The organism is Streptomyces sp. NPDC041108, assembly GCF_055592645.1.
Genome location: NZ_JBVIYK010000002.1, coordinates 688,312 through 745,982, shown reverse-complemented (window position 1 = coordinate 745,982; position 57,671 = coordinate 688,312). Strand labels below are relative to the sequence as shown.

Genomic DNA, 57,671 nt, shown 5'->3' with positions numbered 1-57,671 from the left:
CGCGTCTCCTGATGCGTAGACCCTGTCCCGAGCACGAGGGAGGCCACGCCGCTCCGCTCTCTTCACACCTCTTGACACCAGCTTTACCCCCCTCTAACTTTTGGCCGAATTAACGAACGATGTCCGTAATATCGAACAGTTCTTGTTCGCCGGACCCTCCTGGCTCGCCTCCGCTTCCGCTCCGCGACGTGAAACAAGGATGTCTCTGTCATGAGCGCTGCTCTCCCCTCCTCCCTGGGCGCGGAGCCGATCGCCCGTCGGCCGTTGGCCTGGACGGAGGCGCTCACCGTCCTCGCCCCTGGCGCGACGTCAGGGACGGGGGCGACCACTCCCGTCGCACGGACGACACCACCACGCACCCAAGCCCGCGCGCCCGTTCCGCCGCTGCCGCAGCCATCGCCCCAGCATCCCTGCCCCGTCGGCACGACCAGCGGTTCGCGTGGGCCGAGAGCCACGGCAGCCGCCGGGGCAAAACCCGCCACAGCGGCAAGTGCGTCCATGACGTCGGCACCTTGACCAGTGTCCGGGCCCTGCTCGGCGGCACAGCCACGGGCTGTTAGCGGTCGCGCGCCCGGCACCCCGTCTCCACCCCGTCCCGGCACCCGCAGAAGGATAGGACACACGCATGTCAAGACTGCTCACCCGGCTCGCGGCGATATTCATCGCCGTCGGCCTCTTCTTCACCTCGCAATCCCTGGCCGCACCTCAGCGTGCGGCCGCCGCCGACCCGGGCTACCTGATGCTGCACTTCACCGGGGAGGGGTCGACCGGTCAGCAGATGTACCTCTCGCACAGCACGGACGGCCTCAACTGGAGCGACCTCAACAACGGAGCGTCGATCCTGCGTTCCACCGTCGGCACGAAGGGGGTGCGCGACCCCGCACTGGTGCGGTCCCCTGACGGCAGCAAGTACTGGATCATCGCGACGGATCTGTGCATCAGCTGTGGGCAGTCATGGCCGGACTCCATCAACAACGGCAGCCGCAACCTCGTGGTGTGGGAGTCGACGGACCTGGTCAACTGGTCGGAGCCGTGGCTGCTCAACGTCGCCGGCGCGATCCCCGACGGACGCAACGCCTGGGCGCCCGAGGCGATCTGGAACCCCGAGACCAACGACTACGTCCTGTACTGGGCGACGAACAAGCCCCTCGACGGCAAGACCAAGCACCGCATCTACTACGCCCGCACCAGCGACTTCCGCACCATCACCACCCCGCAGATCTACATCGACCGCCCCGGCACCCAGGAACTCATCGACACCCAGATCGTCGAGGTCCCGGCCGGCGTGGGCAACTACCGCTACGTGCGGGCCTCCGGTGACGGCCAGATCACCCTCGAAGGCAGCAACTCGATCCTCGGAACGTGGACCAACCTCGGCAACCTCTCCGGCATCGGCCTGACCGGCGCCCAGGTCGAGGGCCCCATGTGGATGAAGTTCCGCGACCGCAACGAGTGGACCCTGTACCTCGACCAGTACTCCTCCGGACGCGGTTACATGCCGGTCACCACGACCAACCCCTCCGCCGTCGGCACCTACCAGCTCCCGGCAGCAGGCAGCTACAACATGGGCGTCAACAAGAAGCGCCACGGCTCGATCCTGAACCTCACGGCCGCCGAGGAGACCCGCGTCCTCGCCCGCTGGGGCGACACCCCGGCCAAGCGGCTCCAGTCGTTCAACTTCCAGGACCGGTACGTACGCCACGCCAACTTCGACGTGCGCATCGACCAGAACATCACCGGCCCCGACGCCCAGTTCCGGCTGCGCCCCGGCCTGGCCGGCACCGGCACCGTCTCCTTCGAGTCGGTCAACTACCCCGGCTACTTCCTGCGGCACGCGAACAACGACTTCCAGCTGGTCCGCAACGACGGCACCGCCCAGTTCGCCGCTGACTCCACCTTCAACCAGGTCGCCGGCCTCGCCGACTCCACCTGGTCCTCCTTCCAGTCCTACAACCACCCCGACCGCTACATCCGCCACTACGCCTACTACCTGAAGCTCGACACGATCACCACCACGACAGCACGCGGCGACGCCACCTTCCGCGTGACGAACTGACCCGACACCGACAGGGATGTCGGCGCTGTCCCCGAGGCGCCGGCATCCCTTTACTTTGCTCCCGTGCCCTCCGCACGCCCGTTCCCCGTACGCCCATGTCGGCCGCGGCGACGTTCGTGAACCCCACAGCGTGTCCTTACCAAGCGATCTTGTCGCGCGCATCCCAATGCGTGGTCGAGTCGTCGCGGGATGCCGAGCGGCCAATCCTTTCAAGCCACCGACGGGCTGGAAGCACCAAGCCACACCCGGTATCCCTGGGCCTCCCGATCCTACGAGTGACCGGAACCAACCCACCTACAACGTAAGGAAGTACCGTGATCCTCCGTCATCTCAGGTTGTGGTTAGCCGGCGCCGTGGCCCTGCTCATGGCGCTGGCCTGCGCACAGGGCCCCGCGTCCGCGGTGGACGGCCGCCCGTTCACGAACCCGCTCAAGTCGGTGAAGGGCGCCGATCCCTGGCTGGAGTACTACGACGGCGACTACTACCTCGTCACGACGACGTTCACCGGTGTCCTGGGCATGCGCAAGTCGCCCACCCTCGCCGGCCTCGCCACCGCCCCCAGCGTCCAGATCTGGTCGGACACCACCCCCACCCGCAACTCCAACATCTGGGCCCCGGAGATCCACTTCTCCGACGGCCACTGGTACCTGTACTACAGCGCAGGGCAGAGCGGCACTCCGTGCTGCGGGGCGAACGGGACGCAGCGCACGCATGTCCTGGAGAGCGCGGGAACGGACCCGAAAGGCCCCTACACCTACAAGTCCATGATCACCGGCCCCAACCTCTACCCGACCAACTGGCTGATCGACGCGAGCGTCCTGCGGGTGAACGGTCAGACGTACATGGTCGGCAGCGGAAGAACGAACAGCGGCATGCCGCCCAGCCTGGTCATCGCCCCGATGACCAACCCGTACACCGTCAGTGGGAACTGGACTGTCATCTCGACGCCGACCCTCAGCTGGGAGACCCGGAAGGCAGCCATCAACGAAGGTCCTGAGGCGCTGCAGCGTGACGGCCGCACCTTCCTCATCTACGCCGCGAGCGCCTGCGACACCCCCGACTACCAGCTCGGCCAGCTGGAACTGACCGGCAGCGACCCGCTGAACCCCGCCGCGTGGACGAAGAAGCCGACACCGGTCTTCAGCCGCAATGACGCGGCGAGCGTCTACGGCCCCGGCCACAACGGCTTCTTCACCTCGCCCGACCACACCGAGAACTGGATCGTCTACCACGCCAACGACTCCACCACCGACCGCTGCGGGAACGAACGCACCACCAGGGCCCAGAAGTTCACCTGGAACGCGGACGGTACGCCGAACTTCGGTACCCCCGTGGCCCTCGGCACCACCCTGCCGGGTCCCTCCGGGGAGACGGCGGCCACCCCGACCGCGTACACGCTCGTGAACCGCAACAGCGGCAAGTGCCTGGACGTCGCGAGCGGCAACACCGCCGACGGCACCGACATCTTCCAGTGGACGTGCAACGGCGGCGCCAACCAGAAGTGGCGGATCGAGGATCTGGGCGACGACACCAACCGGCTGGTGAACGTCGCGACCGGCAAGGTCATGGACACCGCCGACTGCGGGACGACCGACGGCACGGACATCCGGCAGTGGTCCTGGCTGAACAACAACTGCCAGAAGTTCCGCCTGATACACACGGCCACGGGTGACTACGTGCGGATCGTGAACGAGAACAGCGGCAAGGTCGCCGACGTCGCCGACTGCGGTACCGCCAACGGCGCCGACGTACGCCAGTGGACCTGGCTGAACAACAACTGCCAGGAGTGGCGGACAGTGCCCACCACCTGAGCGCAGTGAGCACGGGATGGTGACGGGTACGGCGGTGGACCGGCCGGCGGACGGTGCTCCGGGGAGGGTCTGCCAGGCCGCACCGCCGCGGACTGGGCGAGGATGCTCACGAGCCTCCGCCTGCGTGCCGGTACCGTCCGCGGGCCGGCGAGTTCACGCTGAATCCCGGTGATCCGGACCTGACCGGACGCACCGAGGGAGTTGGTCACGGTGTGAAAAGGCGCTCGGCTGGGGTTACCCAGCCGAGCGCCCTGCGTCGGCGGCGTCGAGCTCAGCGGTGAATGGGCGCGGGCCGGCCGACGTCCCGGACCGGGGACTTCGCGATGAAGGTGCTCGGCCCGGTGGCCCGCCACCACACCGCACCGACCCCGCCGCCCACGGCCAGAGCAGCGTGGGCGAAGGTCCCCCGGGCAGCCACTTCCGCTGACCTGCGTCCCATCAGCGTCCCAACTTCGGCGTCCACCCGCTCGCAGAGCCCACCGCGGCGGCTTGTGCCGGGCAGTGGGCTGATACGTCTATGCAGGTCGGAGCGGTTCGAACTGAGCCGATCACAACGCCCTTGAACTCACGAGCAGCGGATTCAGCCCGTTGGGCCAAAGTCCTGAATCCGCACGCCCGCTGAGACGTTTCCGCAGGTCAAAGACCTGCACAGTGGGGCGGGTGGGACTCGAGCCCATGGCCTACGGATTATGAGTCCTTTGAGGATCTCGGCGGAACTTGCCCATCAGCGCCGATCCGTGACGTTTTCCCAGGTCAAGCGCATTGATCGTTGCCAGCGCGGTGTGGTCCTTGTCAGTCTGTTCCTGTCCTTGTGGCCCCTCGATGGCCCCTGACAGCCTTTGAGAGAGACGCTTGCGATCGCAGCAGCCGCGTCCGCCCAGTTCCGCCGAGGGGGACGAACTCGCCCGCACCGGATCCCCCTTCCAACGCGCAGAGGCTCCACCCCGGGTGGAGCCTCTGGGAGCATTTTCACAGGCCGGCGCGTATGGACAGAGTGCGAGCTACCGAACCGGAATGAGACCGCGTCCAGCTTGGCCGTTCGACAGCGTGCCGCTGCGGCCCGGCGTGTGCATCGCAGTTCTCCTTGAACCGGCGGGCACAGACGGCCACTCGACGCGCTCGCTGCCCGCGTCGCTCAACACTCCGTGAGTCGTACGACGACAGTCACGCCGCCGGGGCAGCGAAAAGGGCGATCTCCAGACGGAGTCGCCCGGCGGAGTCTTCGCCGAGCCAGCCGACCATGGACTCGGACGCTCCCGGGGCCGGTGACACCACCCTCCCCGGTCTGCCCGTCACAGGCGCCACTCAGCGACCAGGCGGCCGACCAGCTCCTTCTGCCGCTGCTCGAGGATCTTGGGAGTCCACTTGGTCTGCTGGAGCACCTGGCTGGTGAGCGCAAAGGGGACGGAGCCGGTCCGGCCAGTGAAGTACTTCGCCTTCTTCGTGGCGAAGTCGTAAGTGCCGGCCTGGGAGTTCTTCGTCCGGTTCAGCAGCACAAGATTGCCGATCCGGTCCGTCCAGTGGGCGCGCTGGTAACCGTCGAAGAGGCGAGTCCACTGCGAGGCGAGCTTCGGATTCTGCGGCAGTACATGCTCGACGGTGATGAGGGCGTGGTCGTAGGTCACGCCCTGCGAGGCGGCGAGCAGCTCGTCAAGCCGGAGCAAGACATACCTGCGGATCTTGGGATGCACGTCACCGTCCAGCCGGGCCCGGGTCTCCGTCTTCTCCCCGGCGTTCAGATGAAACGCCGGGGAGGACAGGCCCTGCCCTTGGTCGAGTTGGCGGAGGAGCTCGGCGTAGCGGGTGACACGCGGGGTGGAGTAGACGCGGCGAATGAACATGCTGGCCGCGAGCCGTTCGAGAGCGCGGAAGAACTTGTCGAGCCATTCTGGATCACCGCCGTGGTTGCGCAGCGCCCACAGGGCAGCGGGGCGCCAGTCGTTGACATCCAGTTGTGAGAGACGCTTGAACCAGGCGTTGACTTTCTCGGCACCGATGGCGGCGCTGTAGTTCCGGTCGCGGATCTGCGCGTACGCCTCGGCGTACGGCTCGATCACCTCGTTGACGAACTCCTCTGCGCGGTCGGGCAAGTAGAGGCTGAGCACCTGATCGGGAAACTCCTTGAGTAGTTCCTTCTCTCCGCGCTTCTTGGCATAAATCATGCGCAGGTGCAGGAAAAGGTCGGCGAAGCCCTCCCGCCCGAGCGCCTCCTCGGCGTCCTCCCAGCGGGCTGCGCACTCCTCGGCCGCCGCCGGCTTCAGATCACCGATGATGCGGGCCTTGAAGATGTCGGTGGGCGACAGGTCCAGGCCACGGGAGTTCATCACGCTGAAGATGCGGTGGGCGCTGTCCAGGTCCGGCGTGCTGACGATGACCAGGAAAGTGCGGTGGCTGAGTATCCGGGCCAGGGCCAAGCGCCGGTCCTCGGACCAGACCGAGACGATCCGGTGCAGGCCACGGGCGTTCGCCTGGACGGCTCTCTGCGCGTCGGTCTTCAGGGCGTTCTCTGCCAGGGCGAGCAGTGTCGGCACTGCGCCCCGGGCTTGCACGTACTTCTTGAAGAACGCCGCGTCACGGGAGCGTAGCGCCAGCCTGGGTTTGGTCGCGAGGCCCAGGACTTTACGGCCCGGCTCGACCACCATCCGGTCCAGTTCGGCGCGGAGTTCCTCATCCTCCGTCACGTCGCGGAGGACAGACAGCAGGATCGTCAGCGTAGTCAGCCGTTGCTGACCATCGATGACGTCGGCGACAGTGGTGCCCATGTCCTTGACCAGGACCACGGAGCCCAGGAAGTAGGGCTCTTCGGATCCGCGGTCCAGCGCCTCGTCCAGGTCAGTGAGAAGCTGGACAGCCTGCTCTTCCTGCCAGGCGTACGGGCGCTGGTAGTCCGGGATCCGGAAGTCGTAGTCACTGCTGAAGACCTTGTGCAGGGGCACCTCGTGCGCCTCGAGCTTATGCATGAGCCAATGATGTCTATGCACTTCGGCTCTCGTCACCAAATCGACCACATTGACTGTCCTCGGTCGAGGTGCTTCGTAGGGCCTTGCCCCAAGGCCGGGTAGCCAGTGTATTTCCGCTGGTGGCAAGGGGGTTCGGTGTCGGGCAGGAACGCGGGCAACGGGGCCGCATCGGTCAGGTGGTCCGCCAAGACTTCCGGCCGCTGAGGAGCCCCGTTGGCCACGCATCATTCTGTCCTGCCATCCGGTCTGGCGAGGGTCACCCGTGAGTCCATTGTGGCCGAGGGCCGGTTCGCGCCCGGTCACCTGGGCGAGTTGACGCAGGTCATACCGTTTCGACCTCGTCGATGCCGTTCTGGATGAAACCCGTTGCATGCAGCGCCGGTTACGGGATCTGCCTTCCCGGGTCGGGGTCTACTTCCTTCTCGCGATGTGCCTGTTCCCGGAGGTCGGCTACCGGCTGGTCTGGCACAAGCTGACAGCAGCCCTTACGGGCGCCGGGATCGAGTCGCGGAGCCAACTGCGAAAGCCTTACGTGATCTGCGCAGACGGCTCGGTGCAGAACCCTCGTGGAATCGAGAACCAGGCGCCTCGCGGTGTCGAGCATAGCCGCCCTCGCCTCGGCGGCGCTCGTAGTCGGCTGCGGCGGCAGTGGCAGCACCGGCTCCTCGGGCGCCGACGGCAACACCCTGACCCTGTGGACGCACAACGCCGGCAACGCCGCCGAGTACGGCGTCGTGAAGCAGATCGTCAAGGACTTCAACGCCAGCCAGAACAAGTACAAGGTCAAGATCCAGGCGTTCCCGCAGGGTTCCTACAACGACTCGGTGGTGGCCGCGGCCTCCGCGAAGAAGCTGCCGTGCATCCTCGACGTCGACGGCCCCAACGTCCCGAACTGGGCCTGGGGCGGGTACCTCGCGCCGCTCGACCTGTCCAAGGGCAAGGTCGCCGTGAAGGACCAGCTGCCCAGCACGGTCGGCACGTACCAGGACAAGACCTACGCGTTCGGGTTCTACGACGTCGCGCTGACCATGTACTCCCGCAAGTCGGTCCTCGACAAGTTCGACATCCGCGTACCCACCCTCGACAAGCCCTGGACCAAGGACGAGTTCAGCGACGCGCTCGCCAAGCTGAAGGCGAGCGGCAAGTTCAAGAACAGCCTGGACCTCGGCACGGGTGACCCCGGCGAGTGGTGGCCGTACGCCTACTCCCCGATGCTGCAGAGCTTCGGCGGCGACCTCATCGACCGCTCGGACTACAAGACGGCCAAGGACGCGCTCAACGGCGAGAAGGCCGTCGAGTGGGGCAAGTGGTTCCGCTCGCTGGTCACGAAGGGCTACGCGCCGCAGAAGTCCAGCAAGAGCCCCGGCGACGACTTCCGCAACGGCAAGACCGCCATCCAGTGGGACGGCAGCTGGTCGGCCCAGGCCAACATCGACAAGTTCGGCAGCGACCTGGCGATCCTCCCGCCGGTCGATTTCGGCGACGGACCCAAGATCGGCGGAGCCTCCTGGCAGTGGGGCATGAGTTCCAGCTGCTCCAACAAGGCGGGCGCTCAGGCGTATCTGAACTTCACCCGGCAGACGAAGTACTACGTCGACTTCGCCAAGGCCACCGGCACCATCCCCGCCACCGACGAGGCGGCGCAACAGGTGAAGGGCTACGAAACGGGCGGCCAGTTCAACATCTTCCTCAAGGAAGCACAGCAGTTCGCTGTGGTCCGCCCCGTCACCCCGGCCTACCCCTACATCTCCACTGTCTTCTCGAAGACGGCTCGGGACATCCTGGCCGGCGCCGACGTCAAGGGCGCCCTCGACCAGGCCGTCAGTCAGATCGACAACAACCTGTCGACCAACAACTACTCCACCGGCAGCTGACCGCGTCCACCCGTCCCGGCGGATGCGGTTCCTCCCCGCCGCCTCCGCCGGGACACATACCTGCCTGGATGTCGCATGACGACCACAGTGACCTCAATATCCTCTCGATCCGGTACCGCTGCCGGTGCCCCTCAGACCCGGCGAGCCACGCGTGGGCGAGCACGGCGCAGGGAAAGCCTCGCGGCTCTCGGCATGGTGAGCCCCGCCGTCTTCCTGCTGCTGCTGTTCTTCGTCATCCCGGTGGTGCTGGCCTTCGCGCTGGCATTCACCAACGCCCGCCTGGTGTCGCCGACCCCGGCCGAGTTCACCGGCCTGCAGAACTTCCGCGTCCTGCTGGACGATCCGCTGTTCTACAAGTCGCTGCGCAACACCTTCTACTTCGCCGCGGTCGTCGTCCCGCTCCAGGGCGGCCTGGCCCTGGTGCTCGCCCTGCTCGTCAACGCCAAGGTCAAGGGCGTCAACTTCTTCCGCACCGTCTACTTCATCCCGGTCGTCACCTCGATGGTGGTGGTGTCGATCCTGTGGACGTTCATGTACCAGAAGACCGGGCTGGTCAACGAGCTGATCTCCCGCCTCACCCTCGGCCTCGTGGACGGCCCGGACTGGCTGAACAACCCGTCCACGGCCATGCCCGCCATCATCCTCATGTCCGTCTGGCAGGGCGTCGGCTTCCACATGGTCATCTGGCTGGCCGGACTCCAGACGATCCCGCAGGACCTGTACGAGGCCGCAGACATCGACGGGGCCACTCGCTGGGTGCGCTTCAGGTACGTGACTTGGCCCGGCCTGCGCACCACCCGCACCTTCGTGCTCATCACGATCACGATCGCCGCGTTCAGCCTGTTCGCACAGGTCAGCGTGATGACGCAGGGCGGGCCCCTGGACTCCACCACCACGGTCGTCTACCAGGCCGTGCAGACCGGATACGCGCAGCAGCAGACCGGATACGCGTCCGCGATCTCCCTCGTCTTTTTCGTCCTGGTGCTGGCCGTCTCCCTCGTACAACGCCTCCTCACCCGGGAGAAGGACTGACATGACCTCCGCAACCCCCGCCCCCGCACGCCCGGGCCCCCCAAGGCCGCTGCTGCGCACGCTCGTCGTACAGGCGGCGCGCACCGCGCTCGCGCTGTTCTTCGCCTTCCCGATCGTGTTCATGCTGGTGTCGTCACTCAAGCCCGACCAGCAGATCTTCGGCGATCTTGACAGCATCAAGGCGTTCCTGCCCGTCGGTCATCTGTCCCTGGACAACTACAGCGGGGTCTTCGACCGGGTGCCCGCCGCCCGGTTCCTGCTCAACTCCATCGGGATCTCCGCCGTCACCGTGGTCCTGGGTATCTTCGTCAACAGCCTCGCCGCGTTCGCCCTGTCCCGGCTGCGCTGGCGCGGCAAGAAGATCGTTCTCACCGCCGTGATCGCAACGCTGATCGTGCCGTTCGAGACCTTCGCCCTGCCGCTGGTCTGGTGGGTCAACCAACTGCCCTGGCTCGAGGCCAACGGCTTCCACTTCACCCTGACCGAAGGCTGGCTGGACACCTACCAGGTGCAGATCCTTCCCTTCGTCGCCAACGCCTTCTCCATCTTCCTGTTCCACCAGTACTTCCAGAGCATCCCCAAGGAGCTCGACGAAGCCGCCGTCATCGACGGGGCAGGCTGGTTCGGCATCTACCGACGCATCGTCATGCCGCTGTCCGGCCCGGCGATCGCCACGGTCGCCATCCTGACCTTCCTGCCGGCCTGGAACTCCTATCTGTGGCCACTGATGGTCGTCCAGAGCGAGGAACTCCGACCGGTCATGGTGGGCGTCCAGTACTTCTTCCAGCTCAACCCTTCCTGGGGCGAGATCATGGCGTACTCATCGATGATCACCGTGCCGGTGCTCGCGCTGTTCGTGGCCTTCCAGCGAGCCTTCGTCTCCAGCATCGCCTCCAGCGGCGTCAAGGGCTGACCCCCGCGGGACCGCCGGTTCCTGCCCCCCACTTCCTCTGCCACCCCCCTGCGCCTCGCGCACCCTTCGAAAGGCCACGTGTGTCCACGCCGCCCTCCGACCCCCACCTGCCCGCCGTCCACCTGCGCCCGCCCCGCAACTGGATCAACGACCCCAACGGACTGGCCTTCCACGACGGCCACTACCACGTGTTCTTCCAGTACAACCCGTACGCCCCACACCACGCGAACATCCACTGGGGCCACTTCCGCAGCCCCGACCTGATCACCTGGGAAGAACTCCCGCCGGCCCTTTCCCCCACGCCCGAAGGCGACGACGCCGACGGCTGCTTCTCCGGCAACGCCATCTCCTCCGACGGCCGACTGCTGGCCTTCTACTCCGCCCACCGCAGCGACCGCTGGTGGCAGCCGGTCACCACCGCCGAGTCCCACGACGGCGGCCACACGTGGACCAAGCGGCCGGAGCTTCTCATCCCGAAGCCGCCCGCGGATACGACCATGTACCGCGACCCCTACGTCTGGCAGCAGGACGGCCGCCGGCGGATGCTGGTCGGCGCGGCACTGGCCGACGGCCGCGGCGCGGCACTCCTCTACGAGTCCGACGATCTGGAGAACTGGGCCTACCTTGGCCCTTTCCACACCGGCAGCCCAACCGACACCACCGCTCCGGCCGGCTGGGAATGCCCCCAGTACGCGGCCTTCGGCGACCGCGGCATTCTGATCATCAGCGACTGGAGCCCTCAGGGCGGCCCGATCCATGTGACGGCCTACACGGGCCACGAGGAACAGGGCCGTTTCACCGCGCACGCACCGCCTGTACGGCTGGACCACGGCCCGGACTTCTACGCACCCGCCCTGCTCAAGGCCCCCGAGGAAGACCGGTGGCTGCTGTGGGGCTGGTCGTGGGAGGCCCGTGACGACTCCTGGACGCACGAAGCCGGTTGGGCAGGAACCCTGACCCTCCCGCGCGAACTGACCCTGGCCGACGACGGCACGGTCGGCCAGCGCCCCGCACGCGAACTGCTCGGCCTGCGCGGGGATCGAGTCCTGCACAGCACCGCACACGTCACTGGATCTCAGCCGGTCGAGCTCGGGGAGGTCAGCCGCACTTTCGACCTCACCGCGGTCCTGACCCCCGACCCCACCGGCATGAGCGGGCTGCGTCTCATCACCTCGGCCGACGGCGCCGAATACCTCGACATCACCGTCGACCCGAGCGCCGGGCGGCTCACCGTGAACCGCGACCACGCCTCACTGGACCCACGAGCGCGTCCGGGCACGTACACCTTGCCCTGCCCGGTCGCGCACGTCCCCGGCGCATCCGTCGAACTCCGCGTCATCGTCGACCGCTCGATCGTCGAGATCTACCTCGCGTCCGGCCAGACTCTCACCTTCAGGTTCTATCCCACCGGCGACCGACCATGGCGGCTGCAAGCCCATGCGACAGGCACCCGCGGCACCGACTTCGCCGTCGACGCATGGGACCTGACCGCTGACGGATTCCATCAGCAGCCGCTTCCGGCGGGCCGTGGGCAGGACGTTTGACCGTTCCAAAGTGCGCACAAGGCCCGCGTATTGTCGTGTACTCGTCGCCGCCGCTTCGCGGCAGACCCGCAGGTATGCCGCGAAGCGCGGACATCTACCAGGGCGAAGACCTCGGCCTCTACGAGTCGAAGACCTCCCCTCATCGGCCCTCCAGGACCCAACCTGGGAACGCTCCGGCCACACTGTCCGGGGCCACGACCGCTCGCATCCCCCTCCGCTGGACCGGCGACACCCCGCACTTCGACTTCAGCACAGCCATGTCAGCAACGCCCCGGCTACCCCAACCCGACGACTGGAAGTGCTACACCGCCGAGCCAACCAGGCCGACCGCACCTCCAGGCTCCAGCTCCACCGCTCCGCCCTGCGCCTGCGCCGCACCAACCCGGGCCTGCGGGGACGAGAACTTCCACCGGCTGGACAGCACGCCCGGCACCCTCCTCTTCGAACGCGACTGCGGCCCGCTGTGCGCGGTCAACCTCACCGACCAGCCGAGCCGCCCCCGGAGGCCAGCAGCCCCCTCATCGCTTCAGCACCGCTGGGCAAGGACGGGCTACTGCCCAGGTCGAGGAGGTGGGCACCCGCCAGGTCAACCATACGTACGCGGGAGGTGACGAGGGCCGCGCAGCCCTCCGTGCCAGGCAACAGGGGGCGGACCTGGGCGGTGTCCCGGGCGTTGTCGAGCAGGACCAGGACCCGGCGGCCGTCCAGGACTGAGCGGTACAGCGCCGCCTTGCCCTCCATCGAGCTGGGGATGGCCGAGTCCGCGATCCCCAGGCCCTGCAAGAACAACCCGAGCACCGACTCAGGGTCCGCAGGCCGCGGGCCCGCGCCCTGCAGATCCACGTACAGCCGGCCGTCCGGAAAAGCGCCGCGTGCCTGGTGCGCCACATGTCCCGCCAGCGCCGTCTTGCCCACCCCGCCTATGTCGGCGAGCGCGGAGACAGCCATGACCCCGCCCTCAGCCGACGCCAGGATCTCTCTCAGCTCTGTCAATAAGGCCGCCCGCCCCGTGAAGTCCGGGACAGTGGCGGGGAGTTGCGCCGGAACGGACGGGGACACGGGCGGGCTCGGTCACGGGGAGCGCCGTGGCGTAGGACATCTGGGCAACGAGGCTCCGGCTCGGGGAAACGGCTGCTTGGCCGAGTCTCTTCCCCGGGGGACCCCTGCCGGCTCGATCAAGGTCCGTGTGCTTGGTCAAGGCTGAACCGCCGACAGCGCCGGGAAGTGTGGGCAGGCGTGCTCGCACTCCCCGGCGCGAACCAACGGGCGCGGTCGCATCGAGTGGACGGTGAACGTCGACTCCCCGACTCACCAGCATGCCGCCAGGCACGCCAGGTCGGCCAGGCCCAGTAGAAACCGCCTTGGCCCAAGCGATCCCGCGAGCCATGAGGCGTCGTGCGGCGGTGCGTACGGTCGAACCCGTTACCGGAAGGACTGCTGATGGGCCCCGGAAACATCGATCACCCAGGTCAGAAGCCAACAGACGTGATCCTGCTTCCCGAGATCAGGCTCGTACGTCTCGCTGCTGGACCTCCTTGAGGACTCCGGCCACCGTCACGAAGTCATTGTCCACATGAAGGACGGTGTGCCCATGGTGCACAGCTGTCGCACACACCAGCAGGTCGATCGCTCCCGCCGCCCGATGCCGGCCGCGCTGGGTCAGTTTGTACTGGGCGGTGTCGACCCAGCGCCAGGCGTTCTTGGGAACCGGTGAGAGCAGACAGAGCGCGTCCAGTTCCTCTGCCAGCTCATCCCGGTGAGACGGGCTGGTCGCCGAGTAGAGAAATTCGGCACGTGTCGGCTCGCACAGGTGGAACACCCCGGCGGCAATATGTCCCTCCCAGGGACGCAACGCACCCGGGGTACGGAACAGGTGCCACAGAGCCGAGGTGTCCACCAGATACGTGATCACTCGAAGGCCTCGCGTCGCGCACGCTTCTCCGCGTCATGCGCCGCCGCGGCCTGCTCGAACTCACCACGCGCACCCCGCGCGGCCAACTTCTCCGCAGCCTCAAGCCGCTTGATCCGCGCCACATAGTCCCGAAGGGCCGCGTTGACGGTCTCCTTCTTCGTCGTGACGCCCATGAGCCGCATGGCCTCGGCCAGCGCCTCGTCGTCGAGATCAATCTGCGTGACGGACATCGGACACCTCCAGCATCCACGATGTATGCCCTCAAGATACATCACCAACATTGGACGCAGCCATCGATCACAAACAGACCACACGAGGGAAGTGCGCTGGATGCCAGGGCGTCCCCATGGGCCGCTTCCCGCCACGGGGCGAGCCGGCGGAGACCTGCTCGACGTCGACACGACGTGCCACATAGGCGCTACGCCCGACTTGACCGGAATCGGCGTCCAGAATTTGTCCAGACGATCATGAAATCATGATCACCACGGTGTCGCCAGGACTCTCAGCCTCTCGTCCCGACCAGCGAAAGTGCTGGTCAGAACGGTTCTCCTCGCGTAGCGAGCGGTGGGGCGGGTGGGACTCGAACCCACGGCCGACGGATTATGAGTCCGCTGCTCTAACCGGCTGAGCTACCGCCCCGTACGGCGTGTCGCGTACATGTGTGCGCGCCGTCTGCCGCAGCATAGCCGCTCATACGATCTCCTGCTTCGGATGGTCGGCCTTCGCATGCGCTTCTTGACCTTGAGGACTTCGGCGGCGCGCACGCGGTTCCCCCGGACATGAAAAAGGACCCCGCCGGGGTCCTTCCTCACTGCTCTCCCGACTGGACTCGAACCAGTAACCTGCCGGTTAACAGCCGGCTGCTCTGCCAATTGAGCTACGGAAGATCGAAGCTCCCCCGACTGGATTCGAACCAGTGACCTGCCGGTTAACAGCCGGCTGCTCTGCCAGTTGAGCTACGGAGGATTGCCTCGCTGCATCGATCGTAGCTCCCTGGGTATTCGCCAGGGGGCGTGCGCTCGCTGCGACACATACATTAGCGCAAGCAGGGGGGTGCTCCGCCAATCGGTATCCCCCGTCGCCCGCGCAGGGCACGCAAGGGACCGACGCAGACGTAAGGGAAGGGTGGCTGCCATGCGCTATCGGCTCACGTTCTTTGCCGGACTGGCCCTGGGCTACGTACTGGGCACGAAGGCCGGACGCGAACGCTACGAGCAGTTGAAGAAGTCCGCGCGCCAGGTGGCGCAGAACCCCGCGGTGCGCAACACCGCCGAGTCGGCCGCCCAGCAGGGGCGCGTCTACGCGGGCAAGGCGTACCACGTGGTCAGCGAGAAGGTAGGGGACCGTGTGCCCGACCTCGTCGCCGAGCGGGTGCGCTCGCTGCGTGAACGCAACGCCAACGGCTCCGCCGCGGACGACTGGGGCACGAGCAATACCTAGGGACCGGATCGAGTCGGCCGGACCGGTACGCGGCGCCCCCACCCCTTCCGGTGCGGCAGAATTTCTGCCATGGGGATAGTCGCCGGGCTGGACAGTTCGCCCGATTTTACGCGCATTGTCGTCTGTGACTCGGACACAGGGGCCGTGCTCAGGCAGGGGTATGCCCCGCACCCGTTGGAGCCGGCGGAGAGCGGGGGGCGTCCGGCGGACGTCGACCCGCAGGCCTGGCTGCTGTCCCTGGGCGAGGCGGCCGGCGGCGGGCTGCTGGAGGGTGTGCAGGCGATCGGGGTCTCGTCCCAGCAGAACGGGCTGATCGCGCTGGACGCACAGGGCAACAGCGTGCGCCCGGCGATGGTCGGCGGCGACAGGCGGACCCAGGTCGCGGCGGCCGACCTCGTCGACGCGCTCGGGGGGCGCGGCGCGTGGGCGGAGGCCGTCGGCTGCGTGCCGGGGGCGGCGCAGCCGGTGACCAAGCTGCGCTGGATGAGCCGTACGGAACCGGATGCCGCGATGCGGACGGCCGTCCTGCTGCAGGCGCACGACTGGCTGGTCTGGCAGTTGCTGGGGCGGCCGGTCAGGAGGACGACGGACCGGGGCGGGGCGTCCGGGACCGGGTACTGGAACGCGGCGACCGGGCAGTACCGCACGGATCTCGTCGAGATGGCGCTCGGCCACCAGGTCATGCTTCCGGAGGTGCTCGGCCCCTCGGACGCCGCCGGTACGACGCCGGAGGGGCTCCTCATCTCCGCCGGCACCGGGGAGACCATGGCCGCCGCGTTCGGGCTCGGCATCGGGCTCGGGGACGCGGTCGTGTCGCTCGGGGCGTCCGGGTCGGTCATGGCCGTGCACACGACGGCTCTCGTCGACTCCTCCGGGATGATCACCTCACTGGCCGACGCCACGGGGATGCATCTGCCGGTCGTCACCACGCTCAACGCCGTACGGACGTTGCGCGGGGCGACCGAACTGCTGGGCGTGCCCGATCTGGAGGCGCTGTCCGATCTGGCGATGAAGTCGACGCCGGGGGCGCACGGGCTGGTGATGCTGCCGTACCTGGAGGGTGAGCGGACGCCGAATCTGCCGCACACGGCGGGGACGCTGGCCGGGCTGCGGCGGGAGTCGATGAAGCCCGAGCACTTCGCGCGGGCCGCGTTCGAGGGCATGCTGTGCGGGCTCGCGGACGCGCTGGACGTGCTGCGCGGCCGGGGCGTCGACGTACGGCGGATCTTCCTGCTGGGCGCGGCGGCGGAGCTGCCGGCGGTGCAGGCGGCGGCGCCGGCGCTGTTCGGGGTGCAGGTGGTGGTGCCGCAGCCGGCGGACTACGCGGCGGTGGGCGCCGCACGTCAGGCCGCCTGGGCGCTCGGGGTCTCGCAGGGGGCGCTCGATCCGCGTACACCACCCATGTGGCCGGGGGCGGCGGCGCAGGTGCTGGACCCCGGGGACGAGTTGGCGGTGGGGCAGGCGGTGCGGCAGCAGTACGTGGCGGTGCGTGAGCAGACCCACCCCGGGGCGTTCAGGGTCTGAGGACGCGGACGAGGACGCGGCTGTGGCCGCGGCCGTCGTGCGGTTCGGTCTTCAAGGCGTCGAGGCTTCACCGTCGGGTTAATTCGGTTGAGGTAACGCGGGGGGAGTGTCCGACGATGGGGGGTGGTGCATCCCGAACCCCTTCCTCGACCCCGAGAGATCTCGCGTGCTCATACGATTGCTGAGAAGTCATCTCCGTCCGTACCGGACACCGATCACCCTGCTGGTGCTGCTGCAGTTCGTGCAGACGTGCGCCACGCTCTACCTGCCCACTCTGAACGCGGACATCATCGACAAGGGCGTGGTGGAGGGGGACACGGGCTACATCCTGTCCTTCGGGGCGCTGATGGTCGGTATCTCGCTGGTGCAGGTCGTCTGCAACATCGGTGCCGTGTACTACGGCGCCCGCACCGCCTCGGCGGTGGGCCGGGACATCCGGGCGGCCGTGTTCGACCGGGTGCAGTCGTTCTCGGCACGTGAGGTCGGTCACTTCGGGGCCCCCTCCCTGATCACCCGGACGACGAACGACGTCCAGCAGGTGCAGATGCTGGTGCTCATGACGTTCACGCTGGTGGTGTCGGCGCCGATCATGTGCGTCGGCGGCATCGTGCTGGCGCTCGGGCTGGACGTGCCGCTGTCGGGAGTGCTGCTCGCCGTCGTACCGGTGCTCGGTATCTCGGTCAGCCTGATCGTGCGCCGGCTGCGCCCCCTGTTCCGCGCCATGCAGGAGCGGCTGGACACCGTGAACCGGGTGCTGCGGGAGCAGATCACCGGCAACCGGGTGATCCGCGCGTTCGTGCGGGACGACTACGAGAAGGACCGGTTCCGGAAGGCGAACGTCGATCTGACGGAGGTGTCCCTCGGTACCGGGCGGATGCTCGCGCTGATGTTCCCGATCGTGATGACCGTCATCAACCTGTCGTCGATCGCGGTGGTGTGGTTCGGTGCCCATCGCATCGACAGCGGCGGGATGGAGATCGGAGCGCTCACCGCGTTCCTCGCCTATCTGATGCAGATCGTGATGGCCGTGATGATGGCCACCTTCATGTTCATGATGATGCCGCGCGCGGAGGTGTGCGCCGAGCGCATCCAGGAGGTGCTCGACACCGACACCAGCGTGGTGCCGCCGGTGGCACCCGTCCGGGAGCTGCGGCGGCACGGGTTCCTGGAGGTACGGGGCGCGGGCTTCCGCTATCCGGGGGCCGAGGAGCCGGTGCTCCGGTCGATCGAGGTCGTCGCCCGGCCCGGTGAGACGACCGCCGTCATCGGGTCGACCGGCAGCGGGAAGTCGACGCTGCTCGGGCTGGTGCCCCGGCTGTTCGACGCCACCGAGGGCGAGGTGCTGGTGGACGGCGTCGACGTACGGACGCTCGATCCGCAGCTGCTGGCGAGGACCGTGGGGCTGGTACCGCAGAAGCCGTACCTCTTCTCGGGGACCGTGGCGACGAACCTGCGGTACGGCAATCCGGACGCCACCGACGAGGAGCTGTGGCACGCGCTGGAGGTGGCGCAGGCCAAGGAGTTCGTCGAGCGGCTGGAGAACGGGCTGGACTCCCCCATCGCGCAGGGCGGGACCAACGTGTCCGGCGGCCAGCGGCAGCGGCTCGCGATCGCGCGGACGCTGGTGCAGCGGCCGGAGATCTATCTGTTCGACGACTCCTTCTCCGCGCTGGACTACGCGACCGACGCCGCCCTGCGCGCGGCGCTGGCGCGGGAGACCGCCGACGCGACCGTGGTGATCGTGGCCCAGCGGGTGGCGACCATCCGGGACGCCGACCGCATCGTGGTCCTCGACGAGGGCCGGGTCGTCGGCACCGGACGCCACCACGAGCTGATGGCCGACAACGAGACGTACCGGGAGATCGTCCTCTCCCAGCTCACGGAAGCGGAGGCAGCCTGATGGCCGGGCCGTTGGCACGGATGGCGGGGGCCGGGGCCCCCGACCAGCACTCCATGGACTTCAAGGGGTCCGGGAAACGGCTGCTCGCGCAGTTCAGGCCCGAGCGCCTCACCATGTACGCGATGATCGTGTGCGCGGTGCTCAGCGTCGGTCTCTCGGTGCTGGGGCCGTACATCCTCGGCCGGGCGACCGACCTCGTCTTCGCGGGGGTCGTCGGGCGGGAGATGCCGGCGGGTGCCACGAAGGCCGAGGTTCTCGCCTCCATGCGCGAGCGCGGGGACGGCGCGGTCGCCGACATGCTGTCGGGCACGGACTTCACCCCCGGCAAGGGCATCGACTTCGACGCCGTCGGCGCGGTGCTGCTGGTTGCCCTCGGCATCTTCCTGGTGGCGGGGCTGCTGATGGCGGCGGCGACCCGGCTCTCCAACCGGGCGATCAACCGGACCGTCTACCACATGCGCGAGGAGCTGCAGGCGAAGCTGTCACGGCTGCCGCTGTCGTACTTCGACCGGCGCCAGCGCGGTGAGGTGCTGAGCCGGGCGACCAACGACATCGACAACATCGGCCAGACGCTCCAGCAGTCCATGGGGCAGCTGGTCAACTCGCTGCTCACCATCATCGGCGTGCTGGTGATGATGTTCTGGGTGTCGCCGCTGCTGGCGCTGGTCGCGCTGGTGACCGTGCCGGTGTCGTTCGTGGTGGCCACGCGGGTCGGCAAGCGGTCGCAGCCGCACTTCGTGGCGCAGTGGCGGGTGACGGGCAAGCTCAACGCGCACATCGAGGAGATGTACACCGGGCACACGCTCGTGAAGGTGTTCGGGCGGCAGGAGGAGTCGGCGAAGCAGTTCGCCGAGGAGAACGAGCGGCTGTACGAGGCCGGGTTCAAGGCCCAGTTCAACAGCGGGATCATGCAGCCGCTGATGTTCTTCGTGTCGAACATCAACTATGTGCTGGTCGCGGTGGTGGGCGGACTGCGGGTCGCTTCCGGTGCCCTGTCCATCGGTGATGTGCAGGCCTTCATCCAGTACTCGCGGCAGTTCTCGATGCCGCTGACGCAGGTCGCCTCGATGGCGAACCTGGTGCAGTCCGGCGTCGCCTCCGCCGAGCGGATCTTCGAGCTGCTCGACGCGGAGGAGCAGGAGGCCGACGCGGTGCCCGGGGTGCGGCCGGAGGAGCTGCGGGGGCGGGTCGCGCTGGAGGGGGTCTCCTTCCGGTACGAGGCCGACAAGCCGCTGATCGAGGATCTGTCGCTGGTGGTCGAGCCGGGGCACACGGTCGCGATCGTGGGGCCGACGGGCGCGGGGAAGACCACGCTGGTCAACCTGTTGATGCGGTTCTACGAGGTCACCGGGGGGCGGATCACGCTCGACGGCGTCGATGTCGCCTCCATGTCGCGGGACGAACTGCGGGACGGCATAGGGATGGTGCTCCAGGACACCTGGCTGTTCGGGGGGACCATCGCGGAGAACATCGCCTACGGGGCGTCCGCCTCGCGGAAGGTGACGCGGGGGGAGATCGAGGAGGCGGCCCGGGCCGCGCACGCGGACCGGTTCGTGCGGACGTTGCCCGACGGCTACGACACCGTGATCGACGACGAGGGGACCGGGGTGAGCGCGGGTGAGAAGCAGCTCATCACGATCGCTCGGGCGTTCCTGTCGGATCCGGTGATCCTGGTGCTGGACGAGGCGACGTCTTCGGTGGACACGCGTACGGAGGTGTTGATCCAGAAGGCGATGGCCAAGTTGGCGCACGGGCGGACGTCGTTCGTGATCGCGCACCGGCTGTCGACGATTCGGGATGCGGACACGATTCTGGTGATGGAGAACGGGGCCATCGTGGAGCAGGGGGCGCACGAGGAGTTGTTGGCCGCGGACGGCGCCTATGCGCGGCTGTACAAGGCGCAGTTCGCGGAGGCTGTGGCCGAGGTGGACTGAGGGGGTGGGGTGTGCGGGGGTGGGTTTCGCCCCCGCCGCCCCTACCCGTCCCATCCATCAGGGGCTGCGCCCCTACGACCCCCAGACGTCCGTCCGGTGGGGGCTTCTCGCGCAGTTCCCCGCGCCCCTGGAAAGCAGGGGCTGCGCCCACTGCTTTCCAGGCCCGCCACCGGCCCGACGCACCCGCACCCGCACCCGACAACCAAACTCCCTCAGTCCAGGTACCCCCGCAGTTGGTCCGCGAAGGCGTGGTCGCGGAGTTTGTTGAGGGTTTTGGACTCGATCTGCCTGATGCGTTCGCGGGTCACGCCGAAGATGCGGCCTATCTCCTCCAGCGTGCGGGGGCGGCCGTCGGCGAGGCCGTAGCGGAGTTGGACCACCTTGCGTTCGCGTTCGCCGAGGGTGGAGAGGACCGCCTCCAGGTGCTCGCGCAGCAGCAGGAACGCCGCCGACTCCACGGGGCTCGCCGCGTCGCCGTCCTCGATGAGGTCGCCCAGGGCCACGTCGTCCTCCTCGCCCACGGGGGCGTGCAGGGAGACCGGTTCCTGGGCGAGGCGCAGCACCTCGCTGACGCGCTCGGGGGCGAGGTCGAGCTGGGCGGCCACCTCGTCCGGCGTGGGCTCGTACCCGCGTTCCTGGAGCATGCGGCGCTGCACGCGCACGACCCGGTTGATCAGCTCCACCACGTGGACGGGGACGCGGATCGTGCGGGCCTGGTCGGCGAGGGCGCGGGACATGGCCTGGCGGATCCACCAGGTCGCGTACGTCGAGAACTTGTAGCCGCGGGCGTAGTCGAACTTCTCGACGGCCCGGATGAGGCCCAGATTCCCCTCCTGGACCAGATCGAGCATGGTCAGGCCGCGGCCGACGTAACGCTTCGCCACCGACACGACGAGCCGCAGGTTCGCCTCGATGAGGCGGCGCTTGGCCATGCGGCCCATGACGACGAGCCGGTCGAGGTCGAGGGCGAGCCGGGTGTCGAGGTCGGGGGCGCTGCCGAGCCGCTCCTCGGCGAAGAGGCCGGCCTCGACGCGGCGGGCCAGCTCCACCTCCTCCACGGCCGTCAGGAGGGGGATGCGGCCGATCTCGCGCAGGTACTGGCGGAACAGGTCCGAGGACGGGCCGCTGGTGTCCGCGCGGACGCGCGGCAGTTCCACGGGCTCCGGCTCGGAGAGGTCGGCCGGCTCGACGAGCTCCGGCCCGGCCGGCGGCGGCCCGTCGAGTTCGGGCGGGTCGTCCGGGGCCGCCTCGGGGTGGTGCGCGGCGCGGCTCTGGGCGGGCACCGCGGTGATCACATCGGTCTCCGGGTCCGGCTCCGCGCCGTCGCTACCGATGGCCGTACTGGTGTCGTTCTGTACGAGGGTCTGGGTCTGCACGGGGGCGACCTCCAGGAATGTCGCTGCCCGGGCGTGCGGCAGCGGTACGTCTGGGATGGCGCGGGCGGCCTCTCCGCCGTCCATCCCGTACTCATCGAGCGGAACCGCGGGGATCTCGGACCCGTGGGGGACGGGTCGGCCGCGCTCCGAGGACTCAGGCACCGGAACCCAGTGTGGAGTACGACACACAGCCGCCACGAGGGGCGTGCGGTGACTTTTTGCGTCCGGTCCGTGACCGCACGGTTACCGTGCCGTAGGAGTGCGCTGCTGGGAGGGCCGTACACCGCTCGTGGGCCGGACACGCAGGGGTGGCTCCGGCGCGGATTGGCATGTGCTCCGGGGACGTGCCCGGCCGCCGGGCGCGTGCCGACAGGGCTCAGAGCGCCTCCGCGCCCCGCTCCCGCAACGCCTGGTCGTACTGCTGGAGCACCCACAACTCGTTCTGCACGGCGGCCAGCTGGGCGGGGTCGCCCTGGGCTGCCGCGCGGGCCAGGCTGCCCTGGACGTCGCGCACCCGGCGCTCCACGGCCCGGCGGCGCACGGTGACCAGTTGCGCGCCCGCGTACACCTCGTCGACCGTCTTGCGCATGATCGCCTCGACCGCCAGCTCGGTCACCATGGCCCGCACGGTGTCGTCCGGCGCCGCCTCGCGGACCCGGACCAGGTACTCCTGGGGGTCCTCGGCGCCGTACTCGACACCGCCGGCCTCCATGATCGCCACGCGGACGGCCGCGTACGGGGCGGCGGTGAACTCGTCGACCCCGTAGGCGTCGAAGGCGGGGGCTACCAGCTCCGGGCGCTGGAGGGCGAGTTTGAGGAGTTCGCGCTCGGTGGCGAAGACCGGGTTGCGCAGGGTGAGGGCCGGGCCGGAGGAGGGCCGGGCGGTGGACTCGTACGGCTGGGCCGTGCGCTGGGCGGCCGGGGCGGGGCCCTGGCCGCCCCGGTCGCGGGCCCAGCGGGCGAGCTGGGCGACGCGCTTGACGACGAACTGGGTGTCGAGGATGCCGAGCATGCCGGCGAGCTGCACGGCGACCTCGTGCTGCGCGCCGCTGTTCTTGATCCGGGCCACGACGGGCGCCGCCTCGTCGAGGGCGGCGGCGCGGCCCGCCGGGGTCTCCAGGTCGTAGCGGGCGACGATCTGGCGGAGCGCGAACTCGAAGAGCGGGGTGCGGGGTTCGGTCAGCTCGGCCACCGCGTCGTCGCCCTTGGCCAGGCGCAGCTCGCAGGGGTCCATGCCGTCCGGGGCGATCGCGATGTACGTCTCGGCGGCGAACTTCTGGTCGTCCTCGAAGGCGCGCAGGGCCGCCTTCTGGCCGGCCGCGTCGCCGTCGAAGGTGAAGATCACGCGGGCCGAGCCGTTGTCCATGAGCAGCCGGCGCAGGATCTTGATGTGGTCGCCGCCGAAGGCCGTGCCGCAGGTGGCGATGGCCGTGGTCACCCCGGCGAGGTGGCAGGCCATGACGTCCGTGTAGCCCTCGACCACGACGGCCCGGCTGGCCTTGGCGATGTCCTTCTTGGCGAGGTCGATGCCGTAGAGGACCTGGGACTTGCGGTAGATCGCGGTGTCCGGCGTGTTCAGGTACTTCGGGCCGTTGTCCGACTCGTAGAGCTTGCGGGCGCCGAAGCCGACCACGTCGCCGCCGATGTCGCGGATGGGCCACATCAGACGGCCCCGGAAGCGGTCGATCGGGCCCCGGCGGCCCTCCTGGGACAGTCCGGACAGGAGCAGTTCCTTGTCGGCGAAGCCCTTGCCGCGCAGGAAGCGGGTGAGATGGTCCCAGCCCTGGGGGCTGTAGCCGACGCCGAAGTGGACGGCGGCGGCCTGGTCGAAGCCGCGCTCGGCGAGGAAGATCCGGCCGGTGTCGGCCTCGGGGCTGGTGGCGAGCTGCTGCGCGTACCACTCGGCGGCGATCTTGTGGGCCTCGACCAGGCGGATGCGCTCACCGCGCTGGTGGGAGGGGTTGTACCCGCCCTCCTCGTAGCGCAGGGTGATGCCGGCCTGGCCGGCGAGGCGCTCGACCGCCTCGGAGAAGGAGAGGTGGTCCACCTTCATCACGAAGGTGATGGTGTCGCCGCCCTCCTGGCAGCCGAAGCAGTGGAAGAGTCCCTTGCTGGGGCTGACCTGGAACGACGGCGACTTCTCGTCGTGGAAGGGGCACAGGCCCTTGAGGTTTCCGCCGCCCGCGTTGCGCAGCTGGAGGTACTCGGACACCACGGCGTCGATCGGGACCGCGTCCCGAACCGCCTTCACGTCCTCGTCGTTGATCCGTCCTGCCACGCGTGAATTCTACGGTGGCGTACTGACATCCCTGTGCCCCGAAGGGGCGCGGGGAACTGCGCGACCAGCCACGTACGGCCCGCAGTCGCCCTACGCCCCGGACCGGTCCCCCTTCTAGGCGACCAGACTCTCCAACGGCACCTGAGGATTCGACAGGGCGTCCGCATCGACCCGCTCCCGGGACCGGATGAGCTTCTGGATCGGTTCAGTGACATCCCACACGTTCACGTTCATCCCGGCCAGCACGCGCCCCTCCTTCACCCAGAACGCGATGAACTCCCGCTTCCCCGCGTCCCCCCGGATCAGCACCTGGTCGTACGAGCCGGGCGGCGCCCATCCCGAGTACTCCATGCCCAGGTCGTACTGGTCGGAGAAGAAGTAGGGCACCCGGTCGTAGGTGACGTCCTTGCCGAGCATCGAGCGGGCGGCGGCCGGCCCGCCGTTGAGCGCGTTGGCCCAGTGCTCGACCCGCAGCCGGGTGTCGAAGAGGGCGTGCGGGAAGGAGACGACGTCACCGGCGGCGTAGACGGCGGGGTCGGACGTGCGCAGCCCCGCGTCGACCACGATGCCGCCGCCGTGCGCACGTTCGGCGATCTCCAGGCCGGCCGCCTCGGCGAGGCCGATGCGCGGGGCGGCGCCGATGGCCGCGAGGACGTCGTGGGCCGGGTGCTCCTCCCCCGTGTCGGTGCGGGCCGCGAGGACCATGCCGTCCTGACCGACGATCTCGGTGAGCCGCGCGCCGAAGTGGAAGCGGACGCCGCGCTCGCGGTGCAGCTCGGCGAAGAGGTTGCCCAGCTCGGGGCCGAGCACACCGTGCAGCGGGGTGGGTTCCGGTTCCACGACGGTGACCTCCGCGCCGTACTCGCGGGCCGCGGCCGCCACCTCCAGGCCGATCCAGCCGGCGCCGGCGACGACGAGGTGGCCGTTGTCCCGGCCGAGGGCGGCGAGGACGCCCTTGAGGCGTTCGGCGTGGGCGAGGCGGCGCAGATGGTGGACGCCGGCGAGGTCGGTGCCCGGGATGTCCAGGCGGCGGGGCTCGGCGCCGGTGGCGATCAGCAGCTTGTCGTAGTGGACGAGGGTGCCGTCGTCGCCGAAGCGGACGGTCCTGGCCGTACGGTCGATCGCGTCGACGGTCTGGCCGAGGTGCAGCTCGATGTCGTGGCGCGCGTACCAGGAGGGTTCGTGGACGAAGACGCTGTCGCGCTCGTCCTTGCCGAGGAGATAGCCCTTGGACAGCGGCGGACGCTCGTAGGGGTGGTCCCGTTCGTCGCAGATCAGTATCACGCGGCCGGTGAAGCCCTCCGCTCGGAGCGTCTCGGCCGCCTTCGCGCCGGCGAGACCACCACCGACGATGACGAATGTCTGATCCGCGTCGACCACTTGATGCCTCCTCTTGAGGGTGCGTCCACATGCGAGCGTCCCGCACACAGCGTGATGCGGGAAGAGGGAGTGACCCGATCAGGCCACGGAGGGTCACGTGTGAGTCATATGCCCGTATATCCCTGTCACATCCGTCCCGTCAGTCTCGCGTGCAACGTGCGGGCGGACGCGTCGGTGAGCGAGGCGATCTGGTCGACGATCACCCGCTTGCGGGCACGGTCGTCCGGTGCCGCGTCGAACAGCGCGCGGAACTGGGGTTCGAGCCCCTCCGGCGCGCGGGCGGTGAGCGCCTCGGCCAGTTCGGCGACCACGATCCGCTGGTCGGCGCGGAGCCGTTCCTGTTCGGCGCGCTGCATCACGTACCGGTCGGCGACGGCCTTGAGGACCGCGCACTCCAGGCGCGTCCCGTGCGGGACGACGAGTTCGGCGGCGTACCGGGTGAGGGGGCCGCCGCCGTACGCCTGCCGGGTGGCGCCCTCGGCGGCGAGGCAGAAGCGGCCGATGAGCTGGCTGGTGGCGTCCTTCAGCCGGGCCTGGGCGACGGCCGTCCCGTCGTAGCCGTGTGGCCACCACTCCTGGTCGAGGAGGCGGTCGAGGGCCGCGGCCAGTTCGGCCGGGTCGGTGTCGGCGGGTACGTACCGGCCGCGCGCGACCTCGAACACCGCCTGCCGTTCGGGCTCGGCGTACAGGCAGTTGGGGTCGATGTGGCCGGCGTGCAGACCGTCCTCGACGTCGTGGACGGAGTACGCCACGTCGTCGGACCAGTCCATGACCTGGGCCTCGAAGGTCGTGCTGGTGCCGGGGGCGTCCTTGCGGACCCAGTCGAACACCGGGCGGTCGTCGTCGTAGACGCCGAACTTGGGGGACGCCGGGTCGGTGGGGTGGGCGCCGCGCGGCCAGGGGTACTTGGTGGCGGCGTCCAGGGCGGCGCGGGTGAGGTTGAGGCCGACGCTGACGAGTTCACCGGTGGTGTCCGAGGGGACGAAGCGTTTGGGTTCGATCCTGGTCAGCAGGCGCAGGGACTGGGCGTTGCCCTCGAAGCCGCCGCAGTCCTCGGCGAACTCGTTCAGCGCCTGTTCGCCGTTGTGGCCGAACGGGGGGTGGCCGAGGTCGTGGGAGAGGCAGGCCGCCTCGACGAGGTCGGGGTCGCAGCCGAGGGCCGCGCCCAGCTCACGGCCGACCTGGGCGCACTCCAGGGAGTGGGTCAGGCGGGTGCGGGGGCTGGCGTCCCAGGCGAGGTTGCGGGTGCCGGGGGTGACGACCTGGGTCTTGCCGGCGAGTCTGCGCAGGGCCGCGGAGTGCAGGACGCGGGCCCTGTCGCGTTGGAAGGCGGTGCGGCCGGGGCGTTTGTCGGGCTCGGGGGCGTAGCGCTCCGCGGAGGGCGGGTCGTAGGCGGCCGGGGTGTCGTGGCCCGGGTGGGTGTCGTGGTCGGGGGGTGTGGTGCCTTCCATGATTCGACAGTACGGGGAGGGTGTGACAAATGGGCGCCCACTCGTCCGCCGGGTGATGTTCTTCGGGGGGTGCGATTCGGTTCGTGGCCGGTCGCGCGGTTCCCCGCGTCCCCGAAGGGGCGCTCCTGCGGCCCGGGGTTCCCACCGCCCCCTATGCCGTCGCCAGCGCCGGCAGTGGCCTCGTCCTGGTCGCCAGGGACTCGTCGTAGCGGTGGAGGATCAGGGTCGCCATGGACGGGTGGGCGCCCAAGGGGGCCGACGCGATCCACGGGGCCGCTTGCGCGCACTCCCTGGCGAAGCGGCCGGGGGCGGTGAAGTAGGAGGCCACGGCTGTGCGGGTGCGGCCCGCGGCGGTGAGGGCGCGGACGGCCTCGGCGACGGTGGGGGCCGCGGCGGAGGCGTAGGCGGGGACCACCGGGACGCCCAGGCGGTCGGCGAGGAGCCGGGCCGTGCGCCCGGTGTCCTCGGCGGCCTCGGGGTCGCGGGAGCCGGCGGCGGCGAGCACCACGGCGCCGGTGCGGCGGGTGGCGGCGCTCGTCCGGGCGGGCCAGCCGGCCTCGACGAGGCGGGCGTGCAGGGTCTCCACGAGGAGGGGGTGCGGGCCGAGGGGGGCGGCGAGACGGGTACGGGCCCCGGCGGCGGCCGCCATCTCGGGGATGTCCCGTTTGACGTGGTGGCCGCGGCTGAGGAGCAGGGGCACGATGACCGCTTCCCGGTCGCCGAGGGCGGCGAGGGTGTCGGGGAGCAGGGGCTCGTTCAGCTCGATGTGACCGAGCTGAACGGACAGGCCGGGCCGCTGCTCGCGGACGCGTTCCATGAGGGTGCGCACGGTCGCCAGGGCGCGCGGGTCACGGCTGCCGTGGGCCACGAGGACCAGGGCGGGCGGTGCCGGGCGCCGGGTTCCGTCGCGGGAGACGCGGCTGAGCTGGGCGGCCAGCTGGTCGGTGATCAGGTTCATGATGTGCGCCGTACTGTCGAGGTCCGCGTTCGACTTGTTCGTCGTCGCCGTCATGTATCCATGGTGCCGGGGGGAGGTTGCCTGCCCGTTGCGCGGTGGTCACGGGGGTTTTCCGGGACTTCACCGTGCGGAGGGAGGGCGTGTGAACCGACGTGACCTGCTGTTTCGGCCCGTTCGAGTGAACCTTGTCATGCCCGGGGGTGAACCGGAGCGCGGCGGATGACGTCTTCGTTGGTCGGAAGGACGGGCGCGGTGGGGTCCGTCCGAAACAAGCAGGACACATTGCGGGACGCCTTCCGGGGGTCCGGGATTCGGGGGTGGGCCGCCGTGAGGCGTGTCGGGCGGATGGTGCGGCTGCCGCGTACGCGGACGGGCCGGCGGCGGACCGTGCAGGCGGTGATGCTGCTGTGCGTGCTGGCGCTGCTGCCCGCGACCTGGATGTTCACGGCGGCCGGCGACCGGCTGCGGACCACGGCCGACGTGCCGCGCACCGACGTCGCGATGGTCTTCGGCGCGGGGCTGTGGCAGGGCGAGCCGTCCCCGTACCTCGCGCGCCGGCTGGACGCGGCGGCCGAGCTGTACCGGTCGGGGCGGATCAAGGTGGTGCTGGTCACCGGCGACAACAGCCGCGTGGAGTACGACGAGCCGGACGCGATGCGCGGCTATCTCACCGAGCACGGCGTGCCCGACGACCGCATCGTCAGCGACTACGCCGGGTTCGACACCTGGGACTCCTGCGTCCGCGCGAGGAAGATCTTCGGCGTGGACCGGGCGGTGCTGATCAGCCAGGGCTTCCACATACGCCGGGCGGTCGCGCTGTGTCAGCGGGCGGGCGTCGAGTCGTACGGCGTCGGCGTGCAGGACCGGCACGACGCGACCTGGTACTACGGGGCCACCCGTGAGCTGTTCGCGGCGGGCAAGGCGTCCCTGGACGCGCTGTTCGAGCCGGACCCCCGTTTCCTCGGTCCTGAGGAAACGGGGGTCTCGAAGGCGCTGGCGTCAGCGGGTTAGCGCGGGGTCGGTGCGCGCCCCGTCAGTGCTTGACGGAGCCCCAGGTGCCCTGGTCCACGGCGCAGCCCCACTTCTTGCCGTCCGTGGTCTTGCCGTGCACCGCGAACTTCACCTCGTAGAGGTCGGTGCGCAGCATGCGGGTGCGGACCTTGAAGGCGACGCTCTTGCCGGGCTTCAGGGTCTTGGCGGCGACCTTGACGATCTGCTTGGTCTTCTGGGTGATCCTGGCGCCCTTGGTCGTGACCGTCGCCTTGCCGAAGCGCAGGCTCTTGGTGTTGGTCACCTTGAGGCTGACGTCCTTGAAGGTCACCTTCTTGCTGGAGTTCTTGAGACCGAACCGGAGACCGCCGTCGGTCACCCAGTTGTTGTTGTCCACATAGAACCTCTTCAAGGTGGTGATCTTGATCGGGCAGCTCGCGGCGGCCTGCGTCCCGACGCCAGGCCGCGTCTCGGTGGACGCGGCGGAGGCGGCACCGGCCAGACCCAGCTGGGCGGCGGTGAGAGCCCCGGCGGCTCCCAGGACGGCGACGGTGGTACGCATACGGTTCACGGTGGTTCCTCTTCCCCCTACGGCCCTCGCTCGAGCCATGTGACAGGACGTACGCCACCCGGGGTTCACGGCACGACCCCCGTCGGCTGTGGCGCCTGTAGTTCTTAGCACGCACGGGCCGAACACGTGGACGGTAAGTGCTTGCCCGGCCGCCTACGGTGACAGAACCGGGACATCGGCACACCGTTCGTCCACCCCTGCACGGACCCGACGCCCGGCTCCTCACGCCCCGCCCGCGGGCGCCGGGAGGTTGCCGTGCCGGTCGCGTAACGGGGAGCGCCCCGGCGCGTAACACGTGCGACGCACGCTGGGTGGTATGCCGAACTCCGCGACGCCCACCCACTGCCCGTACTGCGCCCTGCAGTGCGGAATGAACCTGACGCCCGGTGCGGACGGGACCGAAGGGGTCGTAGTGGTCACGGAGCGCGCGGACTTCCCGGTGAACCGGGGAGCGCTGTGCGGCAAGGGCCGTACGGCGCCTGCGGTGCTCTCGTCCCGGGTCAGGCTGACCAGTCCCCTGGTCAGAAGGGCGGGCGTCCTGGAACCCGCCTCCTGGGACGAGGCACTCGACCGGATCGCCGAGGGGCTCACCCGCACGCGTACGGAACATGGTCCGCACGCGTGCGGGGTGTTCGGCGGCGGCGGACTCACGAACGAGAAGGCGTACGCGCTCGGCAAGTTCGCCCGGGTGGTGCTCGGCACCTCGCAGATCGACTACAACGGCCGCTTCTGCATGTCCTCGGCGGCGGCCGCCGGGATGAAGGCGTTCGGGCTGGACCGGGGGCTGCCGTTCCCGCTGGAGGACATCCCGAGGACGGGGTGTGTCGTCCTCGTGGGGTCCAACCTCGCGGAGACCATGCCGCCGGCGCTGCGCTACTTCACCGAGCTGAAGGAGAACGGGGGCAAGCTGATCGTCATCGATCCGCGCCGCACCCGGACGGCCGAACAGGCCGACCTGCACCTGTCCCCGCGTCCCGGCACCGATCTGGCCCTGGCCCTCGGCCTGTTGCACCTGATCGTGGCCGAGGGGCGCACGGACGAGGAGTACATCCGCGAGCGGACCAGCGGATGGGAGGAGGCCCGGGCGGCGGCCATGGCGCACTGGCCGGAGTACGTGGAACGGATCACGGGGGTGTCCGTCCCCGAACTCCGCGAGGCGGTACGGCTGTTCTGCGAGCCGGAGCACGCGATGGTGCTCACCGCGCGCGGCCCCGAGCAGCAGTCCAAGGGGACGGACACCGTCGGCGCGTGGATCAACCTCACGCTGGCCACGGGCCGGGCCGGCCGGCCGCTGTCCGGGTACGGCTGCCTCACCGGGCAGGGCAACGGGCAGGGCGGGCGCGAACACGGCCAGAAGGCCGACCAGCTGCCCGGCTACCGCAAGCTGGTCGACCCCGAGGCGCGGCGGCACGTCGCCGAGGTCTGGGGCGTGGACCCGGACAGCCTGCCCGGACCGGGCCGCAGCGCCTACGAGCTGCTCGACGCGCTCGGCGGCGACATCAAGTCCCTGCTGCTGATGGCCTCCAACCCGGTGGTGTCGGCGCCGCGCGCCGCGCACATCGAGGAGCGCATCAAGTCACTGGACTTCCTCGCGGTGTGCGACGTCGTGCTGTCGGAGACGGCGGCGCTCGCGGACGTCGTCCTGCCGGTGACGCAGTGGGCGGAGGAGACCGGCACCATGACCAATCTGGAGGGCCGGGTGCTGCTGCGGCGGCGGGCGATCACCCCGCCCGACGGCGTCCGCAGCGACCTGGAGGTCATGCGCGAGCTGGCCGACCGGCTGGGCGTCGAGAAGGGCTTCCCGACCGATCCCGAGGAGGTCTTCGAGGAGCTGCGCCGGGCCAGCGCGGGCGGGCCCGCCGACTACTCGGGGATCACCTACCGGCGGCTGGCGGAGGAGAACGGGGTGTTCTGGCCCTGTCCCGCGCCGACGGCCGAGACGGGGGCAGCCTCGTCCGTCGAGGCGCACCCCGGCACGCCGCGCCTCTTCCTCGACCGGTTCGCCACGGAGGACGGCCGGGCCCGGTTCGTGCCCGTGTCGCACCGGGCGGCGGCCGAGGAACCGGACGCCGAGTACCCGGTGCTGCTCACCACCGGGCGCGTGGTCGCCCAGTACCAGTCGGGCGCCCAGACCCGGCGGGTCGACGAGCTGAACGCCGCCGCGCCCGGCCCGTTCGTGGAACTGCACCCCCGGCTGGCCGAGCGGCTCGGCGCGGCGGAGGGCGATCCGCTGGCCGTGGTCTCCCGCCGGGGCCGGGCCGTGGCCCCGGCGCGCATCACGACCGCCATCCGCCCCGACACGGTCTTCATGCCGTTCCACTGGCCCGGCGAGGGCCGCGCCAACACCCTCACCAACCCGGCCCTCGACCCCACCTCCCGCATGCCGGAGTTCAAGACGTGCGCCGTGCGGGTGGAGACCGTGGGCGAGTGAGGTCGCGCCGGTGCCGTCGACCGTGACGGCCGGCACCGGCCGCGGACGGTCCCTACGTGGACGGTCCCTACGCGGACGGCGGCAGGGGGCGGCCCCGCCAGTCGCCGTCCTTGATCAGCCTGCCTCGGGCGCGCAGCCCGGCGGCGACGGCCGGGGCGGCGACGTACACCCAGGCCCGTACGGCCGTGCCGTCGTCGAGGGTCGCCGGGCGCTCCACCCGTTCGTAGAGGTTCGCGGGGTCCCCCGGGGCGTACTCCTCCAGCTCGTCCAGCAGGCGCAGGAGTTCGGCGTACGTCTCCGGGCGGGCGGTGACGAGTTCGCCGGTCACCGAGCTTCCTCCCCCGTGGTCCTCGCCGGTCTCCTCCACCGCGTAGGGGTATCCGGGGCCGTCGTACAGGGTCAGGCCGGGCATCCGGGCCGGCCGCTCGGCGCGGGTGCGGCCGCGCAGGAAGAGGTCGTGGTTGACCTCGCCGGGGCGGAGGGTGCCGTAGACGAAGAAGGGGAGCACTCTGTCTCGTCTCCAAAGGTGCGGAGGCGTCTCGTCTCCAAAGGTGCGGAGGCGCTGGATGGAGGGGGGCGGTCAGGCGGCCGGGAGGGGGAGGCCGTCCGTGTAGTCGTTGTACGGGCGGGGGACCTTCTTGATGCCGTGGGCGTCGAGGGCCGCCGCGGCGGAGCGGGTGCCGAGGGTGCCGGCCCGGTGCCAGGTGCCGGTGAGGGTGACCCAGGTGTCGGCGGGCGGGGCCGGGGTGTCGTGGACGCGCACCTTCACGAACTGGGCGTCGGCGGCGCAGCAGCTGAAGATGACGCGGGTGAGGTACCAGCCGCCGTCCCCCCGCTCGCCCGCGGTCCCCTTGTCCGGGGTGACGAAGCCGGTCAGCTGCACGGTACGGCCGTCGATGGCCCGGGCGCGGTCCTGCTGCACCCGGCGGGTGAAGTCCGTGAGGGTCATCGGGAGCGGTGAGGTCTTGGGCAGGGGGTCGAAGTCGCCCTGCCCGGTGATCGTCACCGCCTTGGGGGGCTCACGCGAGGCGGTGTACGCGCCGATGGCGGGCGGGGCGTAGAGGAGCAGGCTCAGGGCGGGGAGGAACAGGAGCCAGGCGACTCGGGGCGGGGTGGAGTGATCGTGTCCGTGACCGTGCTCGTCGTCCTCGCCCTGGGCGTCAAGCACATGCACGCCATGTACGTCGTGCACGTCGTGCACGTCGTGCTGCTCGTGGTCGGGCTGGTGCGCGTGCGTCCGGTCGTCGTCGTGGCGTTCCCGGTCGCCGGTCCCGCGCTGCCTCCACAAGGACCATGCCTCGGCCGCGGCCAGCACGAGCAGCAGCGCCCCCGAGGCCACGAGGAGGGGGTACATGCCCTTCTTGACGTATCTGAGGTAGTGGTCGGTCAGGAGGGTGGCGTGCAGGAGGCCGAGGCCGCTGAGGAGGAGAAGGAGCGCCTGCAGGGGTCGTTTCACAGCAGGACGGCTCCGATCAGGACGCTGCACAGGATCGCGACGACGACCGTCGCGGCGGAGAAACGGACCGCGAAGGCCCGGCCGAAGGTGCCCGTCTGCAGGGCGATCAGCTTCAGGTCGACCATGGGCCCGACCACCATGAACGTCAATCGCGCGGTGGGTGAGAAGCCGGTGAGGGACGCGGCGACGAAGGCGTCGGCCTCGGAGCACACGGACAGGAGGACGGCGAGCGCGGCGAGGAACAGCACCGACAGCCAGGGCGAGTCCGCGAAGGCGTCGAGGACGGTACGCGGGACGAGGACGTTGAAGGTCGCCGCGGCCATCGCTCCGAGGACGAGGAAGCCGCCCGCGTGCAGGAAGTCGTGCTGGAAGCCGGTGCGGAACTCGTTCCAGCGGCTCTGTCCGGGCCGGTGTCCCGTGCTCCGGGCGACCGGCTTGAGCCACTCCGCGCGCCCCAGCCAGAGCCACAGCCAGCCCATCCCGGCGGCCGTGACGAGGGAGGCCAGCAGCCGGGCCAGCACCATCTCGGGACTGCCGGGGAAGGCGATGGCCGTGGCGGTCAGGACGATCGGGTTGACGGCGGGCGCCGACAGCAGGAATGCGAAGGCGGCGGCCGGATCGACCCCCCGCCGGATCAGACTGTGCGCGACCGGCACCGACGCGCACTCGCAGCCGGGCAGGATCACCCCGGCGGCACCGGCGACCGGGACCGCGAGCGCGGGCCTGCGGGGCAGCACCCGCGTGAACACCCGCTCCGGCACGAAGGCGTTGATGGCACCCGACAGGGCCGTCCCGAGCAGCAGGAACGGCAGGGCCTGCACGGCGATGGAGAGACAGACGGTCCGCCACGCCTGTACGGCCGGGTCCTCCAGCCACCTCCCCGCGGCGAGCAGCGCGACCCCGGGGACGACGGCCGCGCCGAGGAGCAGCAGGGGCCAGTGACGGGGCCAGTTCTGGTCGGCGGGCGGGTCGGGGAGTGGGTCGGTGGGCGCGGCGGTGGTCCCGTCAGTGACCCCGACGGGTGTCGCCGGTCCGGCAGTCGCCTCTTCCGGCCCGGCCTGCGCCGATGTGTCCGGCTCGGCCGTCACCGCCTCTTCGGCCGGTTCGTCTGTCTTCTGCTGCATGCCCACTCCGCACATCCGGACGCTCGGGTCGAACATAGCGGGCCCCTCCGAGCCGCCCGTCTCAGACCCCGTCCAGCAGGGACGCGAGGCCCTCGTCGAGCGCCGGACCCAGGTTCTCGCCGCCGAGGGGGACCACGGCGTACGAGCGGCGCAGGAAGCGGCGGAGGGTGGGTGTGTCGAAGCGGATCATGGCCGTGCCGTGCGGTGAGCGGAGTTCCACGACGGTGTGGACCGGGCTGCAGGGCCACAGATGCACGTCTCCGATACCGGCGGACGCGGTCAGTCCCTCCGCCAGGAGGGTGCGGGCGAAGGCCCACGTCACGCTCACGTCACCGGCCGAGACCCCGGCCGGGAAGTCGATGTGGACGGCGAGGGGGTCGTCCGGCGTGTAACGCAGGGTGGTGCGGACCGAGACCTCCGCGTAGGCGGGGGTGATGAGACAGGCGCGGGCGCGCTGCTCCAGAGCGGGGGGCGTGGGCATGGTGGGCTGAGCGGGGTGCATGAGCGGTCTCCAGTTCAGGCACGACTGGTGCTTCGGGGCCCTTCGGGTGCTTCAGGTATTGCGGGCACTTCGACTTCTTCTCGGGGGTCGGACGCTTCGGATGCCAGGAGGCCGGGGGTTCGCGCGTTCGTCGGTTGTTCGTTCGAGTGACGCGCGATTGCTCCTTCGGGTGAGGCGCGGTTGTTCCTTCGGGTGAGGCGCGGTTGTTCCTTCGGGTGACGCACGCTCTCGATCGCGCCAGGACCCCCTGTATTACGCCGCCTTCGAAGTAACCCGCCGTGATGTACGTCACTTTGTGTGATTACTTGAGATTTTTGTCATTGCTACATACAAAATCAGCCACACCCCATCAGCAGGTGACTGGAGAGCGTTCCTGCCATGACCGACGGCCCGACCTCGTCCGCGACCGCCGCGTACACCCGGATCTTCGAGGAGCAGCACCCGCGCCTCGTCGCCTACGCGCGCTCCCTCACCAGGAACTCCTGGACCGCCGAGGACCTCGTCGCGGAGGCGCACTTCCGCGTGTGGCGGCGGCTGTCGGCGGGGCACGAGATCGACAACGTCCCGGCGTATCTGACGACGACGGTGCGGCACCTCGCGACGGCCGTGGGCACCGCCGCCGTACGGGAGACGCCGCTGGACCCGACGGCTCCCGAACGGGTCGAGGCCGACGTACGCGGGGCCGACGCCGCCGATCCCGCCGAACAGGTCTCCTCCGTCGATCTGCTGGTGCGCGTACTGGGCCAGCTGCCCGAGCGGTGGGTACGGGCGCTGTGGCTGGCCGAGGCGGAGGGGCAGCCGCTGGAGACGGTCGGTCAGCGCATCGGCGCCAAGCAGGGCGCGACGGCGGTGCTGTTGCACCGGGCGCGCGAGGGGATGCGCCAGGCCTTCCTGCGCGAGCAGCCCGGGGCGCCGGTCGATCCGGCGTGCCAGGTGCGGTGGGGGCGCATGCCCGCGTACGTGCGCGGTACGGCGACCTCGCGGCAGTCCGAGCAGCTGCTCAGCCACGTGGACGTGTGCGACGACTGCCGGACACGGCTCGCGGTGCTGATGCGCACCAACGACCGGCTGCCCGCGCTCGCCGGTCCGGCGCTCCTGGTGTTCGCGGTGGGCGGGGGCGGCGGCAAGCTGCTGCTCTCCCTCACGGCGGGCTCCGCCGGTACGGCCACCGCGCTGGGCGGTGCGGGTGCGCACGCGGGTCAGCTGCTGCATGCGGTGCGTCAGGTCGCGACGGGCGGGGCGGGCGGGGTGAAGGTCCCCGCGGTCGCCGCCGTGGGGGTGGCCACCGCGGCCGCCGCCGTCGTGGCCGGGGTCGTCCTCGCGCCCCTCGACTCGGACGCGGTGCCGGCCCGGCCGGCGCCGGTCGCACAGGCCCCGGCGCCGCATCGGCCCGAGGGGCGCTCGCCGGAGGGCGTCGAGCACCGGGGCGGGGTGGCGGGAGCGGTGGTTTCGCGTCAGGTGGTGGCGTGGGGGGTGGACGACGCGGGTTCGTCCCCCACGGGGATCAGGGGCTCCGGGGGCGGGCTTGGCCCGGGCGGGGGTGACGGTAGGTCTGGGGGTCGGGCTCCTGGCCCTGGTGAACCGGTCGAGCCGCCCGTGGAGGCTCCGCCGGTGGAGGAGGCTCCGCCAGGTGAGCAGGCGCCGCCCGTGCGGGAAGCACCGCCGGTGGACGAAGCACCGCCCGCGCAGGAGGCACCGCCGGCTCAGGAGGCACCCCCCGTGGAGGAAGCGCCCCCCGCCCAGGAGGCACCGCCGGCTCAGGAGGCACCTCCAGTGCAGGAAGCACCGCCCGTGCAGGAGACGCCACCGGCGTACGAAGAGCCCCCCACAGAGACGGCACCACCCGGGGAGCCGGCGCCGCCGGTGGACGAAGCGCCACCGGCTCAGGAGGCACCCCCCGTGGAGGAAGCGCCCCCCGCCCAGGAGGCACCGCCCGTGGAGCCGCCCGTGGAGCCGCCCGTGGAGCCGCCCGTGGAGGAGCCTGAGCCGCCCGTGGTGGAGGCGCCGGGGGCTGAAGTGCCTGTTCCTCCTGGGGAGACGTTGCCGGAGATTCCTGGGCCTGGAGGGCCTGGAGGGCCTGGAGGCGGTTGCTGAGATCGGGATCGGGGGAAGGGGCGGGCTGATGGGGGCGGCCCCTCATCACGCAGTTCCCCGCGCCCCTGACAGCCCGCCCGGCGCGCCTCAACCCCCGTACGGCCGCCGCTCCTTCGCCTCGCGCAGGGCGTGGGCCCACCAGGAGAGCTGGTCCAGCATCACCCGGGCCGCGGAGTCCGGTGCGGACGGGTCCTTGAGGTGGCCGGTCTCGTCGAAGGCGGAATGGGCCTGGTGGAAGGAGACCGTGTCGCGGACGGTGACGGCGTGGAGCTCGGCGAAGACCTGCCGGAGGTGTTCGGCCGCGCGGAGACCCCCTGACATGCCGCCGTAGGAGACGAGCGCGACCGGCTTGGCGCGCCATTCGTGGAAGTGCCAGTCGATGAGGTTCTTGAGGGCCGCCGGATAGGAGTGGTTGTACTCGGGCGTCAGCACGATGAACGCCTCCGCCGCCGCCAGCTTCGGCGTGATCCCGGCCGGCCGTGCCGTGTCCTCGGGGGTCGTCGCGAAAGTCGTCGGAAGGTCGAATTCGGCGACGTCCACCACGTCGACCTCGAACCCGTCGTGCTGCCGCACCCTGTCCAGCAACCACTCGGCGATCACCGGGCCGAAACGGCCGGTGCGGTTGCTGCCGATGAGCAGCGTCACCCGGACCGGCGGCGTGGCGGAGGAGGTGACGGGCGTGATGTCCGCGGCCGAAGCAAGCGTCGTGTCGGTCGTCGCGTCGGTCGTCGTGCCAGCCGTCGTGTCGGTTGCGGTGTCGGTGGTCGTGTCGGTCGTGATGTCAGTCGTCGTGTCGGTGGTCGTGTCGGTGGTCGTGTCGGTCGTCGTGTGCGTGCGCGTGTCCGTTGCGGTCTGCATGGGAAACACCTTCGTACCTCGACTTTGCTTGAGGTCAAGTCCTCTCTTTCCCCGGGCCCGGTCACCCGTTCACACCCGTGGCCGTGCCCCATCGCGTTCTTCTCCGCCGCACACCCACCCGACCCCGGTGACCTGCCCGAACACCTCTCCACCCGCCCTCCTCCCCTGCTCCCCTGACACCCATTCACCTCATTTCTGACGGTCCATCAGTAAGCGCGTGAGCCGCTGTGCCACTTACCTCGGAGAGGAACGGAGGACTCTCGGAGGAGCTAGCACGATGCGACGTACCGCCCGGCCGCTGACCGCAACCGCGCTCGCCGTCGCCCTCGCGGCGCTGGCCGCAGCACCCGCGTACGGCGGTGAGGGCTCCGCGCGGCTCGAAGTCTCGCCGACCGGTGTCGTCCCCGGCGACGAGGTCACCGTCCGTACGACGGCCTGTGGGGCGGACGTTACGGCGACGGGGGACGCCGGAGCGGTCGGCGCCGGGTCCTTCTCGCTGGCGTCCGGCGCCGGGCAGCAGCGGCTCGGCGGGCGGTTCGAGGTACCGCCGAGCGCGCAGCCGGGGACGTACGAGATCGTCGCGACCTGCGCCGACGGTGGCCGTCGGGTCACCGGCGACCTGGTGGTCTCGCTCACCGGTACGCGCACCGCGCCGCCGGCGTATCCGAGGGGAAGTGTGAAGACGGGGGTCGGTGGCGCACTCGGTCCCGACCCCGTGCAGACCGCGGCGGGCGTGGCGGCTCTGGCCGTCGCCGCCGCGGGCGGTACCTGGCTCCTGCATCGCCGGGCGAGAGGCGACGGGATCTGACGGACACCCTCCGCCGTCCGTCCGCCGGTACCGCCGTCCCCCTCCCCTCCGGGTCCGATGCCCCTCGGCCCGGAGGGGAGGAACAAGGGACCGTCCCGCAGGGGAGGAACAGGGGCCCGTTCCGAACGCCCGCACGGCCGTGAGGAGATCCTCGTGCGACGGCTCCCCGAGTCCGCCATAGCCGGGGTCACCCTGGTGGCCCTCTTCTGCGGCGCGTGGCTGGTGCGCAGCGGCACCGCCTCGCACGCACCTCCCCAGCCGTCGGCCGCGCAGGCCCACCTCCGGTCCGGTACCCCGAGTGTCGCGCCGGGGCCGGGGGGCGCGTCCGCAGCCCCGGGGGCCGTCCCGCTGCCGCACTCCCCGCCCGACCGCATCCGCATCCCCTCCCTCCGCGTGGACGCGCCGCTGATGGGGCTCGGCCTCACGCCCGCCGGCAGCCTGGACGTCCCGCCGGCCGCGAAGGAGAACCTCGCGGGCTGGTACGAGGCAGGCACCAGCCCGGGTGAACGGGGTACCTCGATCGTCGCCGGGCACGTGGACAACGCCGACGGGCCCGCCGTCTTCTTCCGCCTCGGCGCGCTGAGGCGCGGCGCCACCGTCGAGGTGGAACGGCGGGACGGCGGGACGGCGGTGTTCACCGTGGACGCGGTGGAGGTGTACGACGCGCGGAACTTCCCCGACGAGAAGGTGTACGGGGCGGCGACGAGGCCCGAGTTGCGGGTCATCACCTGCGGAGGGGGGTATTCGCGGGCGACCGGCTACCAGGGGAACGTGGTCGTCTTCGCCCATCTCACGGGGAGTCGGCCGAGCTGATCACCGGCAGCCGCCGCCCCCGGCGACCGTCGCGCCCCGCACGCCCTTCACGCCACCCACTGCTCGTACCCCATCTTCGCCACGAGCGTGAACACCACCGTCAGCAGGACGATCCGGACGAAGCCGCTGCCCTTCTTGAGGGCGGTGCGGGCGCCGACGGTGCCGCCGACGAGGTTGAAGACCGCCATCAGGAGCGCCAGTTGCCAGTACACCGTGCCCTTCCAGGCGAACATGGCGAGGGCGCCCGCGTTGGTGCAGCAGTTGACGATCTTCGCGGTGGCGGAGGCGGTGACCAGGTCGAGGTGGAGCAGGGCGGTCAGGGCGAGGACCAGGAACGTACCGGTGCCGGGGCCGATGAGACCGTCGTAGAAGCCGATGCCGACACCCGCGAGACCGATCGCCGCGAGGACGCGCCGCGCGGAGACGGGGCCCGGGGCGGGGGCCGTCGTGCCGAAGGAGGGGCGCAGGATCACGAACGCGCCGACGGCGAGCAGGACGACCATGACCACCGGCTTCAGGACCTCGGTGCTCAGTCCGGCGGCCACGAAGGCACCGGCCGTCGAGCCCGCCAGCGCGGCCAGGCCGATCCGTACGGCGATCCGCACGTCGACGGGCGTGCGGCGGGCGTAGGTGACCGCCGCGCCCGTGGTGCCGACGATGGCGACCGCCTTGTTGGTGCCGAGCGCGTACTGCGCGGCCGAGGCGCCGTTCGGCAGACCCAGGAGGAGGGCGGGGAGGAGCAGCAGGCCGCCGCCGCCCACCACGGCGTCGATCCAGCCGGCCGCCAGGGCGGCGAGGCAGAGGACAACGACCATGGTCAGCGATATGTCGGGCACGGACGTGACCCTATGGGGCGCGATAGGTGTGCCGTCCATCGACCTGAGGATCTTCTGAGGTTCGGCGCCCCGGCCCGCCCGGCCCCGCCCCGACCGGCCCCACCCCGCCCCGAATGTTTCGCCACGGTGCCCGCCCGACGTGACCTACGGCACCGCGTTCCGCCGCGTCCCCGCCTCCCCGTGCTCCGCCCAGCCCTCCCGTATACGCCCGCCCGGCCCCCGTATCGGCAGGTCAGCAGCGTGATCGCGGGCTTCCTCACACCCCACCCCACCCTTCCGGAAACCCCTCACACTCCGCACGGGGCCACGAAGAGGGCAGCGTTCCTCGTGGGAAACAGACGCGATGCGGTCGGGTAACACCGGCACCGCAGGCTCAAGGACATGACCTCGAATGAGCGTGTGGTGGTGATCGGCTCGGGCCTCGCGGGTGTACGTCTCGCCCGGCGGCTCGGAGAGCTGGGCATGCCCACCACGCTGGTCGGCGAGGAGGCGCACACACCGTACAACCGGGTGCTGCTCGCCGAGGTGCTGGCCGGGCGGTACGCCCCCGAGGTCATCGCGTTGCCCGCCCCCGCCGAGCCCACGCGGATGGTGAACGGCCGGGTGGTCCGCATCGACCGCGAGGTGCGAGCCGTACATCTCGCGGACGGTACGGACATCGCGTACGACAGGCTGGTCCTCGCGACCGGTTCCAACCCGGTGCTGCCGCCACTGCGCGGCCTCTGGGACCCGGAGCGGCAAGAGTTCCCCGACGGGGTGCACGCCTTCCGGACCATGGACGACTGCCTGCGGCTGTCCGAGGCCGTGCGGCCCGGGGCGCGGGCCGTCGTCATCGGGGGCGGGCTCCTCGGGGTCTCCGCCGCCCGCGCGCTCGCCCTGCGCGGCGCCCAGGTCGTCCTCGCCCAGCAGGGCGAGCGGCTGATGGAACGTCAACTCGACCCGTCCGCCTCGAAGCTGGTCCGCCGCCACCTCACCGACCTCGGGGTGGAGGTGCACACCGAGACGCGGGTGCGTACCGTGCGCAGCGTCGGCGGGACCGTACGGTCGGTGTCGATGGCCGACGGCTACACGCTCGACGCGGACCTGGTCGTCATCGCCTGCGGGGTCCACCCCCGGGTGGGTCTCGCCCAGGAGGCGGGGCTCGCCGTGCACAAGGGCGTCATCGTCGACGAGGAACTGCGCAGCTCCGACCCTCGCATCCACGCGATCGGCGACTGCGCCCAGTTCGAGGGCACGGTGTACGGGCTCGCCACCCCCGCGCTCGAACAGGCCGACGTGCTGGCCGAGTTGCTGGCGGGGAACACCGCATCCCGATACACCGGGACCCGTGCCCTGACCCGGCTGACGCTCGCCGGAGCGGACTTCCTCGACCTCGCCGCGTTCGGCGAGCCCGAGCCGCTGCCCGGTGACGACGTCATCCAGCTGGCGGACGCCACCCGCGGCACCTACCGCAAGGTCGTCGTCCGCGACGACCGCCTGGTCGGTGGGGTGCTCGTCGGCGAACTCGGCACCGTGGGCGCGCTCGCCCGCGCCTGGGAGGGAGCGGAGCCGCTCCCCGCGAACGGCGCTCCCCTGCTCCACCTGCTCACCAACGATGGAGGCTCCTGAATGTCCGCCACCCTGGGGCCCACCCCCACGATCGTGCTCGTCGGCCACGGCATGGTCGGCCAGCGCTTCCTGGAGGCGCTCGCCGAGCGCGGCCTGACCGCCACGCACCGCGTGGTCGTGCTGTGCGAGGAGCCGCGCCCGGCGTACGACCGCGTGGCGCTCACCTCGTACTTCGCGGGCAAGACGCCCGAGGACCTGTCGATGACCGACATGGAGTTCATCGAGACGCACGGCATCGAGCTGTTCGTCGGTGACCCGGCCGAGACGGTGGACCGCGAGGCCAGGAAGGTCACGGCCCGCTCCGGGCAGGTCTTCGAGTACGACATCCTCGTCCTCGCCACCGGCTCCTTCCCCTTCGTGCCGCCGGTCCCGAACAAGGACGCCACCGGCTGCTTCGTGTACCGCACGATCGAGGACCTGCTCGCGATCGAGGAGTACGCGAAGACGGCCGAGGTCGGTGCCGTGGTCGGCGGCGGTCTGCTCGGCCTGGAGGCGGCCGGCGCGCTGAAGGGTCTCGGACTCACCTCGCACATCGTGGAGTTCGCCCCCCGGCTGATGCCCGTGCAGGTGGACGACGGCGGTGGCGCCGCGCTGCTGCGCACGATCGAGAACATGGGCCTGAGCGTGCACACCGGCGTCGGCACGCAGGAGATCGTGGTCGACGCGCAGGGTGCCGTCACCGGGATGAAGCTGTCCGACGGCAGCGAACTCGCCACCGACCTGGTCGTGTTCAGCGCCGGTGTCCGTCCCCGCGACCAGCTCGCCCGCGACTGCGGTCTGACGGTCGGCGAGCGCGGCGGCATCAGCGTCGACGAGCAGTGCCGGAGCGTCGGCGACCCGAACGTGTTCGCGATCGGCGAGTGCGCGCTGGCCTCCGACGGCCGGGTGTACGGCCTGGTGGCCCCCGGTTACGAGCAGGCCGAGACGGCCGCCGCGACGATCGCCGCCGACGAGGCCGCGTTCACCGGCGCGGACCTGTCCACCAAGCTGAAGCTCCTCGGCGTGGACGTCGCCTCCTTCGGTGACGCGCACGGCGCGAGCGCCGACTGCCTGGACGTCGTGTACTCCGACTCCCGCTCGGGCGTCTACAAGAAGCTGGTCATCGGCCCGGGCGGCGAGCTGCTCGGCGGCATCCTGGTCGGCGACGCGGAGGCGTACGGCACGCTGAAGGCCTTCACCGGGTCCGTCCCGCCGGTCTCGCCCGAGTCGCTGGTGCTGCCCGCCGGCGCCGGGGAGTCCGTGCAGCTCGGCCCGACCGCGCTGCCGGACGACGCGATCATCTGCTCCTGCAACAACGTCCGCAAGGGCACGATCCGCGGCGCGGTCACCGAGCACAACTGCACCACCGTGCCCGAGGTGAAGAAGTGCACCAAGGCCGGTACGACCTGCGGCAGTTGCGTCAAGGTCCTCGGCCAGCTGGTCACCGCCGAACTGGAGGCGTCCGGCGTCGTCGTCGACAAGGGCCTGTGCGGCTGCTTCTCGCAGACCCGCGAGGAGCTGTACGAGATCGTCCTCGCCCTGCGCATCAACACCTACCAGCAGCTGCTGGACCGCTACGGCCGCGACGAGGCCAGGGGCGGCGACGGCTGCGAGGTGTGCAAGCCCACGGTCGGTTCGATCATCGCCTCCCTCGCCCCGACGATCGGTGCCAGCGGCTATGTCCTGGACGGCGAGCAGGCGGCCCTGCAGGACAGCAACGACCACTTCCTGGCCAACCTCCAGAAGAACGGCTCGTACTCGGTCGTCCCGCGCATCCCCGGCGGTGAGATCACTCCCGAGGGCCTGATCGTGATCGGCGAGATCGCCCGCGACTTCGGTCTCTACACGAAGATCACCGGCGGTCAGCGGATCGACATGTTCGGCGCGCGCGTCGAGCAACTACCCATCATCTGGGCCAGGTTGGTGGACGCCGGCTTCGAGTCCGGCCACGCCTACGGCAAGTCCCTGCGCACGGTGAAGTCCTGTGTCGGGCAGACCTGGTGCCGCTACGGCGTCCAGGACTCGGTCCGCATGGCGATCGACCTGGAGCTGCGCTACCGGGGCCTGCGGTCGCCCCACAAGCTCAAGTCGGCGGTCTCCGGCTGCGCCCGCGAGTGCGCCGAGGCCCAGTCGAAGGACTTCGGCATCATCGCCACCTCGGGCGGCTGGAACCTGTACGTCGGCGGAAACGGCGGCGCCACCCCCCGCCACGCCGACCTGCTGGCCCAGGACCTCGACGACGCCCAGCTGATCCGGCTGATCGACCGGTTCCTGATGTTCTACATCCGAACCGCGGACCGCCTGGAGCGGACCTCGACCTGGCTGGAGCGGATCCCCGGCGGCCTGGACCACGTGCGCGACGTCGTCGTGGAGGACTCCCTCGGCATCTGCGAGGAGCTGGAGTCCCTGATGGCCGACCACGTCTCGGCCTACGCGGACGAGTGGGCCTCCACCATCAACGACCCCGAGAAGCTCGCCCGGTTCGTGTCCTTCGTCAACGCCCCGGACACCCCGGACCCGGTCGTCGGCTTCGTCCCCGAGCGCGACCAGATCAAGCCCGACCTGCCGCTGCTGTCCATCGGCCTGCGGCCCGCCGATGTCCTGGAAGGAAGCGCCCAGCGATGACGATCGCCCCCGAGAAGACCGATGTGAAGGTCCAGCTGCGGCTGGCGGACGGCTGGTTCACGGTCTGCGACCTGACCCTGCTGACCCCGGGCCGCGGCGTGGCCGCCCTGCTCCCCGACGGCAACCAGGCCGCGCTGTTCCTCGACCGCGCGGGCAGGCTGTACGCCATCGACAACCGGGACCCCTTCGGCGGTGCCGCCGTCCTCTCCCGCGGCCTCACCGGCAGCCACCAGGGCCGCCCGTTCGTGGCCTCACCGCTCCTGAAGCAGCGCTTCGACCTGGCGAACGGGCAGTGCCTGGACGACGAGACGGTACGGATCACGGCGTACGAGGTGCGTGCCGCGTAGCGAGGCCGTGGGGCGCGTGACACGCGGGTTGCTTTGACGCGCGTGATACGCGGGTTGCCTTGACGCGCGTGACACGGGGGGTGCCGTCGTCCGCGTGTCACGCGGGGGAGACTGCGGTCCGCGCGCCGCGCGAGCGAGCCGTGGTCCGCGTGTCACGCCTTCAGTCGCTCGTACGTGACGCCGGTCAGCTGCTCGGAGGCCGTCCAGAGGCGTTCGCCGGCCCGGTCGTCGCGGGCCCAGGGCGCCCGCCTGGACGGGCCCGGCGCGCCGCGCCACATCAGGAAGGACGGGCCGATGAAGGAGTCGGGGCGTACACCGGGGGCGGTAGCCGCGTACAGCGTGGGCAGGGCGCCGGCTTCGGCGGACTGGGCGAAGACGCTGTTGCCGACCCGCATGAAGCGCTCGACACCCTTGCGGCCCTCGGCGGCGGCTCCGGCCGTCTGGAGATTGGTCGCCGCGTAACCGGGGTGGGCGGCCGCCGCGACCACGTCGGAGTCGTGGGCGGCCAGCCGCCGGGCCAGCTCGTGGGTGAACAGCAGGTTGGCTGTCTTGGAGCGGCCGTAGGCGACCCAACGCCCGTATCTTCGCTCACTGTTGAGGTCGTCGATGTCGATGTTCGACCGCAGGTGCATGGTGCTGGAGACGGTCACGACGCGGGCGCCGGGCGTGGCGAGGAGCATCGGCAGCAGCAGGCCGGTCAGCGCGAAGTGACCGAGGTGGTTGGTGCCGAACTGCGTCTCGAAGCCGTCGGCCGTACGGCCCTGCGCGACCGCCATCACGCCCGCGTTGTTGATGAGCAGATCCAGGCGGTCGCCGGCGCGTGCGTACGTCGCCGCGAAGTCCCGCACAGAACCGAGGTCCCCGAGGTCGAGTCGGATCAACTCCACGCTTGCGTCCGGGACTTCGGCGGCCATCCGCTCCAGTGCGGCGGCCCCGCGCTGCTCGCTGCGGCAGGCGAGGACGACGTGGGCGCCGCGGCGGGCGAGTTCGCGGGCGGCGACGTATCCGATGCCGCTGTTGGCGCCGGTGACCACCGCGGTGCGGCCGTGCTGATCGGGAATGTCGTGCACGTTCCAGCCGCCGGTCATGACGCCGCCTTCCCGAAGCGCTTCGGATCGGATCTCAGCGTAGTCTCGCCGAGGGTGTTGCGGGAGGTGGGGCGAGGTGGGGATGCGGGTGCGGGCGCGGGTGCGGGTGCGTGGGGGTTGCTCGCGCAGTTCCCCGCGCCCCTGAAAAGCCGGGGCGCGGGGAACTGCGTGACAAGCACCCACCGACCCGCACCCGGCCTACGAGCCCCGCGGCCCCAGGGGGCGGGTGTCGAGGTAGAACCACTCGGCGTCGGGGCCGGGCCCGGAGCCGGGTGGGATCGGCCCGGTGCCGCCCACCGCCGCCGAACCGACCGTCGCGTAGTCCCACACCCCCGACGGATCCTCCGCCACGTCCGCAACCCGCTCGGCCGCCGTCGCGGGCACCCCCGCGGTGAGGTCCGGCATGAGCAGCTCCACCCGCAGACCCGCCCCCCGCTGCTGGGCCACGAACTCCTCGACCTGGCTGCGGCACGCGTGGTCGAGGTGGGTCACCCCGAGCAGGTCGAGCCGGATGCGCGGCTTGCCGGAGGCCGCCGCGCCCTCCAGCGCGTCGATCAGCTTCGGCAGCCGCAGGAACGTCGCGTTGCCCGCCATCACGACCTTCGCCGTGTCGTCCTCGATGTGCTGCCGGACGACGGTCTGCGACATGCGCAGCGCGGCCAGCACCACACCCGCCGCCAGCCCGAACAGCACCCCTTCGAGCAGCGCGGTCGCCGTGATGACCAGGGTCGTCAGCGTCATCACCGCGAACTCGCCCCGGTCCTGCCGCCACATCTTCGGGAACTCGTCCGGCGCGAACAGTTTCCACCCGCTGTGCACGAGGACACCCGCGAGCACCGAGATCGGGATCAGCGCCAGCACCTGCGGCAGGAGCAGCGCGAAGGCGAGCAGCCACAGACCGTGCAGGGTCCGGGAGAGCCGGGTCTTGGCTCCGGCCTGGACGTTCGCGGAGCTGCGCGCGACGACCGCGGTGATGGGCAGGGCGCCGAGCAGGCCGGCGATCGTGTTGCCCGCGCCCTGCGCGACCAGCTCGGTGTTGTAGCGGGTCCGCGGACCGTTGTGCATCCGGTCCACGGCGGCGGCGGTGAACAGGCTCTCCGCCGACGCGATCACGGTGAACGTGAGGATCGCCGTGATCACCCCGGCACTGGCCAGCCCGGAGAGCTGCTCCGGCCCCGGCACGTCCACGGACGCCAGCAGGTTGCCGACCTGGAGCGTCTTCACCTCGACACCCGGCAGGGAGGCGACCGCGATCCCGATCCCGACAGCCACGAGCGCGGCCGGCACCTTCCTGACCGGCCCCGGCACCCGCTTCCACATGAAGCTCAGCACGATCGTGACGATCCCGAGCCCGGCGGCGACGAGTGCCTGCGGGTCGGTGACGGTGTCGGCGATCAGCCCGGGGACGCCGGCCATGTTCTCCAGGGGGGTGCCCGGCGCCTTGGCGTCGGACATCGGGTACAGCTGGCTGAACATCAGCGGCAGACCGATGCCGGCGAGCATGCCCTGGACGACGGCGAGGGAGATCGCCTGGAACATCCGGCCCAGTTTCACCAGGCCCAGCACGATCTGGAGGATGCCGGAGAAGAGGACGATCACGCCGAGCATCGCGACGCCGAACTCCATGACCGTCTCCGCGACGAGGGCCGCGAGACCGGCCGCCGGCCCGCTGACCTGGAGCGTGCTGCCCCGCACCGCGCCGACCACCAGACCGCCGATCACGCCGGAGATGATGCCCAGCTCGGCCGGCACACCGGAGGCCACGGCCACACCGATACAGAGCGGCAGTGCCACGAGGAAGACGACGAGGGACGCGGTGATCTCCGTACCGAGGTCGATACGGCCACGAGGGGGCGCGGCTCGGGGGGCCGGGGGGCCGTCAGGCTTCGGCGGGACAGCACTGAACCCCTTGCCGCCGCTGAACTCCGTACCGCCGGTGAACTCCGTACCGCCGGTGACCTCCTGTCCGCCACTGAACTCCCGGCCGGCGCTGAACTCCCGGCCGGCACTGAACTCCCTGCCGCCGAAGGCCCTTCGGGGGCCCGCGCCGTGGCGCCGTCCGTGCGCGCCGCTCATGAGTCGTGCACCCGGAAGTCCCCGTGGGCATCCAGTTCGTGGACCCTTCCGGTGTCGATCTCGTAGTACCAGCCGTGCAACCGGAGCCGTCCGGCGTCGAGTTGCCGCCGCGCGCCCGGATAGTCACGCAGGATGGCGAGCTGGTTGCGGATGTTGAGCTGGACCACCTCGCGCAGGGCGGGGTCCTCGGACGACGAGGTGGCGTCCCGGCCGCTGTCGGCGCCGCGTTCGCCGAGTACCGGTTCGAGCGCGGGCCGGGCGTAGTCGAGCCAGGCGTCCACCCTGGGCAGGCCGGACAGGTCGGCGCCGTACGTCAGCGCGCCCATCGCGCCGCAGTGGGAATGGCCACACACCACGATGTCCTGAACGCCGAGCGCCTCCAGCGCGTACTCGATGGTGGCGGCCTCGCCGGAGGCGGCCCCGTACGCGTCGTGCGGCGGCACGATGTTGCCCGCATTCCGCAGCTCGAATATCTCGCCGGGCCGCGCCCCGGTGATCAGGGCGGGAATCACCCGCGAGTCCGAGCAGGTAATGAACAGCGCCTCGGGAAATTGCCCGACGGCGAGTTTCCGGTATTCGTCGCTCTCGAAGTCGACCCGTCGCCTGAACGACCGGGCGCGATCCAGCAGCGCCTTCATCCTGCCTCCCTGAAGCGGTTCCGACCAGCACTTACGACCGTAGGGTGGCGATGACCAGAGGAAGGTTAAGCGAACACTAAAGCGCCGCCAGGTTTTCCACAGATTTCGGCCACACACCTCTTCGCTGCAGGTCGGGCCGTCGAATACGAGCAGTTTCTGAGGGCCATTTCACAATGCTTCGGATTCCCCCTACGTTCTTGTTCGGCGTCTTGTAGCGTGGCGCCCCACAGCACGGGTCCCGTGTTGTCCCGACTTTCTGGAGAGACAGGCGGCCATGGGCGTACGAGTGCTGCTCATCGAGGACGACGAGACGATCGCCGAGCCGCTCGCCGACGGGCTGCGGCACTTCGGCCTGACGGTCCACCACGTGGCCACCGGCGCGGACGGGTTGAGAGGTCCGCACGGCGATGTCGTCCTGCTGGATCTCGGCCTGCCCGACATGGACGGCATCGACGTCTGCCGCGGCATCCGCCGCACCTCCGACGTCCCCATCATCATCCTCAGCGCACGCGGCGAGGAGGCCGACCGCGTCCTGGGCCTGGAGCTCGGCGCCGACGACTACCTGGCGAAACCATTCAGCATCCGCGAACTGGTCGCCCGCATACGGGCGGTGTCACGTCGTCACCAGCGGCCGGGAAGCGGTGCCGCGTCCGACGTGGTCGCCGGGGTCGTGGTGGCCGAGGGAGGGGTGGGTGCCGGGACCGGTTTCGGGGCTGAGAACGACTTCACCGCCCCGAGCGCCTTCGAGGCGGCGAGCGGCCCCGGGAGCGACGACGCGAGCCGCACCGGCGACGAGGAGCCGGGTCTCGGCGCCGTCGGGCACGCGGGCCGTGGGGCCGGTCTCGGCGACAGGGGCGCGGGCCGCCACAGGGCCGGTCCCGGCGTGGGGGCGCATGGGGCGCAGTACGACTGGTCGGCCGCGTACGAGACACCGGCGCAGGAGGCGGGGGCACAGCGGGAGGCAGCGCGCGCGGCCTCGACCCGAGACGGGGCGCCGCCGTACGGGAGTCCGGCGTACGGAAACCAGGCGTACGGAAGCCAGGCGTACGGAAGCCAGGCGTACGGCGCGCCCACCTACGGAACCCCACCCCACGGCTCCCCCGCCGTCACGAGCCCGCCGTACGGCACTCCGGCGCACGGCAACCCCGCCTATGAGCCCCCCGTCCACGAGCCTCCCGTCCACGAGCCCCCTGCCTACGCGCCCTCCGTCCCCCAACCTCCCGCCTACGAACCTCCCGCGTACGAGCAGGCCCCGCCCGAACCGCGTCCCCCCTCCGGGCCGGCCGCCGCCGACGACGACGGCGGCGGCTCGGCTCCGCCGCCGCCCGGTCCGCTGGTCGTGGACCGGCGGACCCGGCAGGTGTGGGTGGGGGAGGTGCCCGTCGCGCTGACGCCGAAGGAGTTCGAACTGTTGGCCCTGCTCACCGAGGACCCCGGCGCGGTGTACTCCCGGCAGCAGATCCTCAACCGCGTCTGGGACGACCACTACCAGGGCCCGACCAAGACGCTGGACGTCCATGTCGCCACCCTGCGCCGCAAGTTGGGCGACCCGGCCTGGATCCAGACCCTGCGCGGTGTCGGCTTCCGGCTGGCCGTACGCACCCCCGGGCAGGCTTCGGGTCCGGGCCGGGGCAGGCCCCCGGGGCACGAACAGGGGCACGGCCGTGGGCGCGGCGCGGGCTCCGGGAGGCATCGCACGCCCGAGGCCAGGGCGTCATGACCCGACGCCTGCTGCTGAGCTACCTCAGCCTCGCCGCCCTGGTCCTGCTCGGCCTGGAGATCCCGCTGGGCTTCGTCTACTCGCGGGCCGAACGCGAGCGGATCGTCAACTCGGCCAACGACGAGGCCGAGTCGGTGGCCGCGTACACCGCCCTGTCGCTCGCCGCCGGCCGTCGGGACGAACTCGCCGAGCGGGCCAGGCACTGCGCCGAGCGCATCGGCGGGAAGGTCGTCATCGTCGACGCGGACGGCAGGCTGCTGGCGTCCTCCCACTCCCTGTCCGACGACGAGGAGAAGACCCTCCCGTCCCAGCCCGAGATCTCCGCCGCGCTCCGCGGCCGCGCCACCACGGACGTCCGTACGACGACGACCGGCGGCGTCCACTACCTGGCCGTGGCGGCTCCGGTGGGCCACGCGACCCCGGACACGGGCTCCGGCCGGGGCGAGGACCAGGGCAACGACCGCGCCCCTGACGCCGGTTCGGTCACCGTCGCCGACCCGACCCCGAACTCGTCCGCGCCCCGGATCCAGAACCAGAACCAGAACCGGGCCGCGCCCCCGAGCACGACCTCGACCACGACCGCCGCCGCCGCCGCCGCAACCACCGTCACCACGCAGGGCGCCGTACGCGTCACCCTCCCGACGACCATGGTGCACGCCCGGGTGTTCGCGGTCTGGCTGCTGCTGGCGCTGGCCGGGCTCGCGGTGCTCACCGGGGTGGCCGCGGTGGCGTTCGCGTTCGCGCGCTGGACCGGGCGCCCCATCCGGCAGCTGGAGGAGGCCACGCACCGGCTGGCCGAGGGCGGTACGGCCACCAGCGTGGTGGTCACCTCGGGCCCGCCGGAGGTACGCAGCCTCGCGGCGGCCTTCAACACGACCGCGGCCCGCCTCGAACACCTGCTGGCCTCCCAGCGGGCGTTCGCCGGCGAGGCCTCGCACCAGCTGAAGACCCCGCTCGCGGCGCTCCGGCTCCGGCTGGAGAACCTGGAGCCGGACATCGCCCGCCGCGCCCGGCCCAGCCTCGACGCCGCCGTCACGGAGACGGACCGGCTGGCCCGGATGGTCGAGGGCCTGCTGGCGATGGCCCGTCTGGAGGAGGCGGCGGCCATCCCGGCCCAGGTCGACCTGGGCGCGATCTGCGCGGAGCGGCACCGCACGTGGGGGCCGTTGTTCGAACGTGGCGGGGTCTCACTGGTCCTCTTCGCCGGAGTGGTCGGCCCGGTGACGGCCGTCCCCGGAGCCGTGGAGCAGATCCTCGACAACCTCCTCTCCAACGCCCTGCGCGCCTCCCCCGCCCACAGCACGGTCACCATGGAGCTACGGCTCCACGTCCCCGCCCGCCGGGCACTGCGCGAGGCCCGGCCCCACTGGGTCGACCTCCATGTCACCGACGAGGGCCCCGGTATGACGCCCGAGCAGCGCGCCCGCGCGTTCGACCGCTTCTGGCGCGCCCCCGGCGCCCCCAAGGGCGGTACCGGTCTCGGGCTCTCCCTCGTCCAGCGCCTCGCGCACGCCAGCGGCGGGGAGGTGACACTGAGGGAGGCGGCCACGGGCGGGCTGGACGCCGTGGTGCGCCTTCCGTCGGCGGAGCAGCCCGGCCACGCCCCCGGCAACGGTCACGGCCAGGGCAACGGGCACGGACACGGGTTCGGAGGGCGGCCGGGGCAGCGCCGCCGCGAGGCACCACCGCTGCCGGCCTGAGCACGTCGCGCGCCACGCCCCGGCATCCCGTTGTCGCATCCGTATGCCTGCGGGGAACGCCGCCGTAGAGTCACGAGTTGTCCATGCTCTGTCAATGAGAGTGTCCTAAGGTCCATCAGCGCGCGACCCCGCCGCCGACCGGCAGGCGGGCCGGTCGAGGTACTCCTTGGAGCGACAGTGGAACGTCGTACTCTCCTGCGCGCGGCCGTGCTCGGCGGCACGTCGGCCGCCTTCGGTGGAACTCTCTGGCGCGGCGCCGCGTACGCGGCGCCCGCCCAGCCCGGCGCGGGCCCGTACGGGGCGCTCGGCCCGGCCGACGCGAACGGCGTCAGGCTTCCGAGCGGCTTCACCAGCCGGGTGATCGCCCGCTCCGGCCAGACGGTCCCCGGCACCTCCTACACCTGGCACAACGCCCCCGACGGCGGCGCCTGTTACGCGGACGGCACCGGCTGGATCTATGTCTCCAACTCGGAGATCAACCCCTCCGGCGGCGCGAGCGCGGTGCGGTTCTCCTCGACCGGCGCGGTCACGTCGGCGTACCGCGTCCTGTCCGGCACCCGGCAGAACTGCGCCGGCGGCAGGACCCCGTGGAACACCTGGCTGTCCTGCGAGGAGGTGGACCGAGGCTACGTCTACGAGACCGACCCGTGGGGCGTCGCCGCCGCGGTCCGCCGGGACGCGATGGGCCGCTTCAAGCACGAGGCGGCGGCGGCCGATCCGGTCCGCCGGGTGGTCTATCTGACCGAGGACGAGACGAACGGCCGCTTCTACCGCTTCGTTCCCACGACATGGGGCGACCTGTCCGCGGGCACCCTCCAGGTCATGGTCGCCGGCACCGCCGCCTCCGGCTCCTACACCTGGGCGAACGTCCCCGACCCGGACGGCTCCCCCACCAGCACCCGCACCCAGGTCTCGGGGTCGAAGTCCTTCAACGGGGGCGAGGGGTGCTACTACGCCGACGACACGGTCTGGTTCACCACCAAGGGCGACAACCGTGTCTGGCAGCTCAACCTCACCGCCGGGACCTACGAGCTGGCGTACGACGACTCCCTGGTCACCTCCGGCACGGCTCCCCTCACCGGCGTCGACAACATCACCGGAACCTCCTCCGGTGATCTCTACGTCGCCGAGGACGGGGGCACCATGGAGATCTGTCTCATCACCCCGGACGACATCGTCGCCCCCTTCCTCCGCCTCGAAGGGCAGTCCGCCTCCGAGATCACCGGCCCCGCCTTCTCGCCCGACGGCCGCCGCCTCTACTTCTCCAGCCAGCGCGGCACGAGCGGAAGTTCGTCGGGCGGCATCACGTACGAGGTGACGGGCCCGTTCCGGACCTGACCGTCACACCCGTCGCTCAACCCCGTGAATGACCGTTCCAGAAGTCGTCGAACTCATTGTCACGCAAGACTTGTTCGAATTCTCTTCTGCTAGGTTCAGCGCGTGGTCATGCCCAAACAATCGGGGTCGGAAAGCCTCGGAGCCAGTGCTCGCCCGCGCAAGGTTCTCCTGGCGGCATGCGGCACTCGCGGGGACGTACAACCCTTTCTCGCATTGGCCGTGGCGTTGCGTCGCCACGGCCATCACCCTTTATTGGCGGCTCCTTTCGCATACGCGTCCGACGCCGCCGCGTACGGGGTGGAATTCGCCGCGATCGACGACGGTCCGACCAGGATCCTCGGCGAGACGGTGACCCGCGGGATCACCGACGGCGGCCTGACGGGGGTGCGCGGCGGCGTAGCGGCCGCCCGGACCGTCGCACGCCTCAAGCAGCTGCTGATCGCCCCGCTGCGCGATGTGGCGGCCATCGCCCACGACCACGGCGACCTGGCGGCGGTGGTGCATTCGGCGGCGTTCCCCGCCCAGTACGTGGCCGACATGCTGGACGTACCCGCCGTCGTCGTGGCGCTGCAGCCCGGCTGGATCCCGTCCGGCTCGTTCCCCTGCCGGCTCGTCCCGCTCCCCCGCGTGCCGCGCCTGCTCAACCGGAGCACCTACGCCCTGGTCACAGCGGCGCAGCGGTCCCGCGAGGTGGAGCGCTGGCGGACCTCCGAACTGGGCCTGGCCCCGCGCCGCCACGGGGCCAGGCGGTGGCTGCGGGACCCCGGGGGCGGGCGGCGTCCGGTCCTGCAGTCGTTCAGCCGGCACATCACACCGGTCGACCCGGCGTGGGGCGACGCCGTGCACACCACAGGGTTCTGGTACCTGCCGGCCCGCCCCGACTGGACACCCCCCAGGGAGCTGAGCCGCTTCCTCGACGAGGGTCCGCCTCCGGTCTACATCGGCTTCGGCAGCATGGCCGGCACCCAGGCCCACCGCAACAACGCGCTGGTCACCGAGGCGATCCGGCTCACCGGCGTACGGGCGGTGGTCGCGACCGGCTGGGGCGGCATCGGCACGGCGGCGGGCGCCTCCGGCTCCTCGTCCCCAGACATCCTGACGATCGAACAGGCCCCGCACGACTGGCTCTTCCCCCGTACGGCCGCGATCGTCCACCACGGCGGTGCCGGCACCGTCGGCGCGGCCCTCGTCGCGGGCCGCCCTCAGGTCCTGTGCCCCCACATGGGCGACCAGACCCACTGGTCGGCCCGTATGCGGGCTCTGGGCGTGGCCCCCGCCCCCCTCACCGCCCGCACCCTCACGGCACATGGACTCGCGGAGGCGATCAGCACGGCGGTGACGGACCGACACCTGCGGCACCGGGCGGGCGAGATCGCCCCGCTCGTCCGGGCCGAGAACGGCGTCGACACAGCGGTGAATTCCCTCTCGGCCCACCTGACTTGATTCACGATCCACTCCGCGCAATTTCCTCCGCCCTCCACCTTCCCCCCCACCTCCCCGGACCCCCCCTCCCCGGCGGAATTCACGAACCAATAACCCGCGAACCCGAAGTCTTACTCCAACAAGTCACGAACAGAAAGCCCCCGAGTGCTGCAGATTCCTTTCTCCGATGCCGTCATCGCACCCGGGACCGTCATCTCCTGGTCCCTGCGTACGAAGAACTCCCCCCGTGACGGAAAGGATTCCTCTCCCGAATCGGCCTCATGTCCTTCCCCCGCGCCCTCTCCGGCCCCCCTCAAATCGGCGTCCTTCAACCAGGACAAGCACCACTCGTCGTCCGAGGCGACGCGCAGTACGAGCGACGGGATCGCCAGCTCGATCACGGTGACCTTCGAGATCACGGGCAGCCTGGATGTCGGGGCCCTCGAATCGGCGCTCCTGCTCCTCGTACGGCGGCACGAGGTGCTCCGCAGCGAGTTCCGGCGCCTGGCCGGTGACCTGAACTGCACGGCGCTGGCACCCGAATCCATCGTCCTGGAGGCGGAGCGGGTCGGTGACTTCCACACCGGGGACGACCTGCACACCCATCTCGACAAGACGTTCAAGAGCATCGACACGCTGTCCTGGCCGCTGTTCCTCATGGGCGCGGTGGTCCGGGAGGCGAGCACGACCGTCTACCTCTGCTTCGACCACATCGTCTGCGACGGCCTGTCCATGCCGGTCGTCGTGAACGAACTCCAGAGCGCGTACGCCGACCTCGTCGCCGAACGGACCCCTCTGCTCCCCCCGGCGGGCAGCTACCTGACCTTCGGCGACGACCAGCGCCGCCGCTATGCCTCCCTCGGCGCCGACGACGAACGCCTGACCTACTGGAAGGACTTCATCCGCGGGAACGACGGCTTCTTCCCCCGGTTCCCCTTCGACCTGGGCGTGCCGGAAGATCACCTCTACCCTCTGGTCAACCGGGCCCTCCCCCTGCTGGACGCCCCCCGCACCGAGGCCCTCGCGGCGGGTGCCCGCGCGTCGGGGGGCAGTGTCTTCACGGCCGTACTGGCCGCCGCGGCGACGGCTCAGCACCGCTTCGGCGGGCCGGGGGTGTACCGGGGCCTGCTGCCCATCAGCGAACGGGCGGACGAGGGGGACGGGACGTGGGAGCACTCCATCGGCTGGTTCGTGAACACGATGCCGATCGAGTTCCGGGTCGCGGAGGGCGGGGCCGACCACGCGGCCACCATCGCGCGGGCACGCTCGGCCTACGGGGAGCTGCAGCGGCACGCCGGCATCCCCTTCGTACGGGCGTGGGAGCTACTGGCCCCCGAGTCCTTCACCCTCCACCACTGGCCGTTCCCGGTGAACTTCTTCTCCTACATCGACTTCCGCCGGACCCCCGGAGGCCACCAACACCCGCTCTGGAAGCCGATGCTGCACGTCTGGGCCGCCCGCGGCAACGGCATCAGCCACTGGTTCCACCGCACCGCCACGGGCCTCCACGTCAACATGCTGCACGTCGACACCCCCCAAGCACATGAGATCAGCGACGCCCTCCACGACGAACTGGTGCGGGTCCTGCTGGAGATCGCGGGCGAACGCGGTGCGGGCCGCCGGCCGGTGTCCATTCCCCGGCCGTCCCGGACGGCGACGACCGTGAGGAGCTGACCCGGGCGACGAGGTGCCGAGGGCGGCGGGCGGTCCCCCGCCGCCCGCAGCCCGGCTCATCGGAACTCGTGCACGACCTCGATCCCGCCCACGATGTGCGCGTTGAACTCCGCCAGCTCCTCCGCCGGCACCCACAGCTCGAGAATGGTCTCGCCGCCCGCCTGCCGTACCGGGTACCGCCGCAGGAACTCGGCCTCGACCTCGAACCGTGTGACGAACCCCGCCCCGTCGTGCTTCACGTTCCAGTCCCGTGCGATCTGCACCGCGTACGCCTCGTTGAGCACCGGGTAGAAGATCGGCTGCTCGGGCAACCGGGGAGGCCAGGCCCGCCACCCCGACTCCCTCACCAAGTCCAGCTCCACGGGACCGGTGGGCCGCCACAGGGTCGTCGTCTCTCGCTGCGCGTTCACGGGCTTTCTTTCGCTCTCCGGGCCTATGGCGACCGCGGGTTCGGCCGGCCGGGGCCACCGACGGTATCCAGGGACCCGGTGCACCGGCCACAGGGTTTACCCGGCGGTGCGACAGGGGCGGCACCCCGTGTGAGGGGTGGGGCTCGTTGTTACGCCTTTCCCGCCATCCCTCCCGCTCATTTCGCAGCCTCGTGTTGATCTCTCCGCCAAAAGGGGAGTA

The 57,671-nt window shown here is 70.7% G+C and carries 41 protein-coding genes, 3 tRNA genes and 4 pseudogenes; 25 read left to right on the top strand and 23 right to left on the bottom strand.

What is annotated here, in order from left to right:
• Positions 1-625: 625 nt before the first annotated feature.
• Positions 626-2,056 (top strand): glycoside hydrolase family 43 protein, encoded by a 1,431-nt coding sequence (locus tag ACZ6BB_RS09205; protein ID WP_471614640.1) that lies wholly within the window; start codon positions 626-628, stop codon positions 2,054-2,056.
• A gap of 365 nt (positions 2,057-2,421) precedes the next feature.
• Positions 2,422-3,867 (top strand): family 43 glycosylhydrolase, encoded by a 1,446-nt coding sequence (locus tag ACZ6BB_RS09200; protein ID WP_471614737.1) that lies wholly within the window; start codon positions 2,422-2,424, stop codon positions 3,865-3,867.
• Positions 3,868-5,159: 1,292 nt separating this feature from the next.
• On the opposite strand, the gene ACZ6BB_RS09195 is transcribed toward ACZ6BB_RS09200, so the two are convergent.
• Positions 5,160-6,827, bottom strand: a complete 1,668-nt coding sequence (locus ACZ6BB_RS09195; RefSeq protein ID WP_471614639.1) for a DUF262 domain-containing protein — start codon at positions 6,825-6,827, stop codon at positions 5,160-5,162.
• A 234-nt stretch (positions 6,828-7,061) separates the two neighbouring features.
• Here ACZ6BB_RS09195 and ACZ6BB_RS09190 point away from each other — a divergent pair.
• From ACZ6BB_RS09190 to ACZ6BB_RS09170, 5 genes and pseudogenes are all read left to right on the top strand, one after another.
• Positions 7,062-7,391, top strand: a pseudogene (locus tag ACZ6BB_RS09190) (transposase domain-containing protein); the annotation flags it as partial.
• A gap of 29 nt (positions 7,392-7,420) precedes the next feature.
• Positions 7,421-8,701: an extracellular solute-binding protein gene (locus ACZ6BB_RS09185; protein WP_471614638.1), complete on the top strand. Its 1,281-nt coding sequence runs from the start codon at positions 7,421-7,423 to the stop codon at positions 8,699-8,701.
• A 192-nt stretch (positions 8,702-8,893) separates the two neighbouring features.
• Positions 8,894-9,733, top strand: a complete 840-nt coding sequence (locus tag ACZ6BB_RS09180; protein WP_471614637.1) for a carbohydrate ABC transporter permease — start codon at positions 8,894-8,896, stop codon at positions 9,731-9,733.
• A 1-nt stretch (position 9,734) separates the two neighbouring features.
• Complete coding sequence (locus tag ACZ6BB_RS09175) at positions 9,735-10,646, top strand: carbohydrate ABC transporter permease (RefSeq protein ID WP_471614636.1); 912 nt, start codon at positions 9,735-9,737, stop codon at positions 10,644-10,646.
• 80 nt (positions 10,647-10,726) lie between these two features.
• Entirely contained in the window at positions 10,727-12,190 is a 1,464-nt protein-coding gene (locus ACZ6BB_RS09170; RefSeq protein ID WP_471614635.1) for a glycoside hydrolase family 32 protein, read from the top strand.
• Between the two features lie 558 nt (positions 12,191-12,748).
• Here the strand turns inward: ACZ6BB_RS09170 and ACZ6BB_RS09165 are convergent.
• From ACZ6BB_RS09165 to ACZ6BB_RS09140, 6 genes and pseudogenes are all read right to left on the bottom strand, one after another.
• Positions 12,749-13,243: pseudogene (locus ACZ6BB_RS09165) on the bottom strand (AfsR family transcriptional regulator); the annotation flags it as partial.
• Between the two features lie 451 nt (positions 13,244-13,694).
• Positions 13,695-14,102: a PIN domain nuclease gene (locus ACZ6BB_RS09160; protein ID WP_307625227.1), complete on the bottom strand. Its 408-nt coding sequence runs from the start codon at positions 14,100-14,102 to the stop codon at positions 13,695-13,697.
• Positions 14,099-14,332: a type II toxin-antitoxin system VapB family antitoxin gene (locus tag ACZ6BB_RS09155; protein ID WP_053672219.1), complete on the bottom strand. Its 234-nt coding sequence runs from the start codon at positions 14,330-14,332 to the stop codon at positions 14,099-14,101. Before ACZ6BB_RS09155 ends, ACZ6BB_RS09160 begins: the two co-directional genes overlap by 4 nt.
• 335 nt (positions 14,333-14,667) lie before the next feature.
• A tRNA-Ile gene (locus ACZ6BB_RS09150) sits at positions 14,668-14,741 on the bottom strand.
• Positions 14,742-14,916: 175 nt separating this feature from the next.
• Positions 14,917-14,989 (bottom strand) — tRNA-Asn (locus ACZ6BB_RS09145).
• A gap of 6 nt (positions 14,990-14,995) precedes the next feature.
• Positions 14,996-15,068 (bottom strand) — tRNA-Asn (locus ACZ6BB_RS09140).
• Between the two features lie 168 nt (positions 15,069-15,236).
• Here ACZ6BB_RS09140 and ACZ6BB_RS09135 point away from each other — a divergent pair.
• From ACZ6BB_RS09135 to ACZ6BB_RS09120, 4 genes are all read left to right on the top strand, one after another.
• The gene (locus ACZ6BB_RS09135) at positions 15,237-15,542 is read left to right on the top strand and encodes a hypothetical protein (protein WP_037726468.1); all 306 of its coding nucleotides are present in this window, start codon (positions 15,237-15,239) and stop codon (positions 15,540-15,542) included.
• 69 nt (positions 15,543-15,611) lie between these two features.
• Complete coding sequence (locus tag ACZ6BB_RS09130) at positions 15,612-17,066, top strand: FGGY family carbohydrate kinase (protein ID WP_471614634.1); 1,455 nt, start codon at positions 15,612-15,614, stop codon at positions 17,064-17,066.
• A 166-nt stretch (positions 17,067-17,232) separates the two neighbouring features.
• Positions 17,233-18,966: an ABC transporter ATP-binding protein gene (locus ACZ6BB_RS09125; RefSeq protein ID WP_471614633.1), complete on the top strand. Its 1,734-nt coding sequence runs from the start codon at positions 17,233-17,235 to the stop codon at positions 18,964-18,966.
• Positions 18,966-20,900: an ABC transporter ATP-binding protein gene (locus ACZ6BB_RS09120; protein WP_471614632.1), complete on the top strand. Its 1,935-nt coding sequence runs from the start codon at positions 18,966-18,968 to the stop codon at positions 20,898-20,900. Before ACZ6BB_RS09125 ends, ACZ6BB_RS09120 begins: the two co-directional genes overlap by 1 nt.
• A 212-nt stretch (positions 20,901-21,112) precedes the next feature.
• On the opposite strand, the gene ACZ6BB_RS09115 is transcribed toward ACZ6BB_RS09120, so the two are convergent.
• The 5 genes from ACZ6BB_RS09115 to ACZ6BB_RS09095 all read right to left on the bottom strand — a co-directional run bounded on the left by ACZ6BB_RS09115 (position 21,113) and on the right by ACZ6BB_RS09095 (position 28,397).
• Positions 21,113-22,438, bottom strand: coding sequence for an RNA polymerase sigma factor (locus ACZ6BB_RS09115; protein ID WP_471614631.1), 1,326 nt, complete (start codon positions 22,436-22,438; stop codon positions 21,113-21,115).
• 214 nt (positions 22,439-22,652) lie between these two features.
• Complete coding sequence (gene dnaG / locus ACZ6BB_RS09110; protein ID WP_471614630.1) at positions 22,653-24,554, bottom strand: DNA primase; 1,902 nt, start codon at positions 24,552-24,554, stop codon at positions 22,653-22,655.
• A 114-nt stretch (positions 24,555-24,668) separates the two neighbouring features.
• On the bottom strand, positions 24,669-25,934 hold the full coding sequence (locus ACZ6BB_RS09105; RefSeq protein WP_471614629.1) for an NAD(P)/FAD-dependent oxidoreductase: 1,266 nt from the start codon (positions 25,932-25,934) through the stop codon (positions 24,669-24,671).
• A gap of 125 nt (positions 25,935-26,059) precedes the next feature.
• On the bottom strand, positions 26,060-27,385 hold the full coding sequence (locus tag ACZ6BB_RS09100) for a deoxyguanosinetriphosphate triphosphohydrolase (protein WP_471614628.1): 1,326 nt from the start codon (positions 27,383-27,385) through the stop codon (positions 26,060-26,062).
• 151 nt (positions 27,386-27,536) lie between these two features.
• A complete protein-coding gene (locus tag ACZ6BB_RS09095) occupies positions 27,537-28,397 on the bottom strand; it encodes a sirohydrochlorin chelatase (protein WP_471614627.1) in 861 nt (286 codons plus the stop codon).
• Between the two features lie 291 nt (positions 28,398-28,688).
• Here ACZ6BB_RS09095 and ACZ6BB_RS09090 point away from each other — a divergent pair, with 291 nt between their 5' ends.
• Positions 28,689-29,354, top strand: coding sequence for a SanA/YdcF family protein (locus ACZ6BB_RS09090; RefSeq protein WP_471614736.1), 666 nt, complete (start codon positions 28,689-28,691; stop codon positions 29,352-29,354).
• Between the two features lie 22 nt (positions 29,355-29,376).
• Here the strand turns inward: ACZ6BB_RS09090 and ACZ6BB_RS09085 are convergent, their stop codons facing one another.
• The gene (locus ACZ6BB_RS09085; RefSeq protein ID WP_471614626.1) at positions 29,377-29,904 is read right to left on the bottom strand and encodes a hypothetical protein; all 528 of its coding nucleotides are present in this window, start codon (positions 29,902-29,904) and stop codon (positions 29,377-29,379) included.
• Between the two features lie 316 nt (positions 29,905-30,220).
• Here ACZ6BB_RS09085 and ACZ6BB_RS09080 point away from each other — a divergent pair, with 316 nt between their 5' ends.
• Positions 30,221-32,335, top strand: a complete 2,115-nt coding sequence (locus ACZ6BB_RS09080; RefSeq protein WP_471614625.1) for a molybdopterin oxidoreductase family protein — start codon at positions 30,221-30,223, stop codon at positions 32,333-32,335.
• Between the two features lie 67 nt (positions 32,336-32,402).
• Here ACZ6BB_RS09080 and ACZ6BB_RS09075 read toward each other — a convergent pair whose 3' ends face one another.
• From ACZ6BB_RS09075 to ACZ6BB_RS09060, 4 genes are all read right to left on the bottom strand, one after another.
• Positions 32,403-32,843, bottom strand: a complete 441-nt coding sequence (locus ACZ6BB_RS09075; protein ID WP_471614624.1) for a gamma-glutamylcyclotransferase family protein — start codon at positions 32,841-32,843, stop codon at positions 32,403-32,405.
• Between the two features lie 72 nt (positions 32,844-32,915).
• A complete protein-coding gene (locus ACZ6BB_RS09070; protein ID WP_471614623.1) occupies positions 32,916-33,791 on the bottom strand; it encodes a TIGR03943 family putative permease subunit in 876 nt (291 codons plus the stop codon).
• Positions 33,788-34,951, bottom strand: a complete 1,164-nt coding sequence (locus ACZ6BB_RS09065; protein ID WP_471614622.1) for a permease — start codon at positions 34,949-34,951, stop codon at positions 33,788-33,790. Before ACZ6BB_RS09065 ends, ACZ6BB_RS09070 begins: the two co-directional genes overlap by 4 nt.
• Positions 34,952-34,976: 25 nt before the next feature.
• Complete coding sequence (locus ACZ6BB_RS09060; protein WP_471614621.1) at positions 34,977-35,417, bottom strand: SsgA family sporulation/cell division regulator; 441 nt, start codon at positions 35,415-35,417, stop codon at positions 34,977-34,979.
• Between the two features lie 378 nt (positions 35,418-35,795).
• Between ACZ6BB_RS09060 and ACZ6BB_RS09055 the strand changes: the two genes are divergently transcribed.
• Positions 35,796-37,511, top strand: a complete 1,716-nt coding sequence (locus tag ACZ6BB_RS09055; RefSeq protein WP_471614620.1) for a sigma-70 family RNA polymerase sigma factor — start codon at positions 35,796-35,798, stop codon at positions 37,509-37,511.
• 87 nt (positions 37,512-37,598) lie between these two features.
• Here ACZ6BB_RS09055 and ACZ6BB_RS09050 read toward each other — a convergent pair whose 3' ends face one another.
• Entirely contained in the window at positions 37,599-38,195 is a 597-nt protein-coding gene (locus ACZ6BB_RS09050) for an NADPH-dependent FMN reductase (RefSeq protein WP_471614735.1), read from the bottom strand.
• A gap of 451 nt (positions 38,196-38,646) precedes the next feature.
• On the opposite strand from ACZ6BB_RS09050, the gene ACZ6BB_RS09045 reads away from it, so the two are divergent.
• Together ACZ6BB_RS09045 and ACZ6BB_RS09040 are read left to right on the top strand one after the other, a co-directional pair.
• Complete coding sequence (locus ACZ6BB_RS09045; RefSeq protein ID WP_471614619.1) at positions 38,647-39,177, top strand: hypothetical protein; 531 nt, start codon at positions 38,647-38,649, stop codon at positions 39,175-39,177.
• A gap of 153 nt (positions 39,178-39,330) precedes the next feature.
• Positions 39,331-39,990, top strand: coding sequence for a class F sortase (locus tag ACZ6BB_RS09040; protein ID WP_471614618.1), 660 nt, complete (start codon positions 39,331-39,333; stop codon positions 39,988-39,990).
• A 47-nt stretch (positions 39,991-40,037) separates the two neighbouring features.
• On the opposite strand, the gene ACZ6BB_RS09035 is transcribed toward ACZ6BB_RS09040, so the two are convergent.
• On the bottom strand, positions 40,038-40,826 hold the full coding sequence (locus ACZ6BB_RS09035) for a sulfite exporter TauE/SafE family protein (protein WP_471614617.1): 789 nt from the start codon (positions 40,824-40,826) through the stop codon (positions 40,038-40,040).
• 381 nt (positions 40,827-41,207) lie between these two features.
• Here ACZ6BB_RS09035 and ACZ6BB_RS09030 point away from each other — a divergent pair, with 381 nt between their 5' ends.
• The 3 genes from ACZ6BB_RS09030 to nirD are packed head-to-tail and all read left to right on the top strand — an operon-like array spanning position 41,208 to position 45,385.
• A complete protein-coding gene (locus ACZ6BB_RS09030; protein ID WP_471614616.1) occupies positions 41,208-42,434 on the top strand; it encodes an NAD(P)/FAD-dependent oxidoreductase in 1,227 nt (408 codons plus the stop codon).
• Positions 42,435-45,038: a nitrite reductase large subunit NirB gene (nirB, locus tag ACZ6BB_RS09025; RefSeq protein WP_471614615.1), complete on the top strand. Its 2,604-nt coding sequence runs from the start codon at positions 42,435-42,437 to the stop codon at positions 45,036-45,038.
• On the top strand, positions 45,035-45,385 hold the full coding sequence (gene nirD / locus ACZ6BB_RS09020; protein WP_471614614.1) for a nitrite reductase small subunit NirD: 351 nt from the start codon (positions 45,035-45,037) through the stop codon (positions 45,383-45,385). Before nirB ends, nirD begins: the two co-directional genes overlap by 4 nt.
• A gap of 152 nt (positions 45,386-45,537) precedes the next feature.
• Here the strand turns inward: nirD and ACZ6BB_RS09015 are convergent, their stop codons facing one another.
• From ACZ6BB_RS09015 to ACZ6BB_RS09005, 3 genes are all read right to left on the bottom strand, one after another.
• Positions 45,538-46,473, bottom strand: a complete 936-nt coding sequence (locus ACZ6BB_RS09015; RefSeq protein WP_471614613.1) for an oxidoreductase — start codon at positions 46,471-46,473, stop codon at positions 45,538-45,540.
• Between the two features lie 198 nt (positions 46,474-46,671).
• Positions 46,672-48,549, bottom strand: a complete 1,878-nt coding sequence (locus ACZ6BB_RS09010; protein ID WP_471614612.1) for a SulP family inorganic anion transporter — start codon at positions 48,547-48,549, stop codon at positions 46,672-46,674.
• Positions 48,546-49,187, bottom strand: a complete 642-nt coding sequence (locus ACZ6BB_RS09005; protein WP_471614611.1) for a carbonic anhydrase — start codon at positions 49,185-49,187, stop codon at positions 48,546-48,548. The genes ACZ6BB_RS09010 and ACZ6BB_RS09005 overlap by 4 nt, the downstream gene beginning before the upstream one ends.
• A 274-nt stretch (positions 49,188-49,461) precedes the next feature.
• Between ACZ6BB_RS09005 and ACZ6BB_RS09000 the strand changes: the two are divergent.
• From ACZ6BB_RS09000 to ACZ6BB_RS08975, 6 genes and pseudogenes are all read left to right on the top strand, one after another.
• Positions 49,462-49,734: pseudogene (locus ACZ6BB_RS09000) on the top strand (response regulator); the annotation flags it as partial.
• Positions 49,735-50,415: 681 nt separating this feature from the next.
• Positions 50,416-50,907: pseudogene (locus tag ACZ6BB_RS08995) on the top strand (winged helix-turn-helix domain-containing protein); the annotation flags it as partial.
• Positions 50,904-52,607 carry a sensor histidine kinase gene (locus ACZ6BB_RS08990; protein WP_471614610.1) on the top strand — a complete coding sequence of 568 codons (1,704 nt, stop codon included), beginning with the start codon at positions 50,904-50,906 and terminating at the stop codon, positions 52,605-52,607. The pseudogene ACZ6BB_RS08995 and the gene ACZ6BB_RS08990, both read left to right, overlap by 4 nt.
• 177 nt (positions 52,608-52,784) lie before the next feature.
• Complete coding sequence (locus ACZ6BB_RS08985; protein WP_471614609.1) at positions 52,785-53,945, top strand: alkaline phosphatase PhoX; 1,161 nt, start codon at positions 52,785-52,787, stop codon at positions 53,943-53,945.
• Positions 53,946-54,053: 108 nt separating this feature from the next.
• The gene (locus tag ACZ6BB_RS08980; protein WP_471614734.1) at positions 54,054-55,388 is read left to right on the top strand and encodes a glycosyltransferase; all 1,335 of its coding nucleotides are present in this window, start codon (positions 54,054-54,056) and stop codon (positions 55,386-55,388) included.
• A gap of 144 nt (positions 55,389-55,532) precedes the next feature.
• Positions 55,533-57,041, top strand: coding sequence for a condensation domain-containing protein (locus tag ACZ6BB_RS08975; protein ID WP_471614608.1), 1,509 nt, complete (start codon positions 55,533-55,535; stop codon positions 57,039-57,041).
• A gap of 56 nt (positions 57,042-57,097) precedes the next feature.
• Here ACZ6BB_RS08975 and ACZ6BB_RS08970 read toward each other — a convergent pair whose 3' ends face one another.
• Positions 57,098-57,451: a hypothetical protein gene (locus tag ACZ6BB_RS08970; RefSeq protein WP_471614607.1), complete on the bottom strand. Its 354-nt coding sequence runs from the start codon at positions 57,449-57,451 to the stop codon at positions 57,098-57,100.
• Between the last annotated feature and the right edge of the window lie 220 nt (positions 57,452-57,671).

Bases quoted from the DNA above. Each gene is read 5' to 3' on its own strand.
- ACZ6BB_RS09205 (WP_471614640.1), top strand. From the start codon at position 626: ATGTCAAGACTGCTCACCCGGCTCGCGGCGATATTCATCGCCGTCGGC.
- ACZ6BB_RS09200 (WP_471614737.1), top strand. From the start codon at position 2,422: ATGGCGCTGGCCTGCGCACAGGGCCCCGCGTCCGCGGTGGACGGCCGC.
- ACZ6BB_RS09195 (WP_471614639.1), bottom strand. From the start codon at position 6,827: ATGCATAAGCTCGAGGCGCACGAGGTGCCCCTGCACAAGGTCTTCAGC.
- ACZ6BB_RS09180 (WP_471614637.1), top strand. From the start codon at position 8,894: ATGGTGAGCCCCGCCGTCTTCCTGCTGCTGCTGTTCTTCGTCATCCCG.
- ACZ6BB_RS09175 (WP_471614636.1), top strand. From the start codon at position 9,735: ATGACCTCCGCAACCCCCGCCCCCGCACGCCCGGGCCCCCCAAGGCCG.
- ACZ6BB_RS09155 (WP_053672219.1), bottom strand. From the start codon at position 14,332: ATGTCCGTCACGCAGATTGATCTCGACGACGAGGCGCTGGCCGAGGCC.
- ACZ6BB_RS09135 (WP_037726468.1), top strand. From the start codon at position 15,237: ATGCGCTATCGGCTCACGTTCTTTGCCGGACTGGCCCTGGGCTACGTA.
- ACZ6BB_RS09130 (WP_471614634.1), top strand. From the start codon at position 15,612: ATGGGGATAGTCGCCGGGCTGGACAGTTCGCCCGATTTTACGCGCATT.
- ACZ6BB_RS09120 (WP_471614632.1), top strand. From the start codon at position 18,966: ATGGCCGGGCCGTTGGCACGGATGGCGGGGGCCGGGGCCCCCGACCAG.
- ACZ6BB_RS09100 (WP_471614628.1), bottom strand. From the start codon at position 27,385: ATGGAAGGCACCACACCCCCCGACCACGACACCCACCCGGGCCACGAC.
- ACZ6BB_RS09095 (WP_471614627.1), bottom strand. From the start codon at position 28,397: ATGACGGCGACGACGAACAAGTCGAACGCGGACCTCGACAGTACGGCG.
- ACZ6BB_RS09090 (WP_471614736.1), top strand. From the start codon at position 28,689: ATGGTGCGGCTGCCGCGTACGCGGACGGGCCGGCGGCGGACCGTGCAG.
- ACZ6BB_RS09080 (WP_471614625.1), top strand. From the start codon at position 30,221: ATGCCGAACTCCGCGACGCCCACCCACTGCCCGTACTGCGCCCTGCAG.
- ACZ6BB_RS09065 (WP_471614622.1), bottom strand. From the start codon at position 34,951: ATGTTCGACCCGAGCGTCCGGATGTGCGGAGTGGGCATGCAGCAGAAG.
- ACZ6BB_RS09060 (WP_471614621.1), bottom strand. From the start codon at position 35,417: ATGCACCCCGCTCAGCCCACCATGCCCACGCCCCCCGCTCTGGAGCAG.
- ACZ6BB_RS09055 (WP_471614620.1), top strand. From the start codon at position 35,796: ATGACCGACGGCCCGACCTCGTCCGCGACCGCCGCGTACACCCGGATC.
- ACZ6BB_RS09045 (WP_471614619.1), top strand. From the start codon at position 38,647: ATGCGACGTACCGCCCGGCCGCTGACCGCAACCGCGCTCGCCGTCGCC.
- ACZ6BB_RS09030 (WP_471614616.1), top strand. From the start codon at position 41,208: ATGACCTCGAATGAGCGTGTGGTGGTGATCGGCTCGGGCCTCGCGGGT.
- nirB (WP_471614615.1), top strand. From the start codon at position 42,435: ATGTCCGCCACCCTGGGGCCCACCCCCACGATCGTGCTCGTCGGCCAC.
- nirD (WP_471614614.1), top strand. From the start codon at position 45,035: ATGACGATCGCCCCCGAGAAGACCGATGTGAAGGTCCAGCTGCGGCTG.
- ACZ6BB_RS09015 (WP_471614613.1), bottom strand. From the start codon at position 46,473: ATGACCGGCGGCTGGAACGTGCACGACATTCCCGATCAGCACGGCCGC.
- ACZ6BB_RS09010 (WP_471614612.1), bottom strand. From the start codon at position 48,549: ATGAGCGGCGCGCACGGACGGCGCCACGGCGCGGGCCCCCGAAGGGCC.
- ACZ6BB_RS09005 (WP_471614611.1), bottom strand. From the start codon at position 49,187: ATGAAGGCGCTGCTGGATCGCGCCCGGTCGTTCAGGCGACGGGTCGAC.
- ACZ6BB_RS08990 (WP_471614610.1), top strand. From the start codon at position 50,904: ATGACCCGACGCCTGCTGCTGAGCTACCTCAGCCTCGCCGCCCTGGTC.
- ACZ6BB_RS08980 (WP_471614734.1), top strand. From the start codon at position 54,054: ATGCCCAAACAATCGGGGTCGGAAAGCCTCGGAGCCAGTGCTCGCCCG.